Genomic DNA, 57,671 nt, shown 5'->3' with positions numbered 1-57,671 from the left:
GGCAAGTTGGAAACCACGTACTGATAAATATCGTGTACCACTGGCCCTTCAACTTTGACCGAATAATCCTGTTTGGCTTCAGGGCCATAATCACTCATCTGTTCGGCGGAGTAATTAATGCCGCCGACAAACGCCACCGCGCTGTCGACCACCACGATTTTGCGGTGCATACGGCGGAACAAATTAGTGCGTATACCGAACAGCGGCGGGCGCGGGTCATAATAGCGGAACATCACGCCAGCGCTTGTCAGTTCACTCACAAACTCATCGCTTAAATCCGGTGAACCGTAGCCATCCAGCAGAACTTCCACCCTAACGCCACGCTGAGCAGCGTTCAGTAGTACGGCATGTAACTGCTTACCGACATCATCTTCAAACCAGATAAATGTTTCGAGCAGCACTTTGCTACGCGCCTGGCTGATGGCGGTAAACACCGCCGGGAAAAACTGGTCGCCATTTTCGAGTAACGAAATACAGTTGCCGTCACGCCAGCTATTTTTCATAGATGAATCTCCACTGCTAATGGCGCATGGTCAGAAAGATGCCGCCACTGTTGCAACGGCAGTGCAGTAGGGGCGCTGGCAGAGGCATTTTTTACATAAATCCTGTCCAGGCGCAGAACGGGAAAGCGGGCAGGGAAAGTGCGTGCCGGGCGGCCCGATGCGCGGGTGAAGACTTCATCCAGGCCGGTTTGCCTGAGTTGCTGATTGGCGCGTTGTTGCCAGTCATTGAAATCACCGGCCACCACCACTGGCTCGCCTTCAGGGAGTTCATTCACCAGTTGGCAAAGCATGTTGAGCTGGGCCTGGCGGTGCGCGTCACGTAAACCGAGATGCACGCAAATGACATGGGCTCGAATATTCGCGCTGGGAAGGTTTATCTGGCAGTGCAGCATGCCGCGTTTTTCGTGGCCTTCGACCGAGATGTCGCGGTTATCAAAATGGCTGATGGGGAAACGTGATAACACGGCATTGCCGTGATGGCCTTCGGGATAAACCGCATTGCGCCCATAAGCAAATTCGCTCCACGTGCTATCGGCGAGGAATTCGTAATGGCTGGTTTCCGGCCAATTTTCGACCCGCAGGGAGTGGGCTTCGTGAGCGCCCATCACCTCCTGCAAGCAGACAATATCGGCAGAAACGGCGCGTACCGCGTCGCGCAACTCCGGCAAAATGAAGCGCCTGTTGAGTGCGGTAAAACCTTTATGTGTATTAATTGTGAGCACTTTAAAGGAAAAGTGCTGAGTCTTGTTACCCATGCTTCTCCCGGCATTGTTATCATCGCGTTGAAAATAAAGTGTAGTCTCTGTCACAAATAGGTGTCGGGTTACAGAATTTTCCGCATACTGCGGTACTCTGAATGACAGGAATTAGTGGCCAGGAGAGAAATTAATGAAATGGCAACAACGTGTACAAGTGACTACAGGCCTAAGCTGCTGGCAAATAATGCTGCATCTTTCAGTGCTTTGTGTGCTGCTCGTTGGCTGGAAAACTGCCTCCCTCATACCGGTCGGCATTGGGTTATGTTTGCTGTATGTCGCGACAGTTATCCTGATGTTCGCCCTGCAACGTGTTCGTACAGGGCGCTTACGTGATATTGGTGATTTTCTTGAAGAGCTGACTACCACCTGGTATTTCGGCAACGCGATGATTGTGCTGTGGCTGTTGTCACGCGTGGTCGAGAATAAATTCCTGCTGGCAGGAGCCGGGCTGGCGATGATTGCCGGGCCGATTATTTATTCGCTGTTCGCCAAAGATAAAACCTCAGGCGATTTTGCGCCGAAACATCCAGTACGCCGCTGACCCCGTAGTGGCTGCTATTACCAATAGCGGCCACACACTTCCCCAGACAATGTCAAAACTCGCGTTCTTCAAATAAATCTGCTTAGTGATGTCAGTGAAATGCCGAATCGGGTTTACCCACGTCAGGTTTTGCAGCCACACCGGCATGTTCTCGACCGGTGAAACATAACCCGACAGCAAAATCGCCGGCATCATAAAGACAAACACGCCAATAAATGCCTGCTGTTGCGTCGAACACAATGACGAAATCAGCAAACCAAAGCCCACCAGTGACAAACCGTAAATCAGCATCGTGAAGTAAAACAGCAACAGCGAGCCGGAAAACGGAATGTGATAACCCCAAATCCCGACGCCCAGCACAATGGTTGCCTGGCCAATCGCCACGATTTGCGCGGGTACGGCTTTACCAACAAAAATCTGCCAGGTGGCGAGTGGCGAAACCAACAGCTGATCGAGCGTGCCTTGCTCACGTTCGCGCGCCACGGAAAGTGAGGTGACAATCATCACGCCAATCGTGGTAATCATCGCAATCAACGATGGCACCACAAACCATTTATAATCCAGATTCGGGTTATACCAGTTGCGCACCACCAGCTCGCTGTTGTTCGGTTTTGGCTGCCCGGACACCAGTTCCTGTTGGTAATTCTTCACAATTTGCTGGAGGTAATTGGCGGCAATCTGCGCACTGTTCGAGTTACGCCCATCAAGAATGATTTGCAGTTTTGCCTGCTGTTGGCTGGCAATATCACGCGAGAACTCTGCCGGGAAGCGAATCAGCAGCAGCGCTTTTTGGTTATCGATAGTTGGCTGGATCTCTTGCGGGCTTTTCAGCAACAGCACATGGCTGAATGCTTTGGCGCGGGCAAAACGCTGTGTCAGCTCAACCGAATGGCTGCCGTTATCTTCGTTGTAAATCGCGATAGTGGCGTTAGTCACTTCAAGCGTGGCGGCGAACGGAAACAGCACCACTTGCAACACCACCGGCAGAATCAAAATTGCCCGCGTTTGTGGCTCGCGCAACAGGGATTGCAGCTCTTTGCGAATCAAAGTCCAGAGTCGATATAACATCGCTTTTCCCTAATCAAGACGGCGCTTGGTTTTGATGGCCGTCAGGCCGATAAACATCACCGCCGAGGCAATTAAAAACAGCACGTTGATAACCAACACGGTCGTAATATTCCCCGCCAGAAACAGGCTTTGCAGCGTGCTGACGAAATAACGCGCCGGAATGACATAGGTCACCGCGCGGATAATCGCTGGCATGCTGTCAATCTGGAAGATAAACCCAGACAACATAATCGATGGCAAGAAGGCAGCATTTAACGCCACCTGGGCGGCATTAAACTGGTTACGGGTAATCGTCGAAATCAGCAGCCCCATACCGAGTGTGCTGAGCAAAAACAGACTGGTGATGAAGAATAAAATAAGCAATGAACCGCGATAGGGCACGTCGAGAATAAACACCGACACCAGCATACACAGCAGCATTGCCAGCATCCCTAACACGTAATAGGGCAGCAGTTTGCACAGCAGTAGTTCGGTGCGCGTGACTTGCGTTGAGAGCAAGGCTTCCATGGTGCCGCGCTCCCATTCCCGTGCCACTACCAGCGAAGTCAGAATCGCGCCAATCACCGTCATGATGATGGTCACAGCACCTGGGATGATAAAATGTTGGCTGATGGCCGCTGGGTTGAACCAGTAACGCAACTGCACATCGATCAACGGTTCAAACTTTTCCCCGCGATCTTCCGCTCGCTGTTGCTGCCAGATTTGCCAAATCCCCTCCATATACCCCTGCACGAAATTGGCGGTGTTCGGCTCGCTGCCATCGGTAATCACCTGTATCGGCGCGCTGGCACCAGCTCGCGCCATGTTTTGCGCAAAATCGGTTGGGATCACCACCAGCCCGCGAATTTTTCCCGCCTGCATTAACTGAATCAGGTGCTGGCGATTATCGCTCACCGTCGGGTCGATATAGGGGGATGCGGTAATGGTGTGGGCGAAATCCAGCGCTTCTTCGCTTTGCTGCTCCAGTAACACCCCGACCCGCAGACGGCTGGAATCGAGGTTGATGCCATAGCCAAAAATAAACAGCAACAACAGTGGGATCACCACCGCAATCAACCAACTACTGGGGTCACGTACTATCTGGCGCGTTTCTTTCACGCACAGTGCTCGCACCCTTCGCCAGGAAACGGCCTGGTTATGCTCGCTCATTTTCGTGCTCCTTATCCCATTGATGGATAAGCGTAATAAACGCTTGTTCCATGGTCGGGTCAGTTTGCTCGTTGTTGGCGGCTTGTTCTTTCAGAGCATCTGGCGTGCCGCTGGCAATCAGCTTGCCGCGATACACCAGCCCAATACGGTCACAGTATTCGGCTTCATCCATAAAGTGGGTGGTCACCATCACCGTGACGCCTTTTTCCACCATGCTGTTGATGTGCAACCAAAATTCTCGGCGCGTAATCGGGTCAACGCCCGAGGTCGGTTCATCAAGAAACAAAATATCCGGTTCGTGCATCAGCGAGCAGGCCAGTGCCAGGCGCTGTTTAAAGCCGAGGGGCAGGGCATCCGTGGCGCTGTTCATAATCGGTTGCAGGTTGAACGCGTCACTCATGCGGTTAATTTTCTCCTCCTGGGCTTTGCCGCGCAGGCCATACACGCCGGAGAAAAAACGCAGGTTTTGCGCCACGGTGAGGTTGCCATATAGCGAAAATTTCTGTGCCATATAACCCAGGTGCTGGCGAGCTTTGCCGGAACTGGTTTTTAAATCCATATCCAGCACCAGCGCTTTGCCGGAAGTGGGCACCAGCAAGCCGCACATCATTTTAAAGGTGGTGGATTTCCCGGCTCCGTTTGGCCCCAGCAGGCCGAAAATTTCACCACGCTGGACGGTGAAATCCACGTTATCGGTGGCAGCGAAATCACCGAACTTTTTGGTCAGCGCTTCGGCTTTGATCACTGTTTCACCCCGGGTGCCTTCCACAGTATGGAGGATTTTCCCCAGCGGAGATTCTTGTGTCGCCGCACCACCGAGCAGGTCGATAAACGCATCTTCAAAACGCGGCTCGGTTTGCGAAACACTTTCAGGCGGCACATTCAGCGCCTGGGTGAGTTCGTCAACGGTCGACCCTTTTGCGAGGATCAGGCGCACCGAACGCCCCTGAATCACGCCGTCGCTGACCTGCGGCAATTTGAGCGCGCGTTGTAGCAACTTGCGGTTATTCTCCTCGCTGTGGCTAACCAGCAGCGAGCGCCCCGCCATTTGTTGGGTTAATTCCTTCGGCGCACCGTGATACAACAGCTCGCCTTCGTTCATCAGCAACACGTCGCGGCACTGTTCGGCTTCGTCGAGGTACGAGGTGCTCCACAGAATCAACATGCCGTCACCGGCCAGTTCGTGCACCATTTGCCACAACTCGCGGCGTGAAATCGGGTCAACGCCGACACCGGGTTCATCAAGCAACAGCACTTTAGGCTGGCCGACTAACGTACAGGCGAGGCCGAGTTTCTGCTTCATGCCGCCGGATAGCTTCCCGGCGAGACGGGTGGTAAACGGGCCAAGGGCGGTAAACTCCAGCAGCCGCTTAAACGTCTCTTCACGTTCTTGCCCGGTGACGCTGCGTAAATCGGCGTACAGCGTCAGGTTTTCCATCACCGTTAAATCTTCATACAAGCCAAATTTTTGCGGCATGTATCCCAGAACCGCATGCAGGGCGCGGTCGTCTTCGATAGGATCCAGGCCAATGACGCTTGCAGTTCCTTCGGTCGGTTTCAGCAAACCTGCCAGCATACGCATTAAAGTGGTTTTCCCCGCGCCATCCGGGCCGACCAGACCAGTGACCGAGCCGGTATGAATCTCGCATTCAAGGCTCGCCACCGCAGGCTTTTGCTGGCCGGGAAACTGTTTCATCAACCCTTGCAGGCGGATGATGCCCTCCTGGCTACTCATGCGCTTTCTCGTCGTTGAATTTCACGGTAACCGGCATGCCCTGGCGCAGCGAGTCGTCAGCATCGGTGACAATAATCCGCAGGCGATACACCAGGTCGGTACGCAAGTCCGGCGTTTCGACGGTTTTCGGCGTGAATTCAGCGGTGGGAGAGACAAAACCAATTTTGCCGTGATACGGCTTATCCGGGCGGCCATCGGTATACACCAATAACTCGGTGCCGGGTTTCGCCTGGTTCAGACTCACTTCGTTAACGTAAGCACGCACCCAAACCGGGCGGGTGAGGGAGAGGGTTAATACGGTACTTCCGGCATTGAGCATGCTGCCGGGTTCAACGGCGCGGGTCAGCAAAGTGCCATCTGATGGGGAAACCAGCGTGGTGTCTTGCAAATCCAGTTGTGCCTGGGCGAGCTGGGCTTTTGCTTGTTGCAAGCTGGCCTGCGCCTGGGCAATTTCCTGCGGGCGGTTACCGGTGCGGTACTGGCTTAATTTATCGCGTGCTGCTTTCAGCGTTGCTTTGGCCTGCTCGCTGGATGAACGGGCATTTTCCAGATCGTTGGCTGAAATTACCCGGCGCGCCCACAAACCTTGCTGGCGTTGATAAAAGTTCTGCGCGTAATCGAATGCCGCCTGCGCCTGATTCACCTGAGCGGCAACCTGGGCGATTTCTTCGTCACGATAACCGGCGATAATCAGGTCAAACTTGGCCTGCGCTGCAGCGACATTGGCTTGCGCCTGAAGCAGGGCGTTTTGATATGGCCCCTGGTCCAGTTCACCCAGCGTTTCACCTGCTTTAATCGCATCGCCTTCATCCACCTGTAACGCGGCCAAACGCCCGCCGACGCGGAAGCTCATATTGACGGTGCGGATATCCACGTTGCCGTACAACGTTAACCCTTGATCCTGTTGGCTTTTGTACCACATCCAGCCTGCAATCCCTGCGGCGATAAGCACCACAATTGACACGATAATGATCGGCTTTTTACTTTTCATTGCCGGTTTTCCCTCGTTGATTCGCTAACCCTTGCAAAATGAAATCGATATGGCTGCCGACCACATCGCTGATTTTCTTCACGTTTTCGCTATCAAATGTCGACCATCCGGCACGCAGCAGAATGGTTTCTCGCCCCAGCCGGAAAGCCAGAATCTGCCCAAGCAGCGCATGAGTATGGAGAATCGTTTCGGTGTCATTGGGGCTTCTATCGGTATAACGCCCGACGAGGCTGGTCAGATGGGTGTGCATCGGAGCAATCACCTGCTGGTGAATGAGCTGATAAGCCGGTGTGGGTGAGAGCTGCTCGCGGGAGATAAACTTGCTGAGATTCAGCGTTTCATCGGCAGTCAGCAGGATAATCATGTGATTGCAGGCAGTATGTATCAGCTGGCGAATCTGTGATTTATCCGTTTGCGGCAGGCGTAAAAGGGCCTCGGCGCGTTCGACGTGCGGCTTGAAATTAAGCGTGATGAAGTCAGCTATTGATTGCGCACAGGCCATATACAGCTCTTCCTTTGAGCCAAAATAGTAGGTGATGGCGGCAATGTTTTGCCCGGCTAGTGCGGCGATATCGCGCGTAGTAGCGTGTAAGCCGTATTCACCAAATTGCGCGAGAGCCGCAGCAATCAGGGTCTTTTTTGCCTGCTCACCGCGGGTTGTGACAGGCGTCGGTGTTGCGTTCATACCGACCTCTTAAAAAGTTAATCAATCGATTGATTAAGAGTAGGCTCGATGTGATTACCTGTCTAGTCCGATATATTTATCTTGTGAATGCGTAAGAAAATAGAATTTGTGCGCAAAATCACAAAACCTGTTACACTGCGCGGCTTACGGCACCGTGGTTTGTGCCCCTCTCTCGCGCCAGAATGACTGGCGTCATATGAACCCCTGGAAACTACACCGCACCTCGCGGTCAGGGCGATTCTGGAGTACCTATGTCTTTTGATTCTCTCGGCCTGAACGCCGATATTCTGCGTGCAGTGGAAGAGCAAGGCTATCGTGAGCCTACCCCTATTCAACGTCAGGCGATTCCGGTTGTTTTAGCTGGTCGCGACCTGATGGCCAGTGCCCAAACCGGTACCGGCAAAACCGCAGGCTTTACCCTGCCGCTGTTGCAGCGCCTGGTAGACAAACAGCCGCATGCGAAAGGCCGTCGCCCGGTGCGCGCGCTGATCCTGACGCCAACCCGTGAGCTTGCCGCTCAGATTGGCGAAAACGTGCGTGACTACAGCAAATATTTAGATATCCGTTCGCTGGTGGTTTTCGGCGGCGTGAGCATTAACCCGCAGATGATGAAACTGCGTAGCGGCGTTGATGTGCTGGTGGCAACACCTGGCCGTCTGTTAGATCTGGAACACCAGAACGCCGTGAAACTCGACCAGGTAGAAATCCTGGTGCTGGACGAAGCCGACCGCATGCTGGACATGGGCTTCATTCACGATATTCGTCGCGTGCTGGCTAAACTGCCTGCGCGTCGCCAGAACTTGCTGTTCTCTGCGACCTTCTCTGATGACATTAAAGGGCTGGCTGAAAAGCTGTTGCATAACCCGGAAGAAGTCTCTGTTGCGCGTCGTAACACCGCGTCAGAGCAAGTGACTCAGCACGTTCACTTCGTTGATAAGAAACGTAAAAGAGAACTGCTGTCACAGATGATTGGCGAAGGTAACTGGCAGCAAGTGCTGGTGTTTACCCGTACCAAACATGGTGCCAACCACCTGGCTGAACAGCTCGGCAAAGATGGCATTACCGCAGCGGCAATCCACGGTAACAAGAGCCAGGGCGCGCGTACTCGTGCATTGGCTGATTTCAAAAACGGCGGCATTCGTGTGTTGGTTGCGACCGACATCGCGGCACGTGGTCTTGATATCGAAGAGCTGCCACATGTTGTGAACTACGAGCTGCCGAACGTACCGGAAGATTACGTTCACCGTATTGGCCGTACTGGCCGTGCGGCGGCAACGGGTGAAGCGCTGTCTTTGGTGTGTGTCGATGAACACAAACTGTTGCGTGACATCGAACGTGTGCTGAAGCGTGAAGTTCCGCGTATGGCGATCCCTGGTTATGAAGTTGACCCATCTATTCCTGCTGAGCCGATTGTGAACGGTCGTCAACAGCAGCGTGGCGGTGGCGGTCGTGGAAACGGCGGCGCTCAAGGCCAGGGTCAACGTCGTGGCGGTAATAGTGGCGGTGCATCCTCCGATCGCAGCAGTGCTCCACGTCGTCCATCACGCCCACAGGGTGATGGTGCCGGGAAACCTGCTGGTGCGAATGGTCGTCGTCGTCCAGCGCGTAAGCCTGCTTCCGCGTAATTAATTTATAACGCCCTCTCCCTGAGGGGACTGGATTCCTCCCTCTCCCTCAGGGAGAGGGTCGGGGTGAGGGTGGTTTTAAGACCCATTCAAGAGGTGCTAACATAGCGCCTCTTTTTTTTACCGGAAAAACGCTATGCGTGTACTGCTTGCGCCAATGGAAGGGGTTCTCGACTCGCTGGTTCGGGAACTGCTTACCGAGGTGAATGACTACGACTTGTGTATCACCGAGTTCTTGCGCGTGGTCGACCAGCTTTTGCCGGTAAAATCGTTCCATAAACTTTGCCCTGAACTTCATCATGCCAGCCGCACCACTTCGGGTACGCTAGTACGAGTCCAGTTGCTGGGGCAGCATCCGCAATGGTTAGCTGAAAACGCCGCGCGCGCTGTGGAACTGGGTTCCTGGGGCGTCGATCTCAACTGCGGTTGCCCGTCTAAACTGGTCAACGGCAGCGGCGGTGGAGCCACACTGCTCAAAGACCCCGATCTGATTTACCGTGGTGCAAAAGCAATGCGTGAAGCGGTGCCTGCACACTTGCCGGTGACGGTCAAAATCCGCCTCGGTTGGGACAGCGATGCGCGTCAGTTTGAAATTGCTGATGCGGTGCAACAGGCTGGAGCCACGGAACTTACCGTTCACGGGCGCACTAAAGAAGACGGATACAAAGCCGAACGCATCAACTGGGCGGCGATTGGTGAAATACGCAAGCGCTTGTCGATTCCGGTGATTGCTAACGGTGAAATCTGGGACTGGCAAAGTGCGCAAGACTGCATGGCAGCAACCGGCTGCGATTCGGTAATGATTGGCCGTGGGGCGCTTAATGTACCCAATCTAAGCCGCGTGATTAAATATAACGAGCCGCGTATGCCGTGGCCGGACGTGGTAAAATTACTGCAAAAATATAGCCAACTAGAAAAGCAGGGCGATACCGGGATGTATCACGTTGCACGTATAAAACAGTGGTTGGGGTATTTACGTAAAGAATATATTGAAGCCACCGAATTATTTACTGAAATTCGCAGCTATAAAACTTCTGCGACAATTAGCCAGGCAATTAACAGTTTATAATTAGAGGTGCCGCTAATTGGTTAAAAAATTAGAGTGCGGTCACAGACTATTTAAATAAACATTGCCATACATTCGCTGGCGTTTATTATCGTCAGCGTAATAGATTATTGGATTGTTACTGCTCAAGCAGGCAAAACCTGATTCTCCTTATTTAAGGAGAGTCGGGTTTTTTTGTTTTTGTCAGAAGGCAATTCGCAATTAAGTTACTGATTGCATTACCTCTGGGACTCTTATATGGATATTAAATCGCACTATGTACTCACCACGGTGTTGCTGGCGCCGTTAGTATTTCCTTTTTATGCGCAAAGTAGCGCAAAGCTATCCGTTGAACAGCGTCTGGAAATGCTGGAAAAGGATTTACAGGAAACTAAAAAAGAACTGCAATATTATAAGTCACAAGAACAAATTAATCGTAAAAACATTTCTGATATGAATGTATTTGCTAAGCAAACGACGCGACCGGACCAGGTATTAGTAGCAACAACTTCACCATCAACCTCGCTGGAATCTGAGAAAACCACGCCACAAATTTCGGCAATGACCATGAGTGACCTGAGCAAATTTGTTAAGGAGGATATTGGCTTTAGCTATAACGGCTATTTCCGCTCTGGCTGGGGAACCACTACGGAAGGCGCACCAAAATCCTGGGCCATTGGTTCATTAGGCCGCTTAGGGAACGAATACAGCAGCTGGTTTGATTTAAAAGTGTCACAACGGGTCTACAACGAAGGGGGTAAAACGGTTCATGCGGTAGTGCAGCTGGATGGTAACGTCGGCCAGCAATATTCCGCCGGCTGGTTTGGCGATAACGCTAATAACGAAAACTACCTCCAGTTTTCAGATCTTTATGTTAACACTAAAGGCTTTTTACCCTTTGCGCCTGAAGCTGATTTCTGGGTCGGTAAGCACCAGTTACCGATGTATGAAATCCAGATGCTGGACTGGAAAACTCAGCGCACCGATGGCGGTGGCGGGCTGGGGATTCAGGACATGAAACTGGGTAGCGGCAAACTGGATATTGCCTTAATACGTGAAGATATTGACGGTTATAACCAGGATCTCAGCAAATCACAGAAACTGAATGTTAATACTATTGATGCTCGTTATAAGTCGATCCCGCTGTGGGATAAAGCTGAGCTTATGGTCAATGGCCGCTATGCGATGGCGAACCAGAGTGACATGCAGAATAATAACGAAGACAAAAATGGCTATTATCGCTGGAAAGATACCTGGATGGTCGGCACTGCGCTGAAACAAAATTTCGACAACGGTGGCTTTAACGAATTTAGCTTCCTTGTGGCAAATAACTCTTTAGCCAGCAGTTTTGCCCGTTACTCAGGTTCCAGCCCTTACACCTCATTTAATGGGCGTTATTATGGTGAGCATACCGGTGGCACCGCATTAAGACTTGTCTCACAGGGTGAAACTTATTTACGTGACGATATTATTCTGGCTAATGCACTGGTTTATTCTCGGGGTGAGGATGTTTATAGCTATGAAACTGGAGCACATACAGATTTTGAAAGTGTCCGTGCCGTGATTCGCCCAGCGTATATCTGGAGTAAATATAATCAGACGGGTATCGAATTAGGCTATTTCAACCAGAAGAATACTGACCAGATGGGCAATGAATTTACTGAGTCAGGTTATAAAACTACGCTCTATCACGCATTAAAAGTGAACACCAGCATGTTAACTTCTCGTCCAGAAATACGATTCTATGCTACTTATATTCATTCACTGAATAATGAACTGGATAATTTTAGTTTTGCAGATGAGAAAAATGATCAGCTGGCGATTGGCGCTCAGGCTGAAGTGTGGTGGTAATAAGGGAATATGATGAAAATTAAACTGCATTATTTATCGTTAGTTATCGTGAGTCTGCTGGGCATACCCGCAACTCAGGCGGCCACGTTACCTTCTTCGCCTGCGGCAACCGTGCCCGTTAGTCAATACATCACTGGCCTGAATAATGATAACTCGGTAACGTTTCGCCTGTTTGCACCTGGCGCAAAACGCGTTTCGGTCGTTACCGGGAGCACACCAGAAAGCCAGCAATCCCACGAGATGACGCGCGACGAAAGTGGTATTTGGTCGTGGAGTAGCGCGCAGCTTAAGCCAAACCTCTACGAATACTATTTTGATGTGGATGGCTTTCGTAGCATCGATACCGGCAGTCGCTTCACCAAGCCTCAACGCCAGGTAAACACTAGCTTGATTCTTGTTCCAGGCAGTATTTTAGATGAGCGCGCGGTTCCGCACGGGGAACTGAGAACGCTGGCTTACCACTCGAAGGTATTGCAGGCCGAACGCCAGGTCTATGTCTGGACGCCACCGGGCTACAAGCCAGGTGGTGAGCCGCTGCCAGTGCTCTATTTCTACCATGGTTTTGGCGATACCGGCCTGTCGGCTATTACGCAGGGGCGCATTCCACAAATCATGGATAACCTGCTGGCTGAAGGCAAAATCAAGCCCATGCTGGTCGTGGTGCCGGATACCGAAACCGACATCCAGCTGGCGGTGGCGGAAAACTTCCCGCCAGTTGAACGCCGCAAAAGTTTCTACCCGCTCAATGCCGCTGCTGCGGACAAAGAGTTGATGGAGGACATTATTCCGCTTATCGACAGCCGCTTTACTACGCGCAAAGACGCGGCGGGCAGGGCGTTAGCGGGTTTATCGCAAGGCGGTTACCAGGCACTGGTTTCAGGAATGAGCCATCTGGATAGCTTTGGCTGGCTGGCAACGTTTAGCGGTGTTAGCACCACAACCGTGCCAAACGAGGCTGTTTCACGTCAACTTGCCCAACCGCAGGCTATCAACAAGCAGTTACATAACTTCACCTTAGTGGTCGGTGAAAAAGACGGGGTAACGGGCAAAGATATCGCCGGTTTGAAAAGCCAGCTTGAACAGCAAGGGGTAAAGTTTACTTATAAACAATATCCTGGGCTGGGGCACGAGATGGACGTCTGGCGGCCTGCGTATGCGGAATTTGTGCAGCAGCTATTTGTTACCCCGCAGCGGTAAACTCGCGACAGCCGTCACGCTTTGCTGTTTGTGGCATTGAGAGGCGAAACGAAACTGGTACAGTGGCCGGACTGGATTGTTACTGCTTTTGCAGGCAAAACCTGATTTTCTGGCCTGTGCCGGAGGTCAGGTTTTTTTGTTTCTGGGGTTTCTATGAAGATCGCCAAAATACTCAATAACAACGTAGTGGTGATTCTGGACGAACACGGACGTGAACAAGTGGTGATGGGCCGCGGTCTTGGCTTCCAGAAACAGGTGGGTGAACCGCTTGAAAAGGAGAAAATCGAGAAGGTTTTTGCCCTGCAAAGCGATGAGCTGGTGGCGCGTTTAGGCGAACTGTTAAGCCAAATCCCGCTGGAAGTGATGACCACCTGCGACCGTATTATCGAGCTTTCGCGCCAGCGTTTAGGCAAGTTGCAAGACAGTTTGTATATCACGCTGACCGATCACTGCCACTTTGCTATTGAGCGGCAAAAGAAAGGGATGGCGATTCGCAATGTGCTGTTGTGGGAGATAAAACGTCTCTATCCCAAAGAGTTTTTGCTCGGTCAGGAAGCACTGGCAATCATCGATAAACGCCTTAATGTTCAACTGGCGGAAGATGAAGCCGGGTTTATTGCGCTGCATTTGGTTACGGCGCAACTGAACAGTGAAATGCCTGAGGTGATGCATGTCACCCGCGTGATGCAGGAAATATTGCAGATCGTGAAGTACCAGCTACGCTTTGAGTACGATGAAGATAGCTTGAGTTATCAGCGCTTTGTCACACACTTGAAATTTTTCGCCCAACGTATGCTGAGCCGCAACGTGGTGGCCGATGATGATGCAACTCTGCATGCTGCGGTGAAAGATAATTATCCTCGCGCCTGGAAATGTGCTGAAAAGATTAGCCACCATTTGGTGACGGAATATCAGCGTGAGCTGACGACCGAGGAAATTATGTTTCTCGCCATTCACATTGAGCGAGTCCGTAAAGAGAGTCTTAAAGTTTAAGTATCACGCGTCGCAAGGCGTGCAATTAAAAAATGGATTGTTACTGCCGCGATTGCGGCAGGCAAAACCTGAGCACTGGTTTCCTTAACGGGAAGCGAGTCTCAGGTTTTTTTTTGAAATTTACTCATGTCGCACGTCGCCTGAGGGCGAAAAGTGGAAGGAAGAATCATGGCGTATCAAGAAGTTGCGAAGGATATTCTGGCCCATGTCGGTGGGCGCGAGAATATTGCGAGCCTGGTGCATTGCGCCACGCGGCTGCGTTTTAAGCTCAAAAACCATAAAAATGCTGATGCCGAAGCGCTGAAAAAAAATCCTGGCGTGATCATGGTGGTGGAAAGCGGTGGTCAGTTCCAGGTGGTGATTGGCAACCATGTACACGATGTGTACAACGCGGTTCGCGCCGCCGCAGGGCTCACAGATGAGAGCGAACCCTCGCCGCAAGTCACGGGGGATAAAGCCAGTATCTTCGGGAAATTGATTGATATTGTCTCGGCGATATTTACCCCGTTCCTCGGTGTGATGGCAGCCTCCGGTATTTTGAAAGGTGTGCTGGCGCTGGCGGTAGTTTGCGGCTGGCTTTCGACGGATAGCGGCACTTATAAGCTTTGGTTTGCGGCGAGTGATGCGCTGTTCTACTTCTTCCCGCTGGTGCTGGGTTACACCGCCGGTAAGAAATTCGGCGGCAATCCGTTTCTTACCATGGCGATTGGTGGCGCTCTGACGCATCCGGTGGTGCTGCAAGCGTTTGAGGCAACCAGCCAGGTTGGTGCGGTTCACGAGAATTTCCTTGGCATACCGATAACCTTTATTAACTACAGTTCATCAGTTATCCCGATTATTTTTGCCGCGTGGGTGAGTTGCTGGCTGGAGAAGCAGTTCAACAAACGGCTGCCATCTGCAGTGCGTAATTTCTTTACGCCGTTGTTTTGCCTTGCCATCACCGTTCCACTTACATTTTTGCTGATTGGCCCGGCGGCGACCTGGCTGAGCCAGAGTCTGGCCCATGGTTATCAGGCAATTTATACCTTTGCACCGTGGCTGGCGGGCGGATTCATGGGGGCTGTCTGGCAGATTTGCGTCATCTTCGGCCTGCACTGGGGTTTAGTCCCACTGATGATCAACAATTTGAGCGTACTGGGATACGACACGATGGTGCCTTTGTTACTGCCTGCGGTGATGGGGCAGGTGGGCGCGACGCTGGGTGTGTTACTGCGTACTCGTGATAAGAAGCTGAAAGTGCTGGCGGGATCGGCGGTCACCGCGGGGATCTTCGGCATCACCGAACCTGCGGTCTACGGGGTGACGCTGCCAAACCGTCGTCCATTCATCTTTGGCTGCGTTGCGGGCGCGGTGGGTGGTGTGATTGTCGGTTACTGCCAGACCAGCGTATTTTCATTCGGCCTGGTTAGCGTGTTCACTTTTTCGCAGATTATTCCGACAACTGGGGTCGATATGTCGGTGTGGGGGGCGATTCTGGGGACCGGACTGGCATTTACCCTGGCGTGTGTTACGACCTTTATCGCAGGGCTGCCGCGCAGTGAAGTGGCGACAGAAACCGTTATTGTCCAGCCAACAGAAAACGACATTCTTGCACCGATGAGTGGCACGGTACTGGCGATGGATCAGGTGCCTGATTCCACTTTCGCCAGCGGTTTACTCGGTGAGGGGGCGGCGATAATTCCGCTGACTGGTAGGGTCATCGCCCCGTTCCACGGCGAAGTCGCCTCGCTGTTCCAGACGCGCCACGCCATTGGTTTACTCAGCGATAGCGGCATCGAAATGTTGATTCATATCGGCATTGATACCGTAAAACTCGATGGGCAGCACTTCACTGCTCATGTGAAAGTCGGTGACAAAATTAAGCCCGGCGACCTGCTAATTGAGTTCGACCGCCAGGCCATTCTGGATGCGGGCTACGATCTGTCCACGCCAGTGATTATCAGCAATAGCGACGAATACACTGCGGTTACGCGTTTCACCAATGAACTTTCCATTGAATCAGGTATGCCATTCCTGACGGTAAGCCGCTAACCCATTAATTTTTGTAAAAAAGGAGAACCAGATGAAAGCATTTCCTGAGACATTTTTGTGGGGTGGAGCGATTGCCGCAAACCAGGTTGAAGGTGCATGGCGTGAAGACGGGAAGGGGGTTTCCACTTCCGACGTTCAGCCGAATGGGGTGTTAAGCCCAACGGTTGATCGCCAGCCTGGAGATTTTGGCATTAAAGACGTCGCCATCGATTTCTACCACCGCTACCCGGAAGACATTGCGTTGTTTGCGGAGATGGGGTTTAGCTGCCTGCGCGTGTCCATTGCCTGGACAAGAATCTTCCCGAACGGGGACGAAACTCAGCCTAATGAAGCGGGTCTTGCATACTATGACCGTCTGTTTGATGAACTAGCGAAACACAACATCACGCCAATGGTGACGCTGTCTCACTACGAAATGCCGTGGGGTCTGGTGAAAAACTATGGTGGATGGGGCAACCGTGATGTGATCACCTTCTTTGACCGCTACGCCCGCAGTGTTTTCACTCGTTTTAAAAACAAAGTGAAATTGTGGCTGACGTTCAATGAAATTAACATGGCACTTCACGCGCCAATGACCGGTGTCGGGTTACCTGAAGAGAGCACTAAAGCAGAGATTTACCAGGCCATTCATCACCAGTTAGTCGCTAGTGCGCTGGCAGTAAAAGCCTGCCACGAAATCATTCCTGATGCGCGTATCGGCAACATGCTGCTGGGCGGCCTGGTGTATCCGTTGAGCTGCAAGCCAGAAGACGTGCTGGAAACCATGCAGGAAAACCGCAACTGGTTGTTCTTTGGCGACGTGCAATGTCGCGGTGAATATCCGAGTTATATGCTGCGCTATTTCCGTGACAACGGCATCAAGCTGGAAATCTCTGACAGCGACCGCGAAGCGCTGAAAGCGACCGTCGACTTCATCTCGTTCAGCTATTACATGACCGGTTGCGTCACTGCGGATGAAGAACTGAATGCCAGGGCACGCGGCAACATTCTGAATATGGTGCCAAACCCGCACCTGGCGAGTTCCGAATGGGGCTGGCAAATTGACCCAATCGGCCTGCGTATTCTGCTCAATAAGCTGTGGGATCGTTATCAAAAGCCGTTGTTTATTGTTGAAAACGGTTTAGGTGCTAAAGACAAACTTGAAGCAGACGGCACGGTACATGACGACTACCGCATCAGCTATCTCAACGACCACTTAGTGCAAGTGCGCGAAGCTATTGAAGATGGCGTTGAGGTGTTGGGCTACACCTGTTGGGGGCCGATTGATCTGGTGAGCGCCTCGAAAGCCGAACTTTCTAAGCGTTACGGCTTTATCTACGTGGATCGTGACGATCAAGGGAATGGCACGCTTGCCCGTTCACGCAAGAAAAGTTTTAGCTGGTATAAAGAAGTGATTGCGACAAATGGGGCCAGCCTGAATGCGTGATTTGACGGCACCCTCACCCTAACCCTCTCCCTCAGGAGAGGGAACAGATCGAGTATTTCCTCCCTCTCCCAGAGGGAGAGGGCCGGGGTGAGGGCCATTCTACCCGACCATCCGCTTAATAAACCCGCGTACCCACATCAGCGCCGCATCACTGTTATGGCGCTGATGCCACAACAATGCCACTTCAAACGGTGCCATTTCCAGCGGGACGGGGCTGCTGTGTAATCCCCAAACTTGCTGCCAGTTTTCACACAAACCCTGCGGCACCGTCGCAAGCATTGGCATCATGCTTAACAAACCCAGCAACGCGGAAAAATGCGGTGTGGTGTAACTAATTTCTCGCTTCAGTCCTTGCCTGGCTAACAGCATATCAATATGGCTGCTGATGGCTTCACGGTAACTCAGCTGGACGTGCGGTTGTGCGGCATAGGTTTGCACAGACATCGGAGCTTCGGGTTGTAACTGAGCAGGATGCCAGAGCGCGACAAACTCCATTTTGGTCAGCAGTTCACGCTCCATCCAACGGGCAGATTGATTCGCCACGCTGATAACCATATCCAGTTCGCCACCTTCAAGGCGTTGTGCATCGGTAAACGGGTCGCTGGCCACCACATTCAGACGCACACCAGGAGCCTGTTCACGCAATACTGGCACCAGTTGCGGCATCAGCCACATCTCCATCCAGTCAGACATACCGATGGTGACCGTCGCTTTGGCGTGAGCCGGGTTGAATTCTGCCTGCTGGAACAACGCACTTTGCAACTGTTCAAGCAGTGGCATCAGCTCGCTGTGCAGTTCAGTGGCACGGGCCGTGGGCTGCATACGGTGACCGCTGCGAATAAACAACGGGTCGTCAAACATTTCACGCAGACGAGCAAGTGAACCACTTACCGCAGGTTGGCCGAGATGGAGTTTATCCGCCGCCAGAGACACGCTTTGCTCACGGAATAAAACCGCAAAGGCAATCAACAAGTTTAGGTCTATTTTGCGGAAATCACTTTCTTTGATAGTCATTCTTTCTCCAATCAATTGGAGTGATAATAAAACTTCGACAGTGCTGCCCGCAAGCTGAAAAAAGAAAAGGGCACCAATAAATGGCACCCATTGTCATCAAAAAATCATTTTAAACACGCCCGTTACGACCAGTAAACCAATAATAAAAATAATCAAAATGGCCCATAGAATAATTTTCATCTCAACACCCCATCTTATGGCTAGTGTCTAAACAGTATAGGCAAGGATGCTGGCCACTGAGGGAAGTCGCCTCCCGGTAAACGGAAATTGAGACAAATCGAAGATCTTTAGATAAGCGGTTTCCGTGCCGCAAGCAGGAAAATCATCGGGCGTTCTTTTTCTTCATCAAGCGCCGGGTTCTGCGCGATTTGTTCAGCGTCTGGTCCCCATTCATCAAGCTTTTCGATAACAAAACCGCTGGCAATAAGCGCGTTAATCCAGCTCGAAAGTTTGCGATGCTGTTTCTTCACACCGTCGGCAAACCAGTTACTGATCCGCACACCTTCCTGCTGATAATGATTCACCGGCCAGGATTTTTGCCCGGTCTGATCGGTCATCCAGCCTTGTTGCAACGCGGCGGTATAAATCGGATGCTCTGCCGAAAACACCAGCATACCACCGGGAACCAGCGCCTGATAAAGCGTGGCGAAAAGTGCCGGAATGTTTTCCAGATAATGCAGCGCCAGCGAGCTGTAAAACAGGTCGATGTTTTGCGCTGCTAACTGCAACTTCTCGAGATCTTCACGGCGATAAACAATCCCTGTGTCTGACGTCATCTGTTGGGCTTTTTCCAGCATTTTCAGCGAGACATCCAGCCCGACAACTTGCGCGGCACCCTGGTCACGTGCGTAGCGGCAAAACCAACCGTATCCGCAGCCTAAGTCCACCACCGTTTTACCTTGTAACGGTGGTAAAAATGTTTTCATGGTTGCCCATTCCGGTGCGCCATCTAACCCTTTAATGGAACGGTCGAGAGTGGCGTATCCTTCAAAAAATGCCGGGTTATCATAGATATTTTGTGTCATTGCAACTCCTGTTCGCAAAGCCGTGATTGGCAGAAGAAGTCTAATGAAGTTATTAGCCTGGGGAAAGATTTTAGCGTGCAGCCGCCAGGAGATGGATTTTGATAACTTTAGTTATTTATAGTCGAAACATAGTCATCATGGAAACTAGTTTCAAATTGTATCCCTTTTTAACCATCAATGTATTGCCACTGATACCTAAACTTTTGCCTTTTGGAATGCGTAACCTGAGCGCTTTCTTTTACTCTGTGGCTAATTATGACTTCCTCACGTTTCCCTCTCGCGGCGACTGGCGTTGCGCTAATGCTCGTTTTGTCCGGCTGCGCGCCAATGCACAATGACGATGCACCCCTCGCTCAAAAAACACCTCCACAACAGTTGGATACCAAACTTCCTCCTGAGCTGGCGCACGGTTGGCCGGGCAGTGACTGGTGGCGTGATTATCATGACAGCCAGATTAATACGCTGGTTGAACGTTCGCTGAAAGACTCGCCGGATTTGGCCGTTGTGCAGCAGCGCATCAGGCTGGCGCAGGCCCAGACGCAAATGCAGGAAGCGAGTGACGGCCCGCAAATGGATTTCTCCGCCAATATCGAGCGTCAGAAAATGTCCCAGGAAGGGGTGATGGGGCCATTTGCTCTGACTGACCCGGCGGCCGGCACCACCGGGCCTTATTACACCAACGGTAACTTTGGGCTGACGGCTAGTTGGGATCTGGATTTGTGGGGCAAAAATCGCTCGGAAGTGGAAGCGAAAGTGGGCGTCATGAGAGCGAAACAGGCTGAACTTGCCCAGGCCAAACAGGTGATTTCTGCCAATGTTGTGCGCTTATATTGGGATATGCAAACCCTGCTGGCGTTAAAAGATGTCAAACAACAAACGCTGGCGGCGCAGAAGAATATCGTTAATGTCGAAACCAATCTGTACGCTCATGGGATTAACTCGTCAGTTGACGATGTTGAATCCAGTATCGATTTCGTGAAAACCCAGCAGCAGATTGATGACATCGACGGGCGCATTAATATCGCCAAATCACAACTCGCCGCGATAACCGGTGATGCGCATGCTGCTGCAAATATTAAACCTGTCCCGTTGCCTAACGTCAGTAGCCGTGTGCCGGACCATATGGGTTATGAGCTGCTGGCTCGCCGCCCTGACCTTCAGGAAGCGCACTGGTACATCGAATCTTCGCTCAGCAGTGTCGATGCTGCCAAAGCTGCGTTTTATCCTGACGTCAACCTCAGTGCCTTCCTGCAAAATGATGCGCTTCATTTGAGTGATTTGTTCCGTGGTTCAGCCCAGCAAATGGGCGTGATTGGCGGCTTTACTCTGCCTATTTTTGACAGTGGCCGCTTGAACGCCAACCTCGATATTGTGCGCGCAGAAAGTAACTTATCCATTGCCAGCTACAACAAAGCGGTGGTTGGTGCGGTAAATGATGTTGAAAAAGCCGCCAGCCAACTGAATGCGGTTGCGGCGGAAAACGAGCATCAGCGCACCATTTTGCAAGGCACGCAAAAACTCAAAGCTCTGGCGCAGGCTCGTTACAAAGCGGGGATCATTTCTGGTGCGCGGATGAGCGCAGCGACCTTGCCGGATTTGTCTGAACAGGCAAAAGCCATCCAACTGCACGGCCAGTGGCTTAACGCCGATGTTCAGTTGATCTCTGCTTTAGGCGGGGGGTATCAGGCAGGGAAAGCATAGCCACTGGGTTATGTCGTGGGCGCTGCGCTTGCCTGACCGGTTTCGGTTTTGTAGGGCGGATAAGCGTCAGCGTTATCCACCGTCTCCTATACTTACATCCTGGTTAAAAGATAGTCTGGAGGTGGTGATGAGCGCGGCTAACAAAGTGGCTATTGTCACAGCAGCGGATTCCGGTATTGGCAAAAAATGTGCGCTTATGCTGGCACAGCAGGGCTATGATATCGGCATCACCTGGCATTCAGACGAGCAGGGCGCACAAGACACGGCGCGTCAGGTCAACGGTTTTGGGCGGCGAGCGGAAACTGTTCAGCTTGATTTAGCCCATCTTCCCGATGGCGCAGCCGGAATTGATGAGCTGATTGAGCGTTTCGGGCGTGTGGACGCGCTGGTGAATAATGCCGGGGCGATGAGTAAAAACCCTTTCCTGGATGTCACCCTGGAGGAATGGCGCGGGCTGTTCACTGTGGATGTAGACGGCGCATTTATCTGCTCGCAGAAAGTGGTGCGCGCCATGATAGCCCAGGGCAATGGCGGGCGGATTGTGAATATTACCTCAGTTCACGAGCACACACCGCTTCCTGAAGCCTGCGCTTACACGGCAGCAAAACATGCGCTGGGCGGGTTAACCAAATCCATGGCGATGGAACTGGTGCATTATAAAATTCTGGTCAACGCTGTTGCACCCGGCGCTATTGCCACGCCGATGAACAACATGGGAGAAGGTGACGGAGTCAAAAGCAAAATTCCTGAGATCCCATTAGGGCGAGCTGGCGAAACCGAAGAAATTGCCAGTCTTGTCGCATGGTTGTGCTCTGACAGCGCCAGCTACACTACCGGACAATCGTTTATCGTCGACGGCGGATTTATGTTCGCTAACCCTCATTTCAAACCGAAAAGTTAACCTGACTTATTGTTCTCGCGGCGTTTGAACCAGTAACGCACCAGCCACACCACCGCAACTACGCCGACCAACCAAATCCAGTGCTTTATATGTTGGTCCAGGTTTTGCAGCCACGGGCCAACAACTTCGCCGCCCATATACCCCAGAGTGGTAAAAAGCGTTGCCCAAATTAATGCGCCCACGATATTGAGCGGCAAAAAGATCCGCGGAGGTAGGTGACTGGCACCTATCAAAATCGGCCCGATCACCCGGAAGCCATACATAAAGCGCGATCCGATGACAAACCAATAAGGGTGACGGTTGATAAGATCCTGCGCTTTAATGATTTTCTTTTTGTGTTTTTGAAATCGTGCAGGAATGGAACCGCGAAAACGCCTGCCAACCAGATACAGCAGTTGGTCGCCAATCATGCCGCCGAGCGCCACGGACAGAACCACTAGCGGAAATTTCAGCAACCCCTGGTGTGCTGCAATCCCCCCCAGCAGAGTTACCGTTTCCCCTTCAGCCATGCTGCCCAAAATCAAAGCGGCGTAGCCGTAATGCGCAATCAGTTGAGTAATATCCACAGTGTTAAATGTCATTCCTTGTTTTTGTACAGCCTCAGTATAGCGGTTGTGACCGTTGGAGATGTTGTTCCGTTTCCCCAGTTATTTTTATCTGATTAAAAAACAATCAAGCCGCTGTGCATTATACTTTGACTGTGCTTAATCGATTTTTTTTGGCATGTCAGGAGGTGTTATGAGTCATGTCTGGGGGCTTTTTTCCCATCCTAATCGTGAAATGCAGAATATAAAACGCGAGAACGAAACGGTATCGCATCACTACACTCACCATGTGTTAATCATGGCGGCCATTCCGGTTATCTGTGCGTTTATCGGCACAACCCAAATTGGCTGGAATTTTGGTGACGGCACCTTCGTTCAATTGTCGATGTTTACCGGATTCTATTTAGGCGTACTGTTTTATGCACTGATGTTGGCTGGTGTCGCCGTGATGGGGCGTGTCATGTGGTGGATGGCTCGTAACTATCCACATCGCCCGTCACTGGCTCGTTGCATGGTGTTTGCTGGATATGTGGCGACCCCACTGTTTTTAAGTGGCCTTGTGGCGCTGTATCCGCTGGTGTGGTTGTGTGTTCTGGTGGGTGCTGCCGCGCTGGTTTACACCGGTTACCTGCTGTATGTCGGTGTGCCCGAGTTCCTTGGCATCAATAAAGAAGAGGGGATGAGCTTCTCTAGCTCAACGCTCGCCATTGGTGTACTGGTGCTTGAAGTCCTGTTAGCGCTGAGTGTTATCTTGTGGGGTTACGGATACCGTTTGTTCTAAACGGTGGGTAACTATTTTATTACGAATCAATTGTGGCAGTTTTCCGGGGCGTCAGAGTATTATGCTGACGCCTCATCTATTCATACGTTCTGTGAACAGATTCGATGGACACATCACATTCTTGAATAATTACAGAAGTGCCACCATGCCGACAAAAATTCGACTATCGTTGCTCAGCCTTGCGCTGATGATTGCCGTACCACTCGCTTCTCAGGCTGCGACTAAAGCCACCGTACAACAGGTGAGTTCCACACAGGAAATAGCCTCTGGCAGTGCTATGATCGTCGATCTGCAAACCAATAAAATTTTGTATTCCAGCCATCCCGATCTGGTGCGCCCGATTGCCTCGATCACCAAACTGATGACGGCGATGGTGGTTCTGGATGCGAAGCTGCCGATGGATGAAATGCTCAGCGTCGACATCAGCCAAACGACTGAAATGAAAGGGATTTATTCTCGCGTACGTCTGAAAAGTGAAATTAACCGTAAAGACATGATGTTGTTGGCTTTAATGTCTTCAGAAAACCGCGCGGCGGCGAGTCTGGCACATCATTATCCTGGCGGTTATAACGCGTTTATTCGCGCGATGAATGCGAAAGCCAAATCCCTGGGTATGACGCACACCCGTTACGTTGAACCGACTGGATTGTCGATTCAAAACGTTTCCACGGCGCGTGACTTGTCCAAACTGCTGATTGCATCAAAGCAATATCCACTGCTTGGCCAGTTGAGCACCACCAAAGAAGATATGGCGACGTTTGCCAATCCGGCTTATACGCTGCCGTTCCGTAATACCAACCATTTGGTTTACAACAACAAATGGAACATTCAGCTCACTAAAACTGGCTTTACCAACAATGCCGGACATTGCCTGGTGATGCGCACTATGATTAATAACCGCCCGGTGGCGCTGGTGGTGTTGGATGCCTTCGGCAAATATACCCACTTTGCCGATGCAAACCGTTTACGCAACTGGATGGAAACGGGCAAAGTGACGCCTGTGCCTTCATCAGCGCTGGCATATAAAAAGCAGAAGTCTGCTCAAATGGCGAGCAATACGGCTGCGGGCAATGCTCAGGACGATTAAAGCAATACCCTAATTTAATGGCAGCGTCCGGTCCCCATCATTAAGCGGGCGCTGCATAATCAACGTATCACGCCAGCCGCCAAGCTTGAATCCCACATTACGTAGTTGCCCAACCACTTCGAAACCGAGTTTTTTGTGCAAACGGCATGAACCTGAATTGTTTTCACCATCGCCAATAATCGCCACCATTTGCCGCCATGGACCCTGCTCGCAACGGGTAATCAGCTGGCTTAACAGCTCACGACCCACACCTTTGCCCGTCATACTGGCGTCAATATAAACCGAGTCTTCAATGGTAAAACGATACCCCGGGCGTGGGCGATAAGCTGTCGCGTAGCTATAACCCACCACAATTCCGCAATATACCGCGACCAACCACGGGAGTTGTAGGGCATGAACTGCGTTAAGACGTTCAGCCATTTGGCTACGTGTTGGCGGCTCTTCTTCGAAAGAGCCGCGCCCATGCAGAACATGCCATTCATAAATGGCGGTGATGGCCGGAATATCATCGGCGCTGGCGTCGCGAACATGTAATCCTACACTCGGTACTGTTTCGAGCACTGACATCTCCGGCTCCTGTACGCAAAAAAATTTAAGTGGCGTAAGGTCACACCACTTTTTGGAATTTTAATTTAGTACGAAAAACCAACGAAAAATAGCCCCTGGTCTGGTGGTTGACGGCAACAGTTAACGAGGGTTGTGGTGGTGCGTATGGCTACAGGATGCTTCCTCCCACCATTTATGCTTCGTAGTTTTACCAATGCCTGGGTTCATGCTGTTAGTCGGGTCATTTGCCTGATAAAACTGCTTTAAGCTATCAGGCGCTTCATAGAGATGCCCGACGTTATGCTCAGCCGGATACTGTGCACCACGCGTGCGTAGCAGCTCGAGCATTTGCTCTTTCAGCGCATGGACATCAACCCCTTTTTTGACAATGTAATCCTGGTGGAAGACATGGCACATGAAGTGGCCGTAATACAGGCTGTGGCTGATTTGGCTGCTGATCTCTGGTGGTAGTTGCTCAAACCACTGCTGGTCGTTACGGCGCAGAGCGATATCCAGCGCCAGAATATCTTCCACTTCACTGGCGTGAACCGCGTGATAACGCACCGCAGCACCGGCAGCGGCAAAGCGATGTAAAAACGCTTTCGCCCCTTCGGATGGCGTACAGACGAAAAAGCCCCCCTCAGCCTGCTGGAAATAACTCTCCAGCCAGGTGCGCGCCTCGGCAATCCCTTCGCCCGACATCTTCAACAACAAATGATGTTCGTATTTTCCACGCCACTCTTTCATGCGCGGCGGTAAATGGTTCGGGCTCCAGTTGCTCAGACGCTGTAACACACGGTCGGTGAAGTGCGGCTTAAGGAACGGGACTTTTTCAATCCATGCGTCGGTGCGGCCTTTCAGGGTAAAGAACAGCGGCATTTTGTCGGTGCCGAGCTTGTCGATCATCATGAACGTGTCTTTGCCATATACCTCGGCGATATCGTAAATATCGCGGTGCATGTATTCGCCCGCCACCGGCAGGTTTTCAAAATTAGCCAGAATATGGCGGCGGATTTCCGTCAGCACTTCTGGTTTGTTGGTGCCGATGTAGAACACTTCGTTTTGCTTTTCGGCAACAAAGGTATCGAGGCGTACCGCAAAAACGGCAAGTTTCCCGGCGCAGCCTGAAGCTTCAAAAAGACGGCTTGGGTCAGCGTTAAAGCGAGATGGCGTGTCGGCATCCACATCTCGCACGCGCTCGGCGTAATCTTTATCAGAGGCCTGGCGCTGGTCGTGAAGCACATTCTCTGGCTTCACACGCTCGTCATCGAGCTTGCCGAGGATTTGTTCGGGCGTCACGCCGAGGTCGATACCCAGATGGTTGACCAGCGTTAATTTGCCTTGCTCGTCGATACGCGCATACAGCGCCATTTCGGTATAGGCCGGCCCGCGTTTCACCAGCGAACCACCGGAGTTATTACAAATTCCGCCAATCACCGATGCGCCAATACACGACGAACCGATCACCGAATGCGGTTCACGCCCCAACGGTTTAAGCGCTTTTTCTAGTTGATATAGCGTGCTGCCAGGGAATGCCAGCACCTGTTTTCCGCCGTCCAACAACTGCAATTTATCCAGACGTAGCGTACTGATAATGACAATTTCACGATCGTAATCGTTGCCATTTGGGGTTGAGCCTTCGGTCAAACCGGTATTGGCGGCCTGCATCAGGATGATTTTGTCCGTGCTGACACAAGCACTCAGCACACGCCATAACTCCAGCAACGTGCCGGGGAAAACCACCGCCAGCGCCTCGCCCTGGCCGGAACGGAAACCTGTACGGTAACGTGCCGTTTTGGCTGCATCGGTTAATACATGTTGGTTGCCAACCAGGCGATTGAGTTCATTAATAAACGGGTTAGACATTTATCCACTCCTTGTGAAAATAGTGACGCCTTCAAGCATAGCTTGCAATTCACTAATGATTCTTCCGAAACGCTCGGAAAATCAGCACATAACATCGGAACCGCTCTTCTTACCACTGTGTCGTTGTGGCACACTGCACCTCTTAACACTTCGTGCTGCCCCGCGTGGCGGCTTGAGCAAGAGAGTAATGTCGATGAAATGGCTCTGTTCTGTAAGTTTGGCAGTTAGCCTTGCGCTGCAACCTGCGCTGGCTAATGAAATGTTTGGCCCGCACCCATTAACGCCTGAAGCCCGTGACGCTTTCGTCACCGATTTGCTGAAAAAAATGACCACTGACGAAAAAATCGGCCAGTTGCGGTTAATCAGCGTCGGGCCGGATAACCCGAAAGAAGCCATTCGTGAGATGATCAAAGACGGGCAGGTTGGGGCGATTTTCAACACCGTAACCCGTCACGATATCCGCACCATGCAGGATCAGGTGATGGATCTCAGCCGTCTGAAAATTCCCTTATTCTTTGCCTATGATGTGGTGCATGGCCAACGTACCGTGTTCCCAATCAGCCTCGGTTTAGCCTCTTCCTTTAATCTGGAAGCGGTGAAAACAGTGGGCCGAGTTTCTGCCTATGAAGCGGCTGATGATGGCCTGAACATGACATGGGCACCGATGGTCGATGTGTCACGCGACCCACGTTGGGGCCGTGTTTCTGAAGGCTTTGGTGAAGATACTTACCTGACCTCGATCATGGGCCGCACCATGGTTGAAGCGATGCAGGGCAAAAGCCCGGCAGACCGTTATTCGGTAATGACCAGCGTCAAACACTTCGCCGCTTATGGCGCAGTAGAAGGTGGCAAGGAATACAACACGGTTGATATGAGCACCCAGCGCTTGTTCAACGACTATATGCCACCGTACAAAGCCGCGCTGGATGCGGGCAGCGGTGGCGTAATGGTTGCGCTGAATTCATTAAACGGTACGCCTGCATCGTCTGACAGCTGGCTGCTCAAAGACTTGCTGCGCGATGAGTGGAAATTCAAAGGCATCACTATTTCTGACCATGGTGCGATTAAAGAACTGATCAAGCACGGTGTGGCGAGTGACCCGAAAGATGCGGTGCGTGTCGCACTGAACTCCGGCATCAACATGAGTATGAGCGATGAGTACTACAGCAAATACTTGCCAGAGCTGGTGAAAAGCGGTGAGGTACCGATGGCAGAACTGGATGATGCCGCGCGCCACGTGCTGAACGTGAAGTATGACATGGGGCTGTTTAACGACCCATACAGCCACTTAGGGCCGAAAGAATCTGACCCGGCAGATACCAACGCCGAAAGCCGCCTGCATCGTAAAGAAGCACGCGAAGTCGCCCGCGAAAGCATGGTGCTGCTGAAAAACCGCCTGCAAACCTTGCCGCTGAAAAAATCAGGCACCATTGCCGTGGTTGGCCCACTGGCTGACAGCAAGCGCGACGTGATGGGTAGCTGGTCTGCGGCGGGTGTGGCCGATCAGACCATCACTGTGTTGCAGGGTATTAAAAATGCGGTGGGCGATAACGCCAAAATCGTGGTCGCTAAAGGTGCTAACGTCACTGATGAAAAAGACATCGTTGCCTTCCTGAACCAGTACGAACCTGCGGTGAGCGTTGATCCTCGTTCAGCTAAAGAGATGATCGACGAAGCGGTTAACACCGCGAAATCTGCCGATGTGGTGGTGGCGGTTGTTGGCGAAGCGCAAGGTATGGCACACGAAGCCTCTAGCCGTACCGACCTTGTTCTGCCGCAAAGCCAGCGCGATTTAATTGCCGCGCTGAAAGCGACTGGCAAACCGTTGGTGCTGGTGTTGATGAACGGTCGCCCGCTGGCGTTGGTCAAAGAAAACCAACAAGCCGATGCGCTGTTGGAAGCGTGGTATAGCGGCACCGAAGGCGGGAACGCGGTTGCCGATATTTTGTTTGGCGATTACAACCCGTCAGGCAAATTGCCGATGTCCTTCCCGCGCTCTGTCGGGCAGATCCCGGTTTACTACAGCCACCTGAATACTGGCCGTCCGTACAATCCGGAAAAACCAAACAAATACACTTCTCGTTACTTTGATGAAGCAAATGGCCCGCTGTTCCCATTCGGTTATGGCCTGAGCTACACCACGTTCACGGTTTCTGATGTGAAAATGTCAGCGCCATCAATGAAAGCCGATGGCAAAGTCGAAGCCTCTGTTGAAGTGAAAAACACCGGCGACCGTGAAGGCGAAACCGTTGTTCAGCTGTATTTGCAGGATGTCACCGCATCAATGAGCCGCCCGGTTAAAGAGCTGAAAGGCTTTAAGAAAGTGACGCTCAAACCAGGCGAAACCCAGACCGTGAGCTTCCCGATTGACGTTGAGGCGCTGAAGTTCTGGAACGCACAGATGAAGCACGTTGCTGAACCTGGCAAATTCAATGTGTTCATCGGGCTGGATTCTGCCCGTGTGAAACAGAGCGAGTTTGAACTGAAATAAATATTGAGCGATTATTACTTTTAAGGCCACCGTGAAGAGTTAATGCCGTTCACTTAAGCCTCATGTGGCTTAAAACTGAACGGATATTTAGGTGGAACAGTAAAGCACTGTACGATCGTATCGTCGGTGCTTTTCTGGTTATTGTGTCATGTAACATTTTTATATTTTGCGGCGTAGCAGGTAAGCATTTTTTTCGCTTCTGTTAAAAGTGTTACTCCACCATCGGGTTAATGCTTTTGCAGCATTATCATTCAGTTCCTTTTGCGCAGAGTTACCTACTCCCGGACCTGGCAAGGGCAACGGAAGTGCAAATAACCCTGGCGGATCCATTCCCTGCACCGGATTTAGCGGATACCCGTACCCATTCCATCCTCCCGCCAACCCAATCGGATTCTGGGTAATATACCGCCCCTGTTGCGGATCATAATAACGGTGGCGGTTGTAGTGTAACCCCGTCTCTTCATCAGCCTGCTGGCCGGCAGACGAATGAGTTGTTGCAGATGATACGGGTTCTCCTCCGACAACTGATTGCCCCATTCATCGTATTCGGCCCGCCAGGCTATCGCTCCGGTTTCGTCAATCAGAGCCAGCGGTAGTCCCCGGTGGTCGCAGTGGTAAAGATGGATTTTTCTCTTCGATGTGTGTTCCGACTCCAGTTGCTCCACGCTCAGCCCGCACCGCGTCAGCCACTGGCGGATCTTTTCACTGAATTGGTCTTTAGGGTGATAACGTGATGCATTTCATAAATTTCATGATCTTGCTCTTGCTCTACCTTAGTTCCACAGCCCTCATTGTTGTCGGAGTATTTCACTACTAATTTGCTTTTTATTTCGTTAATAGCATCGATTTTTTAACAATTCTATCTATTAAAATAACCCATTGGATATACCCACCCATGAAGAAAAAAAACCATATCAAGAATATTGTAATATACTTATTTTCAATATCAAAATGCATGGTGCTTAAAATAAAACCAAAGAAAAATAATACAATGGAAAACATTACACCAGTTGGGAATGATATTAATATCATCACATATGACATTATACTTATTATCTCGCTTATATCACGCATGGAATCCAATTGAGAAAGACGATATGATGAAAAATATAATATCAACATAGACAAACCAAACCATACAACTCTGGTAGCAAGAATAATGTATCTCATCATATTACCCCTATTAGCACAAACCTAATAAGACGTCCAAAATCATTACCAGCGCATTTCATTTTACATGAATCCAATGCATCATCACTCCAATCTTGACAATTTTTAAACAGCCCAAGTTTTATTGGATAGAAACCATCTGGTAATACAGTATAACGCGGCCTCATTCCTTTGAATTTCCCTTTTAAGCAATCCTCAATGCAACTATTGTCCGTTTCAACGGAATCACATCGCCCAGCCCCATCTTTTGTATCATTACTTGCTTTTCCTGGCCCCCACAAACCGTCCGTTTTAAATTCCCCTCTTTGGTCTTGACCTCCACAAATATAGCCACCTTTACCATCTGAAACACAAAGGTATTGATGATAGAATGGATTACCCCATATATCTGGACCACTTTTTTCACCAATTCCGCCTAGTGAATGGAGTGGTTTTATACACTTGAAAGTTTCTAGTCCCAATGGATCAGAATGTTGCACAGGATCTAGCGGATAAACATAAACATTCCACCCACCCGCCAACCCAATCGGATCCTGGGTAATATACCGCCCCTGCTGCGGGTCGTAATAACGGTGGCGGTTGTAATACAATCCCGTCTCTTCATCCACCTGCTGACCCGGCAGACGAATGAGCTGTTGCAGATGATGCGGGTTCTCCTCTGCCAGCTGGTTGCCCCATTCATCGTATTCGGCCTGCCAGGCTATCGCTCCTGCTTCATCAATCAGTGTCAGCGGCAGTCCCCGGTGGTCGCAGTGGTAAAGATGGATTTTTCTCTCCGGGGTGTGTTCCGGCTCCAGCTGGTTTTCCATCTGCTCCACGCTCAGCCCGCACTGCGTCAGCCACTGGCGGCTCTGGTCACTGAGCTGGCCGCTGCGCAGCTCCCGCTCCAGGTTATCCAGCAGCGTCACCAGTTCCGGCATCAGCACCAGCCCCGCGTCCTGCTGCAGTTTCTCCGCCAGCGTGCGGCGTACGGTTTTTTCCAGCGCAGCTGTTACCGTCTCCACCCGCAGCAGGGGCGTGAAACTTCCCGGCAGGTACACCGTCTGGATACGTGACTTATCCGTCTGCGTGGTGGTCAGCCGGTCGCCCTCCTGGCCGTACCACACGCTTTCCGCCGGCTCTGTCGGCACGTACCAGCCGCCATCATACGCCTCACCCTGCCACACCTGTTTGCGGATGCGGCGGCCCAGCGGATCATAAGCATAACGGCTCTCCGTCAGCATGTTGCCGCTCTGCATCCGCCGGTAATGCGTCAGCCGGTGCTGGTGGTCATAGCTATAGTGGTGCGTGATGCTGCCGTGCGGGTGAATGCGCCGTTCGTCTTTTTCAGTCAGCCTGCCGTGCCCGTCGTAATGGTAAAAACAGTGCGCATCTTCGCTGATGCGGTTAGCCGGCCAGCTCTGCGGCAGTGCCGGGAAGGCCTTCCTGTCCGCCACCCGGTTGCCCGCCGGGTCACTCAGGCTCAGTTGCGACAGCGTATGCTGCGCGGAGGTTATCTGGGTGCTGAGTAACCGTCCGGCTCCGTCATACCGGTAATCGCGCTGCTCATGCGGCCCGCGGATACCGGTCAGCTGCCCGTCTGCATTCCAGCCGTAATCGCGGTTAAGCTGAGGGAGGCTCAGGTGATGGTGCTGTAACTGCCCGGCGGGCGTCCAGGCCGTCGTCAGCGCATAATCCCCGAAGGTGCGCTGTGTCTCGCGGTGCAGGCGGTCACGGGTGAAGTCCATCAGCGGTGTGTCACCGAACTTCATGCCCGCCAGATACCCGCTGCCGTAGGTCAGCCACGCCACCGGCGGCAGGTTATCCGGCTTAAACCGGTTCATCAGCCCCTGCTCACTGTAGGCCTGTTTTGTCTCGTGCTGCCAGAGCAGCGCCTGCGTTGCCGGATCATGCACCGTCTGGCGCTCACTGATAAGCCGCCCCCGGCTGTCGTAACCGTAGTGAACCGCCACCTGCTGTCCGGCGCTGAGATGGCTGATATCCGCCAGCCAGCCCCGTTCGTTGTAGCCCCACTGTTCTGCCGGTTCGTCATTCACCGTGCGGTGTGTCAGGCGGTCTGCCTCATCGTAATGCCAGTGCGTGACAAGCTGTGTATCTTCGCTGCGGATGAGCTGCCCGGTGGGGCCGTAGTGGTAACGCTGCGTTCTGCCGTCAAAGCCGCTTTCCTGCGTCAGCCGGTCCCGCACATCGTACCCAAAGGTGGTGGTGGCACCGTTCTCGTTTATCAGTGCCGTGACACGCCCGGCCAGGTCGTGCTCCATCCGGCGTGTCTGCCTGCCCTGTGCATCCTGCTGACTGACCAGCCGGCCGCGCGCATCGTAAGCCCGGTAGCGGCTGAGGTCTTCTTCCTGATGCACGGCACTCAGTTGCCCGAACCGGTCATATTCATAGCGGGTTTCATAGCCCGAGCAGTCGGTGTACGTCAGAAGCTGGCCGTAGCGGCTCCAGCTCATCTGGCGGCTGCCGGTGGCATCGTCGCGGGTGGTCGGATATTCGCTGTGCGGATCATCATAACCATAACGCGTCTGAGTGCCGTCCCGCTGCACTTCGCCGGTCAGCCTGCCGTGCTCATCATAGTCACGCCGGCTTTTCAGGCCGTCCGGGTGAACCGTGCTGGTCAGCTGCTGCTGGCGGTTGTAGTAAAACGCCGTGCGGCGGCCATCCGGGGCGACGGTCTCCGTCAGCTGGCCGCTGCCGGGGCTCAGCCGGTACTGCGTTGTGCGTCCCGCCGCATCCGTCTGCGCCACCAGTCTGCCGGCCGGATCGAACTCGCTGCGGGTGAGGCTGCCGTCGGCAAACTCCTGTTTGACCACCCGTTTCATGCCGCCTTCACCGTCGGTGTGCAGCACCTCGCGGCGGTTCAGGCTGTCGGTGGTGGTGACGCGATTCTGCTCATAGCGGTAGGTGTAGCTTAGCCCTGCGGGGTTGCGCTGTTCCGTCACCCGCCCGTCAGCGTCATAAACATAACGCATCTCCGGGCGACCAGCGTAACGGTGCGCCACCATCCTTCCGGAATGCCGCGCATCATACGTGAAGCCGCGCACGGCGGTGCCGCTGCGGTCGTCCACCCCGGCCAGCTCGCCCCGCGGGGAATAGTGATAGCGCACCAGCGGCTCAGCCGGCAGGTTATCCGGGTAAAGCGGGTCTCGGGTGAGCCACACTTCCGCCAGGCGCACGCCGGTGTCGGTGCCGTAACCGGTGGCGGGCAACGCCTCCGGGAAAGGTGGCTGTTTTTGTTTCCGGGCCTGTTCTGCACGCTGTGCCTGCGTGGTCAGCACCAGCCGGAAGCGGCGGCCTGCGCCATCGGTGACACCGGTGATGTCACCGCTGAATTCACCGGCAACCTCGCGGTGAAAGGTCATCCTGCGCCCGACATTATCCACCAGTCCGGTCAGTATCCGGTACGGCGGCAGCGGCGCGGGCAGCACCTCGTCGACGCCGGGGATGCGCTCACACCCGCCGAGCACCCACCACGGCCCCTGCGGGCTGCTGGTGGCGAGGTAGCGATGGGGGCTCAGGCGAAGGTCTTCCGGGAGTGCCCGCCAGAGGGCATACAGCGGGTGGTTATCCTGCAGGGCGGCCACGCCCCCCCGCGCCAGCCAGAGGGATTCACTGCGGCTGAGTGCCACCTCCCCCGGAAACAACGGAGTAAAGTGCAGGCTTCTGCCGCCGTTGTCATTGAGTATCAGGGCGTTATCGCGTATCTGCAGATGCACATCAAAAGGCGCTTTCCAGCCGGGGCCAAACACGCCCACCGGCGCCGGCGTCCGGGTCTGATAACTGCTGTAGGTACGGGAAAGCACCAGCGGCAGCGGCCCCGGCAGGGCAAGGTCGGTTTCGCCGGGCAGCACCTTGGCCCCCAGCAGCGGGTTCACCGGGTTGCCGGAGGTTCTGCCGCCCGGGCACACCGAGCAGGCCACCCCGGTTGGCGCGCCAATCATCACCCCTGCGGAGCCCTGAACTATCGGGCCGCCCATCGCCGTCATGTCACCCATCCGTGCCGCGGGTTTACCGGTCATATACAAATCCTTCTGTTTACATGAACTGAAAATTGATGGTTACGCGGGGCTGCCGTTCAGAACTGCCGCATGTCCGGCTCAACGACACAGCACTCTCCCTGAGGCAAAAAAACGTCGCCGGGGAACACGGTGTGATGTCTGCAAGAGCATAATCGTGTGCGGGCCTGGAACTGTGACGGCGAGCTGAATTACGGAAGGGAAATCGATGGCATTAAAAATATATGACTTGTATATCAGTTGTTTAATTTGTTTTGTGTATATCCGGCAAGGGAAGATAAGTGACGTGAATTAAACGCACACTCTCATAGAGCCAGATAGATTTCTCACTTCCAGCACCAGTTTTCCCATTCCTCAATTCTCGACTAAACTTTTGCGACTCCATGATTTTTAAGCAAAGAACAACAACGAGGAAGTACGATGAACTTATCAGCGCGTTGGGGTATGACAGGATTAGTGTTACTGGCGGTAGGCGCTCAAGCCGCAGAACCGGTGAAAGTGGGTTCTAAAATTGATACCGAAGGGTCACTGCTCGGTAATATTATTTTGCAGGTGCTGGACAGCCACGGTGTCAAAACCGTCAATAAAGTCCAGTTGGGAACCACACCAGTCGTGCGCGGGGCCATTACCGCAGGCGAGCTGGATATTTACCCGGAATACACCGGCAACGGGGCATTTTTCTTCAAAGATGAAAAAGATCCGGCATGGAAAAATGCGCAACAGGGTTATGAGAAAGTTAAAAAACTTGATGCCGAGAAAAATCATCTGGTATGGCTGACTCCCGCTCCCGCCAATAACACCTGGACCATCGCGGTTCGCAAAGATCTGGCTGAGAAAAACAAACTGACTTCGCTTGACGATCTCAGCGCTTACCTGAAAAAGGGTGGTGAATTCAAACTTGCGGCTTCTGCTGAATTTATTGAACGCTCTGATGCGCTCCCGGCGTTTGAAAAAGCCTATGGTTTTAAACTCGAGCAGCCGCAATTGTTGTCTCTGGCGGGTGGTGACACGGCGGTCACCATTAAAGCTGCTGCACAGCAAACGTCGGGCGTAAATGCCGCAATGGCCTACGGAACGGATGGCCCGGTGGCGGCACTTGGCCTGCAAACGTTGAGCGACCCAAAAGGCGTGCAGCCTATTTATGCCCCTACGCCAGTGGTGCGCGAAGCGGTGCTGAAAGCGTATCCGGAATTGGACGACTGGTTAAAACCGGTATTTGCTTCGCTGGATGAGAAAACGCTGCAACAGCTGAACGCCAGCATTGCGGTGGAAGGACTGGACGCTAAAAAAGTGGCTGCTGACTATCTGAAGCAGAAAGGTTTCGTGAAATAACAGGATGTCTGTTTGTTCAAAATTCATAATCGTGTCCTGTTGCTACTGGTGACTTTGCTGGTGGTGGCAGGCGCGGCTTTACCGTTTATCAATTTCGCACCCAATCGCCTGGTTTCCGGGGAGCCTATCGCGCTTAGCCAACTCCCGGCGCACGTCTGGCTGGTTCTCTGTGTTGCGGTTTTCATCCTGGCCTGTCTGGCGCTGTTACCTTGTCGGCCACCTGCATTGCTATTGACACTCCTGGTGGGCGAGCTGACGTTTATCGCTATTTTGTGGGCGATGGGAAACACGGCAACGCAGTTTTCGCAGCAGGGAAGCACGCTTGCGCGCTCCTCACCGGGCAGCGGATTATGGTTGTCGCTAACTTTGTGCCTGCTGCTGTGCACTGACGCCATCAACCGTCTGACGCCCAAAGCACTCTGGCGTTTGCTGCTGAATATACAGATCTGGGTTGTGCCTCTCGCACTGCTGCTGAGTGGATTTTTTTCCGACCTTTCCCTGCTAAAAGAGTATGCCAACCGTCAGGATGTTTTTGATGATGCACTGTCGCGCCATCTGGCTCTGTTATTGGGGACGTTGCTGCCAGCGCTGTTGATTGGCGTGCCGTTGGGCGTGCTGTGTTACAACCGTCCAGGCTGGCAATCCTCGGTCTTTTCGGTGCTCAATGTTATTCAAACGGTGCCTTCGGTGGCGTTGTTCGGTTTGTTAATTGCGCCGCTGGCGGGGCTGGTCAAGATTTTTCCCTGGCTGGGTTCGCTGGGCGTGAGCGGGATTGGCGTCGCACCAGCATTAATCGCGCTGGTGCTGTACGCGCTGCTACCGTTAGTACGCGGCGTGGTAGCAGGGTTACAGCAAGTTCCACGCAATATCATTGAAAGTGCTGAAGGCATGGGCATGTCGCGCTGGCAGATTTTTTGGCAGGCTGAAGTACCACTGGCGCTACCCGTATTATTACGCAGCCTGCGTGTTGTCTGCGTTCAGACCATCGGTATGACGGTGATTGCCGCGCTGATTGGTGCCGGTGGTTTTGGGGCGATTATCTTCCAGGGGTTACTCAGTAGCGCGCTGGATTTGGTGTTGCTCGGTGTAATTCCGGTTATCGCGCTGGCGGTTGTCCTCGACGCATTTTTTAAACTGTTTATCTCATTGCTTGAGGAAAAACAGCCATGATCGAATTCGAAAATGTCAGCAAATCCTTCCAGGGCGAGATAGCCGTCAGCGACTTGTCGCTGCATATCAAGGAAGGGGAGTTCACGGTGCTGATTGGCACCTCAGGTTCTGGAAAATCCACCACTCTGAAAATGATCAACCGCCTGGTCGAACACGATAGCGGGCGTATCCGCTTTGCAGGTGAAGAAATCCGTAATTTTGACGCCAAAGTTCTGCGCCGCCGCATGGGGTATGCGATTCAGTCGATTGGCCTGTTTCCCCACTGGAATGTGGCCCAGAATATAGCCACCGTGCCGCAATTGCTGAAATGGCCGAAAGCGCGAATCAGTGCGCGGATTGACGAATTACTGGATTTACTGGGCCTGGAAGCAGCGCAATTTCGTGACCGTTATCCGCATCAGCTTTCGGGTGGGCAGCAACAGCGTGTTGGCGTGGCGCGCGCGCTGGCGGCTGACCCGGAAGTGTTGTTGATGGATGAGCCTTTTGGCGCGCTTGATCCGGTGACACGCGGTGCGCTGCAACAAGAAATTATCCGCATCCATCAACTGCTTGGGCGCACCATTGTGCTGGTGACGCACGACATTGATGAAGCGCTAACACTGGCCGACAGAATTGTGCTGATGGATGGCGGGCAGGTGGTTCAGCAAGGTACACCGCTGGAATTATTAACGCGGCCGGCAACAGATTTTGTGCGTGATTTCTTTGGTCGCAGTGAGCTTGGTGTACGCCTGTTGTCACTTTGTCATGTGGCTGAGCGGGTGCGAACGGAAGAGCGCATCGCAGGCGATCCAATCAGCGAAACGTTAAGTTTGCGCGAGGCATTATCGCTGTTTGTTGACCGCCAATGCCAGCAATTACCGGTGGTGAACCAGCGTGGTGAACCTTGCGGCGTGCTGCATTTTAGCGACCTGGTTCAGGGGGAAAAGATGCGGGGTGAAAATGCGCCTGCTTCGTGACCCGCTGCTGTGGTTTATTGCGCTGTTTATCGCATTGTTAGCGGTATTACCTTACAGCGGCCCCGTGTTCAGCTGGCTTTTCCCTGAACTCGAAAGGCCTTTGTACCAACAAGATAGTTTTATCGCCCTGGCGCTCAAACATTTTATGCTGGTCGGGATTTCCAGTTTGGTGGCGATTGTGATTGGCATGGGGCTGGGTATCGCGGTGACACGCCCGGCAGGACTTGAGTTTCGCTCTCTGGTTGAAACTATCACCGCGGCTGGGCAAACTTTCCCGCCCGTCGCGGTACTGGCGATTGCCGTTCCGGTAATGGGGTTTGGTCAGCAACCGGCAATTATCGCGCTGGTGTTATACGGTTTGCTGCCGATTTTACAGGGAACGTTAGCAGGGATTGGCGCGGTACCAGAAGCCACAAAAGAGATTGCCCTGGGGGCCGGAATGAGCCGCTGGCAAATGCTGAGAAAAGTCGAATTACCCCTTGCAGCACCTGTGATTCTGGCGGGGATCCGCACTTCGGTGATCATTAATATCGGCACCGCAGCGATTGCCTCAACGGTTGGTGCCAGCACCCTGGGTTCGCCGATAATTATCGGGCTGAGCGGCTTTAACACCGCCTATGTGATTCAAGGCGCTTTGTTGGTCGCGTTGGCCGCCGTGGTTATCGACCGCCTGTTTGAACGCTTATTACGTTACATCACGCGCCATGAAGGATGACGATATAGCCAACCAGCATTACGCCGCCAATCCCACCGATAGCCATCACCAGCATACCGCCCACCAGGGCAATTTTACTCAGTTTCATCTTTATATTCGCTCCATACATAACGTCTGCGATTATAAGATGAAGCAGGGTTGTTAATGAACCTTTAAATTTTTCTTATGCGTGTTCGGTCGATTGCCCGTTGCTCATCAGCGGGTAAATTTGTAACCCCGAGCAGCGCCAAAGTTCCAGCTGGTCAAGTTGACTGTGGGTCGGCGTATCGCCACACCACACCAGCAATGTTTGTTGGGCGAACAGCTCAGGGCGCAACTGGTGCAACGGATGCGCTAACACATCCACACGCCAGCCTTGTTGGATTGCCATCCACGCCGCCATCCATAAACGGGTGGTATCCGGTGTATCCCATCCAATTAATAGCGCATCTTTACCGCTGCGTTTGCGCGCGGAGGCGAGACACAGTGCAATGTAATTGATCAAGGCGCCATCCAGCAGACTGAGTAACGTGTTGAGTGTGACTTGTTGGCATTGCAGACGGCGACGAAGAGGGATGTAGAGCTGGTTGACGAGGGTTTCTGCCGGATAGTCGCGGCCAATGTCAGCCATCCAGTTTCGTAACCGGTTCGGACTGCCAGCTTGTAAATGGTGAAGCAATAGCTCCTGGCGTTCACGCCAGCCGCTTTCTCGATCCTGAAGTTCCCCACTCAGTAAGGCTTTCACCTTGCTGACTTGAACACCGTTTTCAATCCAGCGTTTGATTTCACGGATACGTTCGAGGTCGGCATCGTCAAATAATCGATGGCCGCCATCGGTACGCTGCGGTTTCAAAAGCCCGTAACGCCGTTGCCAGGCACGCAACGTTACGGGGTTGATATCACAAAGCAGAGCCACTTCACCGATTGTATAAAGCGCCATGTTATCCCCAAAGTCTACCCGGGAAACCCCCCGTATAACTGTAGTCAGTTACAAAGACTCTGGGTAATTTTTAGTTACATGGTGCAACTAAATCTGTTAATCGTCGAAATACCAATATCCTTGATTAACTAACTCAGTTAAGACGCTTACAAATTCTGGGTTCTGCAAAGCATCGCCCAGTTCGGCCTGGCTCAACAGGGTGTAACGGCACAAAGCATCAGCGGCATGCGGAACCGGCTCTTCCATCGGTTCGCTGTTGACGAAGAACTCGCCCTCGACATTCAGCACGCGCAAACCGCTCAACCGCGTCAGGCATTCGCCGCCGAGCAACGCATCAAGGATTTCCCCAGGCTGATATGGCGGCTCCGCTGGCGCAATGTCCAGCTCATGGCGCGGAGTGGTAATAAAGCGGCCAAACCACTGCTTGAAATCTTCAGGCTGGCTAATCACTTCCATCATCATGTCGCGCAGACGAGCCAGCTCATAGCCTTCAACTTTGCCCGGATGCTCGCGGCAGGTTAAATCAGGATCGCTGTAATGCTCGCCACCGAGATCGTTTTCCAGCGCGTAATCAGCAAAGCTGCTGATCAAATCGCGGCCATTTGGCCCACGGAAACCGACGGAGTAGTTGAGTGCGGTTTCATGAGTGAAACCATCGTGTGGGAAACCTGGTGGAATATACAGAATGTCACCAGGTTCCAGATCTTCATCAATGATCGGTTCAAACGGGTCAACGTGCAGCAACGCTGGATGCGGGCAGAACTGGCGCATCGGCAGTTTGTCACCGACACGCCAACGACGGCTGCCCATGCCCTGAATAATAAACACGTCATATTGGTCGATATGTGGGCCAACGCCGCCGCCAGGAACCGAGTAGGAGATCATCAGGTCATCCAGACGCCAGTCCGGTAACACACGGAATGGACGTACCAGTTCAGCCGCGGGTGCATGCCAGTGGTTAACGGCCTGTGCCAACAGCGACCAACCGGTTTCCCCCAGATTATCAAAATCTTCGAAAGGCCCGTTGGCAGCCTGCCACTGACCGTTGGTGTGGCTTACCAGGCGGCTATCCACTTCTGCTTCCATAGCAAGACCAGCTAACTCATCCGGCGTAATCGGATCGACAAAATTCGGAAACGCATTTTTCAAAATAACCGGCTTTTTCTGCCAGTATTTCGCCATAAACTCAGGCCAGTCTAAATTGAGTTGATAATCCATTTTTTGATACCAGTGGGAAGATAAACAGGCTCGATTATAGAGAGGAACCGCCCCTGGCCACTTTGTCATGCGTCAAGCCTTGCTGTAAGACTGCAAAAAGTGGGACAATAGTGGTTGTTTATACAGTAAAAGTGGTTTCCATGGCTTTGTCCTCAGCTCAAAAAGAGCAAATCGCCGCCTGGTATAAGGCGCTGCAGCAGCAGATCCCGGACTTTATTCCGCGCCCACCGCAACGGCAAATGATTGCCGAAGTGGCGAAAACGCTAGCGGGCGAAGCGGGTCGTCATCTGGCGATTGAGGCACCCACAGGTGTGGGGAAAACTCTTTCTTACCTGATCCCCGGGATCGCCATCGCCCGTGGTGAGCAAAAAACGTTAGTAGTCAGCACCGCCAACGTCGCCCTTCAGGATCAAATCTTCAGCAAAGACTTGCCGCTGCTGCGCAAAATTATCCCCGATCTCAAATTTACCGCCGCCTTTGGTCGTGGGCGTTACGTTTGCCCGCGCAACCTGTCAGCCCTGGCGACGGACAACGCTTCACAAGGTGATTTGCTGGCTTTTCTGGAAGATGAAATGGCACCGACCAGCAAAGATGAACAACAACGTTGCGCCAAACTGAAAACCGATCTTGATGCCTATAAATGGGACGGACTGCGCGACCATACTTCGCAAAATATTGAAGACGATCTCTGGCGGCGTTTAAGCACCGACAAAGCCAGCTGTCTGGGGCGCAATTGCCACTGGTATCGCGAATGCCCGTTCTTTGTGGCACGGCGTGAGATTGACGATGCGGAAGTGGTAGTAGCAAACCATTCGCTGGTGATGGCGGCTATGGAAAGCGACGCGGTGTTGCCTGAGGCAAAAAACCTGCTGCTGATTTTAGACGAAGGACATCATTTGCCGGATGTGGCCCGAGACGCGCTGGAAATGAGCGCCGAAGTCACGCCCGGTTACAGCCGTTTGCAGTTCGATCTCTTCACTAAACTGGTCGAAACCTGCATGGCGCAGTTCCGCCCGAAAAGCCCGCCACCGCTGACATCACCCGAACGTCTGACCAATCATTGTGATGAAATTTATGAACTGCTGAGTTCGTTTAACAGCATCGTTTCATTGTGGTTACCGGGCGAACAGGAAGCGGTGCACCGTTTTGAAATGGGCGTTTTGCCCGAAGAAATCATGGTGATTTGCAAACGCCTGGCGAAGCTAATGGAAGGGTTGCGCAGCCTGGCTGAAGCGCTGCTTAACGATTTGGGCGAAAAAACCGGAACGCACGATATTGTGCGTCTGCACCGCGCGTTACTGCATATGAACCGCGCATTGGGGTATTTCGAAACGCAGAGCAAACTGTGGCGGCTTTCGGCGATGGAGCAGGCATCGGGTGCGCCGGTGTCGAAATGGGTAACTCGCGACGTTCGTGAAGGTCAGCCGCATCTGTTCTTCCATTGCGTAGGGATCCGCGTGTGCGATCAGCTAGAAAAACTGGTCTGGCGTAATGTGCCGCACGTTATCGTGACTTCAGCAACGTTGCGTTCACTGAATAAATTCGATCGCTTACAAGAAATGAGTGGGCTGGACGAAGACGCAGGTGACCGGTTTATCGCGCTGGATTCACCGTTTAACCACGTCGAGCAGGGCAAGCTGGTGATCCCGCAGTTAACCGTTGAGCCGACGATGGAAAACGAAGCCCAGCATCTGGCTGAAATGGCAGCGTTCTTCCGTGCTGAACTGGCAAAAGGCGAGCACAAAGGGATGCTGGTGCTGTTCGCCAGCAACCGTGCGATGCAGGTGTTCCTGACGCATGTGACCGATTTACGACTAACACTGCTGGTGCAAGGCGACATGCCACGTTATCGGCTGGTGGAGCTGCACCGTAAACGTGTTGAACAAGGTGAAACCAGTGTGCTGATCGGCCTGCAATCTTTTGCCGAAGGTCTGGATTTAAAAGGGGATTTACTCAGCCAGGTGCACATCCACAAAATTGCCTTCCCGCCAATTGACAGCCCGGTGGTGGTCACCGAAGGCGAATGGTTAAAAACCCTGAAACGCTATCCTTTTGAAGTACAGAGTTTACCGAGCGCGTCATTTAATCTTATTCAACAAGTCGGGCGTTTAATTCGTAGCCACGGCTGTTATGGTGAAGTGGTGATTTACGACCGCCGCTTGTTGACCAAAAATTATGGGCAGCGTTTACTGGGTGCACTGCCAGTGTTTCCAATAAGCCAGCCTGAAGCGCCAGCGGCTAAACTGATTGATACCCCACCGAAAAAGACGGTGCGACGCAAACGTGTGAGCAAGAAATAAAAAGGAGAGTCGGAGTGGATTACCGTAAGATCATTAAAGAAGTCGGGCGTGGTAAGAACCACGCACGCGATCTGGATTTTGACACCGCTCGCGGCTTATACGCCCATATGCTCAGAGGCGAAGTGCCGGAGCTGGAGTTAGGCGGCGTGCTGATTGCGCTGCGTATCAAAGGCGAAGGTGAGGCGGAAATGCTTGGCTTCTATGATGCGATGAAGCACCACCTCATCTCGCTGACGCCACCAGTGAACAAGCCGATGCCCATTGTCATCCCTTCTTATAATGGCGCGCGCAAACTAGCAAACTTAACTCCCTTGCTCGCGATGTTACTTAACCGTCTCGGTTTTCCGGTGGTGGTGCATGGCGTAAGCCATGATCCAACGCGTGTCATAACCGAAACCATTTTTAAGCTGATGGGGATTGAGCCGACGCTGCATGCCGGCCAGGCTCAGGCCAAACTGGATTCTCATCATCCGGTATATATCCCCATCAGTGCGCTTTGCACGCCAATGGAAGATCAGCTGGCAATGCGCTGGCGGATGGGGGTGCGTAATAGTGCCCACACGCTCGCCAAACTGGCAACTCCGTTTGCAGAAGATGCTGCGCTGCGCCTGGCCAGCGTTTCGCATCCTGAATATGTCCCGAAAGTGGCGAAATTCTTTGCTGACATTGGCGGGCGTGGCTTGCTGATGCACGGTACGGAAGGGGAAGTGTATGCCAATCCACAGCGTTGCCCGCAAATAACACTTATCGACAGCCAGGGTTCACGCATTGTGAGTGAACGCCAGACTGAAATCAGCGACGAGGAAGTGGTGCTACCTGCCGGAAAAGATCCGGAAGTTACCGCCCGTTGGATTGAACGTTGTGTTGCAGGGTTGGAACCTGTACCGCAGTCATTAAAAATACAAATGGCTTGCTGTCTGGTGGCTACAGGAGAAGTGGCCACGCTTGAAGACGGTTTAATGCGCGTTAATCAGACATTCTGATGAGCAGAAAAAGAGCAAAAAAAAGCCCGCGAAAAAATCGCGGGCAACAAGGGTAATAACAGTGTCATGCAGTGTGGAGCAAAGCTCCAAAAATATGAGGGTAAATCAGGGCAATACTGAAGATTATTTGTAGATAACCGCAGTACCGCTCATTTTGCCGTTGGTGTTAGCCGAAGTGATGGAATACGCTTTTGCGCCGGCGGCTTGTGCTTTATCTGCCAGTTTTGCTTCCAGGCCGTCCAGAGTGGTTGCGCCGTCTGCTGAAACCACGCCGACTTTGTTTAAGTTCTGAGCTTCAGCCGGATTGATTGATTGTACAGCGAACGCGCCGAAAGAAAGAGTAGAAAGGGCGATGGCGGCTACAGCATATTTGATGGTTTTCATAGTTAATATCTCGCAGGTTATTCTGTTTAAGGTGACGATGTTCCGTCGATGTGATTATGGTCACACTTTTTAGCAGAATAATAAATCGAATAGAATTGACCTCCTTATTCAAAAAAATTGAACGATCGCTAAATCATTGAAATTAAAAATGATTAGCGTGCGAATTATCATTGTGATTTATATATCTTTACAACTACTTGGTTTAGCGCACCTTTTGCTAATTTTTCTGTCAGCAGCAGGGCTGCTGTGGCCTGCAATCGCTTGCGCGCTTATTTTTCGATAATCTGTCGATTTGCTCTTTTCGCTCGTAAAGTTGCTTTTATAATGAGGGCTTTACTTAACCGTATGCCTGATGAGGTCTGATGGAGATTAAGCTCCACACCAATGCCACCACGACGCCGCGTACCCGCAAATATATTCAAAGCTCTGACAAATCCGACAGTGAACTGGCGGAAGAGCTGAATATTTCTGTGGATACCGTCAGACGCTGGCGTAAGCGAGATGACTGTTACGACAAATCTCATCGGCCAAATACCATTCATCGTGCACTTAGCCCTGAACAAGAGGCGCTGCTGATTTTCCTGCGTGTGCGTCTGGCTTTGTCGCTTGATGAACTGTTAGAAGCCGCGCAATTACTGGTTCAGCAAGGCATTTCCCGCGCAAGTGTCAGTAGAACGCTGCAAAACTGGCAGCAATCCCGTTTGACGAAACCCGATTTAAAACAACCTGTGGGTCATCTGCGCCTGGATGTTTTCCCACTACCGGAAACCATTAGCCACAAACACGGCGCGCTACTGGCATTTAGCTGCCCGGTTTCAGGTTTCCTGGCGGTGGCACTGCGTGAGCGGGGAAGTGAGCAAACGCTGGAGGCGCTGGTGGGTTTTTTGCAGCAAGGTTTACCGTTGCAGGTGCAGTCGATAATGGCCTGCCCGAGCGAACTTGCTCGTCAACTGACGTACAAGTTACAGGTTCCACTGCATGAAGCGCAGCAGGAAGAGTGGCAAATTCGCGCAGCAAACGGTGAGTGGGCGCAGACTCTGGAACAACTACTTAACGGTGAACGTTATGACAAACGCCTGGGATTTGGTGCGGTATTGCTGGAGTTCGAGGATTTGCTGAATAAACGAATTATCCGCAACCGGCTGAAAAACCTCTCACCGGTTGCGTGGTTAAAATCCCGCTTATAACCTGTCTACAGATCCTTCGTTTTCCCTTCGCAAAGACCGAGTAAGAACTGCGTCAATAGTAAAGCAGGGCGGCCGCTGGCCTGGGTAAATTTACCACGACTCAGCGCGGTACCGCTGACATCTAAATGCGCCCAGGGTTTTTGGTGGCAAAACTGACTTAAAAAATGGGCGGCAGAGACTGCAATTGCTGCATTGTTCGGCGGTGTATTGGTGAGATCGGCAATATGGCTTTTGACTTGCGGATCAAAGCTTTCGTCCAGCGGTAACGGCCAGACTCGGTCTTGCGTTAAGTCGGCAGCTTGCTGTAGTTGCTGGCTGAGTTGTACATGGTTACTCATCAGGCCAGAAATGTCATAACCCAGTGCTTTCACTACCGCTCCGGTCAGGGTGGCGACATCAATTAATGCTGCCGGATTAAAGCGCGTGGCGGCATAACTCAACGCATCTGCCAGCACCAGACGGCCTTCGGCGTCGGTATTAATAATTTCCACGCTTAGCCCCGCGTGAGATTTCACTACATCGCCTGGCAGCATGGCGTTTTCGCCCGGCATATTTTCGGCCAGCGCCATTACTGCCACGACATTCAGTGGCAATTGCAGTGTTCTAACAATCTCCATCAGCCCGAAGACCACGGCGGCACCACACATATCGTATTTCATGGTGCGCATCCCTTCGCCTTCTTTCAGCCACAGGCCGCCAGTATCAAAGGTTATCCCTTTACCGACAAACGCATAAGTTGGGGCATTTTCCGCCGCACCCTGCCAGCGCATTGTCACCAACCGGGGCGGATTTTTGCTGCCTTTTCCTGTGGCATCAAGACAACCCATGCCGAGTTCACGAATCGCGTGTTCATCAAGAATTTCACAGTGTGTTTGCGGATGGGTAGCGGCCCAGGCTGCGGCTTGTTGAGCAACGTCTTGGGGGCGGCAATCATTAGCTGGCGTGTCGGCAAGGCGGCGGGAAAGCAGCATGCCTTGCGCGATGGCCTGAGTTTGCCAGGCGAGTTCATGCGCCTGTATGTTTGCTTCGCGGATTAACAACCAAAGTTGCCCGTTACTCTCTTTCTGCTGCTGGCGATAACCCAACTGTGGTAACTGATAAAAGCGGTTCATCAGCGCGACCAGCAACGTGCGCAGGCGAGCAAAAACGCCAGGGTTTGCCAGGTCAAAACCAGAAATATCGATGGCAATCGGATGCGAAACGGGGCTGGGCAGCAGGTTGGTCAAACTTTCCGTTAGCTGGCGTAACACCACGGGGCTATCCAGTTGGCTGGATGGCAAAAGAGACAACTGCTGGCAAACACCATGCAAGCCGAAAGTGGTGGACTGCGCTTCATCATGTTGCGCCATTTCATCAAGCAAAGAGTGCAATGGCTGCGGCCACGCATCGGTGTGATTTTTCCACAACACCAAATGCGCGTCTGGTGGGCATGGTGTAAAAGCGGCTAACTGGCATTTCATATAATCACCTCTGCGGTTACGCGTTGCAGATAAGCATCAAGCCAGGCCTGGTCTGCCGGGCGAATCAGCGTGTGCTTACCTTCGCGGGTCGTCAAAAAGACCGTGGGTTTTTGTGCGGGAGTGGCGACGGAAAACGAGAAGTTATCGATGGTTGTTGCCGCACCATATTCACCACGGTTATTCATACACACCACTGATAAATCACCGGCGCGACCAAAACGGGCAATCAGCTGGCTTTCGAGATCGTAAACCGCCGATTCAGCAGCCTGTTGGGGTGAAATGCCACGCCCCATCCGGCAGACAATTTCATAGCTAATACAGCCTTTCATCAGATCTTCGCCAAGGCCTGTAGCGGTGGCAGCACCAATTTGGCTATCGGCATAAAAACCTGAACCGGAAACCGGGGAGTCGCCCACGCGTCCTGGGCGCTTCATAAACAAGCCGCTGGTGGAGGTGGCGACACACATTTGCTGGTTATGGTCGAGGGTAATTACACCCACGGTATCGTGCCCGGTATACGGGCTGAGGCCGCGATCCAGGGTTTCACGTTTGCGCTTCAGGTAATGTTGATGCGCACGATCCGTCAGCATGTTTTTGCGCTCAAAGCCCTGTGCTAAAGCCCAGGCTTGCGCTCCTTCACCAACCATAAAACTGTTGAAGCGCTCACGGCTTAACGCCTGTGCCACAAGGACAGGATTGGCGATATCGCGAAGACTGGCGACCGCGCCAATGGCAAGCGTTGATCCATCCATAAAGGCCGCGTCGAGCTCAACCACGCCTTGCTCGTTGGGCAAACCGCCGTAGCCGACAGATTTATAGAATGGATAATCTTCCACGCAAGTGACGGCGCGAACTGCTGCGCCACTGGCGTCGCTGTTCCCTTGCAACATTTGCGCGGCTTCGCCAACGCCTTCCCAGGCCATACGCCAGGTCGCAATCACGCCCCAGTTTGTCGATAACGTCATGTTTTAGTTACTCCGTGGCGGGTTTGGTGGATGCAGAAAGCTCCGGCGCTTCATTGGCCCGATATTGCTTATCCACAACTTTGAGGAATGGCAGATAAATAATGGCGCCAATCAACAGGTTGGTTAACTGAATCACCGCACCGCTAAGATGCCCGGTCACGATAAACCCGCTCAACACCGGCGGCAGCGTCCAGGGGATATACACGCCCGTGGTGGTCGCGACCCAACCCAGCGACATGGTGATGTATTGCACGGTGACCAGTACCAGCGGCACCAGGTTGAATGGGATTAGCATTATCGGGTTCATGATAACCGGCAGGCCAAACAGCACCGGTTCGTTAATGTTGAAGATGGAAGAACCGATGGCCAGACGCGAAACGTTCTTAATGTGCTGGCTGCGGGCAAATAGCAGCATAGCAATCACCAGAGACAAAGTTGCGCCCGCGCCACCCATCCAAATCATGTCGTAGAACTGCTCAGTGACAACGTGCGGTGGGAGTAAACCGGCCTGCGTAGCCGCCAGGTTCTCCATTTGGTTTTCCATCCAGAAAGGACGCAGGATGCCGTTCACCATCGAGCCGGAGTTGATCCCGACAGACCACAAGCCGGTGATGCTAAAGCAGGTAAACAACGCGCCGACATACGAGGTGCCAAAGTGGCGGATTGGCGTGGCCAGCACTTCGTACACAAACTGGTGAATGGTGTGGTACTCGGTTTTGGCAAACAACACGCGAACCGCCAGCGCAAGCACCAGAACCAGCAATGACGGGATCAGCGCGGCAAAGGATTTTTGCACTGCGGGTGGCACGCCATCCGGCATGCGAATCACCCAGTTCTGGCGCAGCATCCAGGCAAACAATTCGGTACTGGCAATTGCCCCGAGCATCGCCACAAACAAGCCTTTGGAGCCGAGCCATTCCATGGGGATCAGGTTGCCGATTTCCTGAGTTTTCGCGAAAGGGGTGAGAATCAAGAAGCAGGAAAGAGACAAAATCCCGGATGACATTTTGTCGATGTCATAACGTTCGGCAAGACGGTAGGCGACCAGAAAACTAATAAATACCGCCATGGTGGAGAAGATGGCAGTAAACGGGATTTCGACAGTTGCAGACCAGCCCTCACCAAAAATCGACGCCATAAACTGCTGATAGGCGGTACTTGGGAAAGAGGAGATAACCAGCAGGATTGAACCGACAATGATAAACGGCATAAATGAGATATAGGCATCGCGAATGGCTCCGAGGTGGCGTTGTTGCGCCATTTTCGCGGCCAGCGGCATCAGCTTTGCTTCTATTGCGGCCATCAGGTTTTTCATTCTTACCGCTCCGTAAGTAATCACAAGAGACAATTCTTGTGTTGTATACAGTAGGGATTGTTAGCGGCGAATAAAGTGAGTGGATTCACAAAAGTATCACATGATTGCTTATGATAAGGTCAGCTGTCGGATGACGCTGGCGCTTATCCAACCTACTCCGTTCCAGAAGGTTTTGTAGGGTGGATGACGCTAGCGCTTATCCACCATGTGTGTGATTTGTCATCAGTCTCAAGCAGGCAGGAATTACATCAGTCCCAGCAATCGAGGAATGAACAGCGAAATCTCAGGAATGTAGGTAATCATCATCAGTGAAACAAATAATGCGGCATAGAACGGTAGCAGCGGTTTGATCAGGTGCTGGATTTTCACGCCGGTAATCGAGCAGCCCACGAACAGCGCACTTCCCACCGGAGGTGTCAGCAACCCGACGCACAGGTTCGCTACCATCATGATGCCGAAATGCACCGGGTCCATACCCAACTCTTGCGCAATCGGCAGGAAGATTGGCGTGAAGATCAGCACCGCAGGCGTCATATCCATAAAGATGCCGACAATCAGCAACACGATGTTAATCAGCAGCAGAATAATCAGTGGGTTGTCTGAAATCCCCATCAGCGTGTCGCTAATAATGTATGGAATATCAGCATTGGTCATCGCCCACGACATGCCAACTGAGAAGCCAATCAGTAGCAGAACAATGGAGGTGGTTACCACGGAATCGAGGATTAGTTTCGGTAAATCGCGCCATTTCACTTCGCGGTAGATAAGCACCGAGAGCACGAAGGTATAAACTACCGCGATAGCCGAGGCTTCCGTTGCGGTAAATACGCCGCCCAGAATTCCACCCATCACGATGATCACCAGCAACAAACTTGGCAAGGCATCGAGAAACGCTTTGGCCGCCTGTGCACACGTTGGACGAGCGGATACTGGATAGCCGCGGCGTTTGGAGATAATCCCGCACACCAGCATGATGGACAGACCCATCAGGATGCCAGGTAAGTACCCGGCCATAAACAGCGAAGCGACCGAAACCCCGCCAGCAGTCAGCGAGAAGACGATCAACACGTTAGAAGGTGGGATCAGTAAACCGGTAATACAAGACGAAACGTTGACCGCTGTCGAGAACGCCGGATCGTAACCCTCTTTGTTTTGAATCGGCGAAAGTGTGCCACCCACGGCAGCAGCCGCCGCGACTGCTGAACCGGAAATCGAACCAAACATCATGTTCGCCAGTACGTTAACGTGGCCCAGTGAACCCGGTACCCGTCCTACCATAATTTGCGCCAGGTTAATTAGCCTGATGGCTATCCCGCCGCTGTTCATCAGCGTTCCGGCAAAAATGAAGAACGGAATCGCCAGCAGAGCAAAGTTATCCAACCCGTTCGCCAGGCGTTGTGAAACCGTGATAATGGCAACGTCCCATGGGAACATGATAAGCATCGATGAAACGGTGGCGATCCCAATGGCGAATGAGATAGGAACCCCGAGAAACACCAGCACGAAGAACGCACCGAATAAGGTAAGGGCGATGTAAGTTTCCATTATTTACCCTCGTGACGGACTAAAGTTTGAGCATCGGTCAAGATAAAGTAGAGCGAATAAAACATCATGATCGCCCCGCTTAACGGCAGCACTATGTAGACGTAGCCCATAGGGATTTGCAGCGCCGCCGAGAGTTGCGAAGTGGCAAGTGTCTTTTCAATGAGTTTTAGGCCGCCATTGACGATAACCCCGCCAGAAAATAGCAGCACCAGTGTGTTGATTAGCATGCCGAGCAGGGGTTTTTTATTGTCTGGCATCATCATGGCAAGAAAATCGATGGACAGATGGCGCTGTGCACCCACTGTGTATGACGCGCCCAATAGACCCACCCAGATCATCAGAAAACGCGCCAGTTCATCGGTCAATGTACTGGGCTGGTTGAGTACATAGCGGCTAAACACTTGCCACACCACGCAGATGACCAGCGCGACCATTACCAGTACGGAAAAAGTGGCAATAGTCCGGTCTACCGCAAGCTTTATGGGCTTTAGTATCATGTTTGTATACCTGAAAATTAACTTTGGACGAGCGGGTGAGGAGCTCACCCGCTGAAACCTGCAACCCTAAATCACTCGGTAGCGGCTTCGAATTTAGCCAGCAGAGCCGCTTGTTTTGGATCTTTGGCGAAGTCGTCATACAGTGGTTTTACGGCTGCGCGGAACGGGGCTTTATCAACGCTGAGGATAGTGGCCCCCATCGCTTTAGCTTGAGCACGTGAATCAGAATCGACTTTGTCCCAAAGCTTTTGTTGATACGTTTCGGAGTTTTTCGCCGCTGTCATCAGGATTTGCTGCTGTTCAGGGGATAGTTTGTCCCAGGTTTTGGTTGAGATGACGAGGAAGTCGGGAATAGAGGTATGTTCATCTTCCGAGAACACTTTGGCGATTTCGATATGGCGAGTCTGCACCCATGATGGAACGTTATTTTCCGCGCCATCAACAACGCCTTGCTGCATTGCGGTATACACTTCGCCGAAAGAAATAGGGGTTGGTGAACCGCCCATTAATTCAACCATTTTCAAGGTGGTTGGGCTGGCCTGAACGCGAATTTTAAGTCCTTTTAAATCTTCTGGTTTGGTGATCGGTTTTTTCGCATAAAAACTGCGGGTGCCTGCAACATATGCTGAAATAGCAAAGAAACCTTTATCTTTGGTTGATTCCATAATTTCTTTGCCGATTTCACCAAATACCACGCGATTAAAATGTTGTTGGTCTTTGAATAAATACGGCAAATTATAAATAGCGTAAGTATTGTCGAAAGATTCCAAATCACTGGCAGAACCTTTGGTCATATCCAGTGCGCCATTTTGTAATAGTTCTAATGTTTCACGGGCGCTACCCATTTGGCTACTTGGATAAATACGAATACGCATACTGCCATCAGAAAGTTGTTGTACCTCTTTGGCTAATTGTTCATAGGCTTGATGCACAACATGGCTGCGTTCCAGGTTATGCGCGAGTTTTAAAGTTATTTTGTCAGCGGCATTTGCACCTGTGGCACACAACGTAATCAGCGAGGCACAAAGTAGTTTGCGTGGTAGTGTCAAAAATTTCATATAAAATGCTTCCTGCATAAAAGAAAAGGTGAAGTTTCGAATGGAGGCCGTTATTGCTGTATGACAGCTTATTGCATTTGTCCGATAACCAACTTGTATAGACTTCACATTTTTTATTAATCAGGAGTGGTTTTGCTATTTTTTGTGTTGTTGCTCACTCAATTTAATATGATTGGAAATGTCTTTTGTTTCTCTCGTGAATTTATTCTAAGTTGAGAAAATGAATGTAAGGAGTTACCGAGGTATTAGGCAGTATTTACGAAGGGTATTTATTGTTTTTGATTTAATTTGGAACGGATGAACCAACAAACTTAACAATAAATAACGGTATCCTGTTATGGAAACCGTTATTGAAAGTCACCCCGGGGATAACTATTAAGACTATTTATAAATAGTTGCGGTGCCGAACATCTTGTTTTCACCGCTGGCTGAGTTAACAACAAAACCTTTTGCACCTTCTTCTTTCGCTTTTTCTCCAAGTTTGGCTTCCAGATCGTCAAGATTCGCCGCGCCTGAGACCGAAACCGTCCCCGCAGGGCGGAGTTGGCTGTTATTGATGTCATTCGTTTCTTGAGCTGCCATGGTGGCAAACGGTAATGCCGCAAGGGTGACAACCGCAGAAAAATACAGCAATTTTTTCATAATCACATCCTCATCGCTTTTGGGAACCGATTAAAAAATCATCAGCACCTACAGTGTAGGTGCAATGCGCCAAACCATAGACGCAAAAAACTGATGGACTTATGCTCATTTTTTGAACGACATAACTTGACGAAATTCTTACAAATCATATAGATACAGGTGTATGATTTTGCTGATTTTATCGGGCGTCGGGGCGAGTTAAGTCAAAACGATGGCTTTCATCGATAGTGTAATAAGCCGATGGGCCACCCGCACGCAGCACCGGTTTTGCCAGCGCGGTCTGGTAAATACCGTCTTTTAGTAGTGACTCGTCAATATGAACGGCGACCACTTCGCCCAACACCAGCCAGCTATCAATCGCCGCACCGTCGGCAGTCGTGAGTTGAATGCACTGCGACAGGCGGCATTCAAAATTAACCGGGCTTTCGGCAACGAGGCTGGCTTTGACTTTTTGCCCGACAACGGCAGTTAACCCCGCGCGAACGAACTCATCTTCACCGCGTGGTATGGAGGCTGAGGTTTCATTCATTTGCTCAGCCAGTTCACGCGTGGCGAGGTTCCAGACGAACTCTTTTGTTTCAACGATATTTTGTACGCTGTCTTTCCAGCCACTGCTGGCGAAACCAATAATAGGTGGCCGATAATTAAAACAGTTAAAGAAACTGTACGGCGCCAGATTACGGTTACCTTGTTGATCGTATGAGGAAATCCAGCCTATTGGGCGCGGGCCGATAATGGCATTGAGCGGGTCGTGCGGTAAACCATGGCCGTCGGCAGGTTCGTAGTAATAACGTTTCGCGGACATAAAACCTCTGCTTCAGTGATGAAATTGGCGCGGCGTTGTTTACCCCGCTGGCTTCACAGAGTATCTTACGCGACCACACAAGGAGAAGCCGCAATGAAAACCCCTGCCACTACCAAACCGGGTCTGCACCCACGTAATCGTCATCGTAACCGTTATGATTTCCAGGCGCTGACACAAAGCAGCCCAGCACTCGGCGCATTTTTACGCCCTGGCCCGCATGGCGAAACGACGGTTGATTTTGCTGACCCGCTGGCAGTGAAAGCGCTGAATCAGGCGCTATTGGCGCATTTCTACGGTGTGAAACAGTGGGATATTCCTGAAGACTTTCTTTGCCCTCCGGTGCCTGGGCGTGCCGATTATATTCACCATCTGGCAGATTTACTGGCAGAAGGTAACGGCGGCGTGGTGCCTTCGCAGGCTTCAGTACTGGATGTGGGTGTGGGTGCCAACTGTATTTATCCGCTTATTGGCCAACATGAATACGGCTGGCGTTTTACCGGCACCGATGTGGATGGCGAGGCTTTGCGTAACGCAACGGCGATTATTGATGCTAATCCAGGCCTGTCACGCCTGATTCGTTTGCGTCGCCAGAAAACGGCAACCGCAATTTTGCCGGGTGTGATTCATAAAAACGAAATGTTCGATGCCACGTTGTGCAATCCACCGTTCCACGATTCTGCACAGGCGGCCCGCAGCGGTAGCGAGCGTAAACGTGTAAACCTTGGCCAGGCGAAAGACGGCGCACTGAACTTTGGCGGACGTGAGCAAGAGTTGTGGTGTGAAGGTGGCGAAGTGGCGTTTATTAACCAGATGGTCAACGAAAGCAAGGCGTTTGCCCGCCAGGTGCAGTGGTTCACCTCGCTGGTTTCTCGTGGTGAGAACCTGCCGTTGATTTATCGCGCGTTGCAAGAAGCTGGCGTCGAAAAAGTGGTGAAGAAAGAGATGGCCCAGGGGCAGAAGCAGAGCCGCTTCATTGCCTGGACCTTTATGAACGATGCGCAGCGCGTTCGTTGGGCTGCCACACGTTATAAATAGCATTCCCTTCACCCCGACCCTCTCCAAAAGGAGAGGGTGAGGTCGAGAACTCAGGAAACGTGCTGCAAGAATTCCTGCAAACGCGGGCTTGGTGGGTTCTCAATCAGTTCTTGCGGGTTACCATCTTCAGCAATGCGCCCTTTATCAATGAAGATGAGGCGCGAGGCGACTTTGGCGGCGAATCCGACTTCGTGCGTCACAATAACCATCGTCATGCCTTCTTCAGCCAGATCCTGCATAACCTTCAACACTTCGTGACGCAGTTCCGGGTCAAGTGCCGAGGTTGGCTCATCAAACAGCATCATTTTCGGTTTAACCGCTAACGCCCGGGCGATTGCCACACGCTGTTGCTGGCCGCCAGAAAGCTCTGATGGGTAGTGATGCGCACGTTCCGCAAGGCCCACTTTCGCTAACAGCTCTTTAGCCAGTTTATCGGCGGCGTCTTTTTTCAGACCACGTACACGAATCGGGCCAAAGGCGACGTTTTCCAGCGCGGTCAGGTGCGGGAACAGATAAAACTGTTGGAACACCATGCCGGCTTCCTGACGAATCAGGCGCTCATCGACTTTCGGGTCGTTAACTTTCAGACTGTCGACAAACAGGTCACCACTAGTGATGTCTTCCAGTTTGTTGATGCAGCGCAGCAGCGTCGATTTACCGGAGCCTGACGGCCCGATAATCACCACCACTTCACCTTGTTTAATGTTGAGGTCGATGTTGTGCAGCACCTGGGTTTTGCCAAAGTGCTTAGAAACGTTTTTAAATTCAATCACAGGATTTTCATCCTTCTTTCAAGAATGCGGAGCACTATGTTCAAGACCTGGGTGATGATGAGATAGATAACACCAACGGCAGTCCAGATTTCCAGGGCGCGGAAGTTGCCTGCAATAATTTCCTGGCCGCTACGAGTCAGTTCGGCTGCGCCGATAACAATAAACAGCGAGGTGTCCTTGATACTGATAATTAACTGGTTACCGAGTGACGGCAACATACGGCGCAGTGCCAGTGGCATAATCACATGACAAACGGCTTCACGTCTGGATAGACCGAGAGCGAGACCCGCTTCGCTGAAGCCTTTATGTATCGACAGTACCGCCCCGCGGGTAATTTCCGCAATATAGGCGCCAGAGTTAATCATTATGGTGATCACCGCGGCTGTGAAAGTGTCGATGCGAATATCAGGGAATGCCATTGGCAATGCGAAGTAGATATACATGACCTGTACAACGATAGGCGTGCCGCGGACCACTTCGATGAAAACGAGGGCTATGTGGTTGGCTATCCAGCCGCCGTAAGTGCGGGCCAAACCTGCCACCAGACCGATAATGATACCACCTGCCAATCCAAGGACCGAAATCCACAGAGTCATTTTGGCGCCTTCCAGCAATATTGGAATGGCAGGCCAAATGACGCTCCAGTCAAACTCCATAATGTGTTCCTATTTTACTTATACCGTGGTTCAAAAATATCAGGGGCGAAAGCCGCCCCTTAGGTCTTGCTTACATCATTTTAGATTTATTATTTTGGCTCAGTGCCGAACCATTTTTTGTAGATTTCGTTGTACTTGCCGTTCTCTTTCAGGGTTTTCAGCGCGCCGTTCACTTTCACACGCAGGTCATCGCTACCTTTAGGGAAGGCGATACCGTATTGCTGTGCTTCGAGAGAGTCGCCAACTGCTTTGAACTTGCCCTGGCCAGCCGTTTTGATGAAGTAAAGAATGTTCGGCGTATCGTGCAGTACCGCGTCAGCACGGTTGGTGCCCAGTTCCATGTAGGCGTTATCGATGTTCGGGAACTGACGCAGGTCTTTAGTTTTGATGTTGGCTTTCGCGTAATCAACAGAACCGGTGCCGCTCTTCACTGCAACTACTTTACCGTCGAGATCTTTCACGCTTTTAACGGAATCGTTGTCGGCTTTAACCATCACCAACAGGCCGCTTTTGTAGTAGCCGTCAGAGAATTCGATAGCTTTTTTACGTTCTTCGGTGATGGTGATACCCGCCAGCGCCAGGTCGATATTTTTGGTTTGCAGCGCAGGAATGATGCCGCTGAAATCCATTGGCTTGAGGGTGTAATCCAGTTTTAATTCTTTTGCTACGGCATCCCATAAATCGATATCAAAACCGACGTATTTGTCGCCTTGTTTAAATTCAAAAGGAACGAATGCGGTGTCGGTCGCAACGACCAGTTTCTTATCAGCGGCGTGGGAAGAAACCGCAAAAGCCAGAGTGAGTGCAGCCAGTGAAACTTTTAAAATCGACTTCATAGCATTTCCTTGTTTATCCATGGGGCAATCCCCTGCATCAGTAAGCGGCAACATGGAAAAATCATGCCAGGTTTTCAACTTACTGTTTTTGCAAGGATGTGAATATGTAACATTGCACAATAATGGTTGCAAGTGAGTTACAGCGCACTCTAATGGTGCCCAGTTTTGGTGCGTTAAGT

The 57,671-nt window shown here is 52.0% G+C and carries 50 protein-coding genes and 1 pseudogene (1 of these 51 only partly in view); 21 read left to right on the top strand and 30 right to left on the bottom strand.

Annotation, left to right across the window (positions count from 1 at the left end):
• Together clsB and MNO13_RS17305 are read right to left on the bottom strand one after the other, a co-directional pair.
• Positions 1 to 503: the beginning of a cardiolipin synthase ClsB gene (gene clsB, locus MNO13_RS17310; RefSeq protein WP_241939053.1), read on the bottom strand. 754 nt of this gene lie to the left of the window's left edge; the window shows 503 of its 1,257 coding nt (coding positions 1-503); its start codon is at positions 501 to 503; the stop codon falls past the left edge of the window.
• Positions 500 to 1,258 (bottom strand): endonuclease/exonuclease/phosphatase family protein, encoded by a 759-nt coding sequence (locus MNO13_RS17305; protein ID WP_241939052.1) that lies wholly within the window; start codon positions 1,256 to 1,258, stop codon positions 500 to 502. Before MNO13_RS17305 ends, clsB begins: the two co-directional genes overlap by 4 nt.
• Positions 1,259 to 1,391: 133 nt before the next feature.
• Here MNO13_RS17305 and MNO13_RS17300 point away from each other — a divergent pair, with 133 nt between their 5' ends.
• Entirely contained in the window at positions 1,392 to 1,802 is a 411-nt protein-coding gene (locus MNO13_RS17300; RefSeq protein WP_064548476.1) for a YbhQ family protein, read from the top strand.
• Here the strand turns inward: MNO13_RS17300 and MNO13_RS17295 are convergent.
• Genes MNO13_RS17295 through cecR form a run of 5 tightly spaced genes read right to left on the bottom strand, consistent with a single transcriptional unit; the run spans position 1,764 to position 7,430 of the window.
• Positions 1,764 to 2,870: an ABC transporter permease gene (locus tag MNO13_RS17295; RefSeq protein WP_064548474.1), complete on the bottom strand. Its 1,107-nt coding sequence runs from the start codon at positions 2,868 to 2,870 to the stop codon at positions 1,764 to 1,766. The two genes, MNO13_RS17300 and MNO13_RS17295, sit on opposite strands and share 39 nt — an antisense overlap.
• 9 nt (positions 2,871 to 2,879) lie before the next feature.
• Complete coding sequence (locus tag MNO13_RS17290) at positions 2,880 to 4,019, bottom strand: ABC transporter permease (protein WP_064548471.1); 1,140 nt, start codon at positions 4,017 to 4,019, stop codon at positions 2,880 to 2,882.
• Entirely contained in the window at positions 4,006 to 5,754 is a 1,749-nt protein-coding gene (locus tag MNO13_RS17285) for an ATP-binding cassette domain-containing protein (RefSeq protein WP_241939051.1), read from the bottom strand. Before MNO13_RS17285 ends, MNO13_RS17290 begins: the two co-directional genes overlap by 14 nt.
• Entirely contained in the window at positions 5,747 to 6,745 is a 999-nt protein-coding gene (hlyD, locus tag MNO13_RS17280) for a secretion protein HlyD (protein ID WP_064548467.1), read from the bottom strand. Before hlyD ends, MNO13_RS17285 begins: the two co-directional genes overlap by 8 nt.
• Entirely contained in the window at positions 6,735 to 7,430 is a 696-nt protein-coding gene (gene cecR, locus MNO13_RS17275; protein ID WP_064548465.1) for a transcriptional regulator CecR, read from the bottom strand. Before cecR ends, hlyD begins: the two co-directional genes overlap by 11 nt.
• Positions 7,431 to 7,681: 251 nt before the next feature.
• Here cecR and rhlE point away from each other — a divergent pair, with 251 nt between their 5' ends.
• The 7 genes from rhlE to MNO13_RS17240 all read left to right on the top strand — a co-directional run bounded on the left by rhlE (position 7,682) and on the right by MNO13_RS17240 (position 17,598).
• Positions 7,682 to 9,055: an ATP-dependent RNA helicase RhlE gene (gene rhlE / locus MNO13_RS17270; RefSeq protein WP_064548463.1), complete on the top strand. Its 1,374-nt coding sequence runs from the start codon at positions 7,682 to 7,684 to the stop codon at positions 9,053 to 9,055.
• A gap of 136 nt (positions 9,056 to 9,191) precedes the next feature.
• Positions 9,192 to 10,124: a tRNA dihydrouridine(16) synthase DusC gene (gene dusC, locus MNO13_RS17265; protein ID WP_064548461.1), complete on the top strand. Its 933-nt coding sequence runs from the start codon at positions 9,192 to 9,194 to the stop codon at positions 10,122 to 10,124.
• Positions 10,125 to 10,358: 234 nt separating this feature from the next.
• Positions 10,359 to 11,951 (top strand): carbohydrate porin, encoded by a 1,593-nt coding sequence (locus MNO13_RS17260; RefSeq protein WP_064548459.1) that lies wholly within the window; start codon positions 10,359 to 10,361, stop codon positions 11,949 to 11,951.
• A 12-nt stretch (positions 11,952 to 11,963) separates the two neighbouring features.
• On the top strand, positions 11,964 to 13,148 hold the full coding sequence (locus MNO13_RS17255; protein ID WP_241940078.1) for an esterase: 1,185 nt from the start codon (positions 11,964 to 11,966) through the stop codon (positions 13,146 to 13,148).
• 153 nt (positions 13,149 to 13,301) lie between these two features.
• Positions 13,302 to 14,141 carry a BglG family transcription antiterminator LicT gene (licT, locus tag MNO13_RS17250; RefSeq protein ID WP_064548455.1) on the top strand — a complete coding sequence of 280 codons (840 nt, stop codon included), beginning with the start codon at positions 13,302 to 13,304 and terminating at the stop codon, positions 14,139 to 14,141.
• Between the two features lie 168 nt (positions 14,142 to 14,309).
• Positions 14,310 to 16,172, top strand: a complete 1,863-nt coding sequence (gene bglF, locus MNO13_RS17245) for a PTS beta-glucoside transporter subunit IIABC (protein WP_241939050.1) — start codon at positions 14,310 to 14,312, stop codon at positions 16,170 to 16,172.
• Positions 16,173 to 16,203: 31 nt separating this feature from the next.
• Entirely contained in the window at positions 16,204 to 17,598 is a 1,395-nt protein-coding gene (locus tag MNO13_RS17240; protein WP_241939049.1) for a glycoside hydrolase family 1 protein, read from the top strand.
• A 99-nt stretch (positions 17,599 to 17,697) separates the two neighbouring features.
• On the opposite strand, the gene MNO13_RS17235 is transcribed toward MNO13_RS17240, so the two are convergent.
• From MNO13_RS17235 to MNO13_RS17225, 3 genes are all read right to left on the bottom strand, one after another.
• Positions 17,698 to 18,612, bottom strand: coding sequence for a LysR family transcriptional regulator (locus tag MNO13_RS17235; protein ID WP_064548449.1), 915 nt, complete (start codon positions 18,610 to 18,612; stop codon positions 17,698 to 17,700).
• Between the two features lie 96 nt (positions 18,613 to 18,708).
• The gene (gene yohP, locus MNO13_RS17230; protein ID WP_072011146.1) at positions 18,709 to 18,792 is read right to left on the bottom strand and encodes a small membrane protein YohP; all 84 of its coding nucleotides are present in this window, start codon (positions 18,790 to 18,792) and stop codon (positions 18,709 to 18,711) included.
• A gap of 107 nt (positions 18,793 to 18,899) precedes the next feature.
• Entirely contained in the window at positions 18,900 to 19,637 is a 738-nt protein-coding gene (locus tag MNO13_RS17225) for a class I SAM-dependent methyltransferase (protein WP_064548447.1), read from the bottom strand.
• A 255-nt stretch (positions 19,638 to 19,892) separates the two neighbouring features.
• Between MNO13_RS17225 and mdtQ the strand changes: the two genes are divergently transcribed.
• Positions 19,893 to 21,338 carry a multidrug resistance outer membrane protein MdtQ gene (mdtQ, locus tag MNO13_RS17220; protein ID WP_064548444.1) on the top strand — a complete coding sequence of 482 codons (1,446 nt, stop codon included), beginning with the start codon at positions 19,893 to 19,895 and terminating at the stop codon, positions 21,336 to 21,338.
• Between the two features lie 127 nt (positions 21,339 to 21,465).
• A complete protein-coding gene (locus tag MNO13_RS17215; RefSeq protein WP_064548442.1) occupies positions 21,466 to 22,239 on the top strand; it encodes an SDR family oxidoreductase in 774 nt (257 codons plus the stop codon).
• On the opposite strand, the gene MNO13_RS17210 is transcribed toward MNO13_RS17215, so the two are convergent.
• Positions 22,236 to 22,805: a DedA family protein gene (locus MNO13_RS17210; RefSeq protein ID WP_064548440.1), complete on the bottom strand. Its 570-nt coding sequence runs from the start codon at positions 22,803 to 22,805 to the stop codon at positions 22,236 to 22,238. The two genes, MNO13_RS17215 and MNO13_RS17210, sit on opposite strands and share 4 nt — an antisense overlap.
• Before the next feature lie 172 nt (positions 22,806 to 22,977).
• On the opposite strand from MNO13_RS17210, the gene MNO13_RS17205 reads away from it, so the two are divergent.
• Positions 22,978 to 23,565 carry a Yip1 family protein gene (locus MNO13_RS17205; RefSeq protein WP_064548438.1) on the top strand — a complete coding sequence of 196 codons (588 nt, stop codon included), beginning with the start codon at positions 22,978 to 22,980 and terminating at the stop codon, positions 23,563 to 23,565.
• Positions 23,566 to 23,710: 145 nt separating this feature from the next.
• Positions 23,711 to 24,652 carry a D-alanyl-D-alanine endopeptidase gene (gene pbpG / locus MNO13_RS17200; protein ID WP_241939048.1) on the top strand — a complete coding sequence of 314 codons (942 nt, stop codon included), beginning with the start codon at positions 23,711 to 23,713 and terminating at the stop codon, positions 24,650 to 24,652.
• Between the two features lie 9 nt (positions 24,653 to 24,661).
• On the opposite strand, the gene MNO13_RS17195 is transcribed toward pbpG, so the two are convergent.
• Complete coding sequence (locus MNO13_RS17195) at positions 24,662 to 25,219, bottom strand: GNAT family N-acetyltransferase (protein ID WP_064548434.1); 558 nt, start codon at positions 25,217 to 25,219, stop codon at positions 24,662 to 24,664.
• Between the two features lie 120 nt (positions 25,220 to 25,339).
• Complete coding sequence (gene dld, locus MNO13_RS17190; RefSeq protein ID WP_064548432.1) at positions 25,340 to 27,064, bottom strand: D-lactate dehydrogenase; 1,725 nt, start codon at positions 27,062 to 27,064, stop codon at positions 25,340 to 25,342.
• A gap of 193 nt (positions 27,065 to 27,257) precedes the next feature.
• On the opposite strand from dld, the gene bglX reads away from it, so the two are divergent.
• Complete coding sequence (bglX, locus tag MNO13_RS17185) at positions 27,258 to 29,555, top strand: beta-glucosidase BglX (protein WP_064548499.1); 2,298 nt, start codon at positions 27,258 to 27,260, stop codon at positions 29,553 to 29,555.
• A 159-nt stretch (positions 29,556 to 29,714) separates the two neighbouring features.
• Here bglX and MNO13_RS17180 read toward each other — a convergent pair.
• Both MNO13_RS17180 and MNO13_RS17175 read right to left on the bottom strand, forming a co-directional pair.
• A pseudogene (locus tag MNO13_RS17180) lies at positions 29,715 to 30,271 on the bottom strand (RHS repeat-associated core domain-containing protein); the annotation flags it as partial.
• Positions 30,272 to 30,724: 453 nt separating this feature from the next.
• Positions 30,725 to 34,744, bottom strand: a complete 4,020-nt coding sequence (locus MNO13_RS17175) for an RHS repeat-associated core domain-containing protein (protein WP_241939047.1) — start codon at positions 34,742 to 34,744, stop codon at positions 30,725 to 30,727.
• Between the two features lie 417 nt (positions 34,745 to 35,161).
• On the opposite strand from MNO13_RS17175, the gene osmF reads away from it, so the two are divergent.
• From osmF to MNO13_RS17155, 4 genes are read left to right on the top strand one after another with little or no spacing between them, the layout of a single operon-like run.
• Positions 35,162 to 36,073: a glycine betaine ABC transporter substrate-binding protein OsmF gene (gene osmF, locus MNO13_RS17170; protein ID WP_064548412.1), complete on the top strand. Its 912-nt coding sequence runs from the start codon at positions 35,162 to 35,164 to the stop codon at positions 36,071 to 36,073.
• A gap of 12 nt (positions 36,074 to 36,085) precedes the next feature.
• On the top strand, positions 36,086 to 37,243 hold the full coding sequence (locus MNO13_RS17165; RefSeq protein WP_064548410.1) for an ABC transporter permease: 1,158 nt from the start codon (positions 36,086 to 36,088) through the stop codon (positions 37,241 to 37,243).
• Positions 37,240 to 38,199, top strand: coding sequence for an ABC transporter ATP-binding protein (locus tag MNO13_RS17160; RefSeq protein ID WP_064548408.1), 960 nt, complete (start codon positions 37,240 to 37,242; stop codon positions 38,197 to 38,199). Before MNO13_RS17165 ends, MNO13_RS17160 begins: the two co-directional genes overlap by 4 nt.
• Entirely contained in the window at positions 38,183 to 38,914 is a 732-nt protein-coding gene (locus MNO13_RS17155) for an ABC transporter permease (protein WP_121813988.1), read from the top strand. Before MNO13_RS17160 ends, MNO13_RS17155 begins: the two co-directional genes overlap by 17 nt.
• Here MNO13_RS17155 and MNO13_RS17150 read toward each other — a convergent pair.
• From MNO13_RS17150 to MNO13_RS17140, 3 genes are all read right to left on the bottom strand, one after another.
• A complete protein-coding gene (locus MNO13_RS17150) occupies positions 38,895 to 39,002 on the bottom strand; it encodes a membrane protein (RefSeq protein WP_034494204.1) in 108 nt (35 codons plus the stop codon). The two genes, MNO13_RS17155 and MNO13_RS17150, sit on opposite strands and share 20 nt — an antisense overlap.
• 75 nt (positions 39,003 to 39,077) lie before the next feature.
• Entirely contained in the window at positions 39,078 to 39,833 is a 756-nt protein-coding gene (locus tag MNO13_RS17145) for a MerR family transcriptional regulator (RefSeq protein ID WP_064548404.1), read from the bottom strand.
• A 96-nt stretch (positions 39,834 to 39,929) separates the two neighbouring features.
• The gene (locus MNO13_RS17140) at positions 39,930 to 41,051 is read right to left on the bottom strand and encodes a ribosomal protein uL16 3-hydroxylase (RefSeq protein ID WP_241940077.1); all 1,122 of its coding nucleotides are present in this window, start codon (positions 41,049 to 41,051) and stop codon (positions 39,930 to 39,932) included.
• A 140-nt stretch (positions 41,052 to 41,191) separates the two neighbouring features.
• Here MNO13_RS17140 and dinG point away from each other — a divergent pair, with 140 nt between their 5' ends.
• Both dinG and ybiB read left to right on the top strand, forming a co-directional pair.
• Positions 41,192 to 43,351, top strand: coding sequence for an ATP-dependent DNA helicase DinG (gene dinG, locus MNO13_RS17135; RefSeq protein WP_232887305.1), 2,160 nt, complete (start codon positions 41,192 to 41,194; stop codon positions 43,349 to 43,351).
• A gap of 14 nt (positions 43,352 to 43,365) precedes the next feature.
• Positions 43,366 to 44,334: a DNA-binding protein YbiB gene (gene ybiB / locus MNO13_RS17130; RefSeq protein ID WP_064548400.1), complete on the top strand. Its 969-nt coding sequence runs from the start codon at positions 43,366 to 43,368 to the stop codon at positions 44,332 to 44,334.
• 123 nt (positions 44,335 to 44,457) lie between these two features.
• On the opposite strand, the gene ybiJ is transcribed toward ybiB, so the two are convergent.
• Positions 44,458 to 44,718: a DUF1471 family protein YbiJ gene (gene ybiJ / locus MNO13_RS17125; protein ID WP_064548398.1), complete on the bottom strand. Its 261-nt coding sequence runs from the start codon at positions 44,716 to 44,718 to the stop codon at positions 44,458 to 44,460.
• Positions 44,719 to 45,080: 362 nt separating this feature from the next.
• Here ybiJ and MNO13_RS17120 point away from each other — a divergent pair, with 362 nt between their 5' ends.
• The gene (locus tag MNO13_RS17120; protein WP_241939046.1) at positions 45,081 to 45,905 is read left to right on the top strand and encodes a helix-turn-helix domain-containing protein; all 825 of its coding nucleotides are present in this window, start codon (positions 45,081 to 45,083) and stop codon (positions 45,903 to 45,905) included.
• Between the two features lie 5 nt (positions 45,906 to 45,910).
• On the opposite strand, the gene MNO13_RS17115 is transcribed toward MNO13_RS17120, so the two are convergent.
• The 8 genes from MNO13_RS17115 to MNO13_RS17080 all read right to left on the bottom strand — a co-directional run bounded on the left by MNO13_RS17115 (position 45,911) and on the right by MNO13_RS17080 (position 54,192).
• The gene (locus tag MNO13_RS17115) at positions 45,911 to 47,365 is read right to left on the bottom strand and encodes a leucyl aminopeptidase (protein ID WP_241939045.1); all 1,455 of its coding nucleotides are present in this window, start codon (positions 47,363 to 47,365) and stop codon (positions 45,911 to 45,913) included.
• Positions 47,362 to 48,330, bottom strand: coding sequence for a glycosylasparaginase (locus MNO13_RS17110; RefSeq protein WP_241939044.1), 969 nt, complete (start codon positions 48,328 to 48,330; stop codon positions 47,362 to 47,364). The genes MNO13_RS17115 and MNO13_RS17110 overlap by 4 nt, the downstream gene beginning before the upstream one ends.
• A gap of 7 nt (positions 48,331 to 48,337) precedes the next feature.
• A complete protein-coding gene (gene celB / locus MNO13_RS17105; protein WP_121813982.1) occupies positions 48,338 to 49,645 on the bottom strand; it encodes a PTS cellobiose transporter subunit IIC in 1,308 nt (435 codons plus the stop codon).
• Positions 49,646 to 49,888: 243 nt separating this feature from the next.
• Positions 49,889 to 51,190, bottom strand: a complete 1,302-nt coding sequence (locus MNO13_RS17100) for a TRAP transporter large permease (RefSeq protein WP_064548388.1) — start codon at positions 51,188 to 51,190, stop codon at positions 49,889 to 49,891.
• Positions 51,190 to 51,687: a TRAP transporter small permease gene (locus MNO13_RS17095; RefSeq protein WP_241939043.1), complete on the bottom strand. Its 498-nt coding sequence runs from the start codon at positions 51,685 to 51,687 to the stop codon at positions 51,190 to 51,192. Before MNO13_RS17095 ends, MNO13_RS17100 begins: the two co-directional genes overlap by 1 nt.
• Positions 51,688 to 51,758: 71 nt before the next feature.
• Positions 51,759 to 52,745 carry a TRAP transporter substrate-binding protein gene (locus MNO13_RS17090; protein ID WP_121813980.1) on the bottom strand — a complete coding sequence of 329 codons (987 nt, stop codon included), beginning with the start codon at positions 52,743 to 52,745 and terminating at the stop codon, positions 51,759 to 51,761.
• Positions 52,746 to 53,126: 381 nt separating this feature from the next.
• Positions 53,127 to 53,387 carry a DUF1471 family periplasmic protein McbA gene (gene mcbA, locus MNO13_RS17085; RefSeq protein WP_064548385.1) on the bottom strand — a complete coding sequence of 87 codons (261 nt, stop codon included), beginning with the start codon at positions 53,385 to 53,387 and terminating at the stop codon, positions 53,127 to 53,129.
• Between the two features lie 178 nt (positions 53,388 to 53,565).
• Positions 53,566 to 54,192: a flavin reductase family protein gene (locus tag MNO13_RS17080; RefSeq protein ID WP_064548383.1), complete on the bottom strand. Its 627-nt coding sequence runs from the start codon at positions 54,190 to 54,192 to the stop codon at positions 53,566 to 53,568.
• Positions 54,193 to 54,285: 93 nt separating this feature from the next.
• Between MNO13_RS17080 and rlmF the strand changes: the two genes are divergently transcribed.
• Complete coding sequence (rlmF, locus tag MNO13_RS17075) at positions 54,286 to 55,227, top strand: 23S rRNA (adenine(1618)-N(6))-methyltransferase RlmF (protein WP_064548382.1); 942 nt, start codon at positions 54,286 to 54,288, stop codon at positions 55,225 to 55,227.
• A gap of 50 nt (positions 55,228 to 55,277) precedes the next feature.
• Here rlmF and glnQ read toward each other — a convergent pair whose 3' ends face one another.
• The 3 genes from glnQ to glnH all read right to left on the bottom strand — a co-directional run bounded on the left by glnQ (position 55,278) and on the right by glnH (position 57,492).
• Positions 55,278 to 56,000, bottom strand: coding sequence for a glutamine ABC transporter ATP-binding protein GlnQ (gene glnQ / locus MNO13_RS17070; protein ID WP_064548380.1), 723 nt, complete (start codon positions 55,998 to 56,000; stop codon positions 55,278 to 55,280).
• Positions 55,997 to 56,656, bottom strand: a complete 660-nt coding sequence (gene glnP, locus MNO13_RS17065) for a glutamine ABC transporter permease GlnP (protein ID WP_064548378.1) — start codon at positions 56,654 to 56,656, stop codon at positions 55,997 to 55,999. The genes glnQ and glnP overlap by 4 nt, the downstream gene beginning before the upstream one ends.
• An 89-nt stretch (positions 56,657 to 56,745) precedes the next feature.
• Positions 56,746 to 57,492: a glutamine ABC transporter substrate-binding protein GlnH gene (gene glnH, locus MNO13_RS17060; protein WP_034457213.1), complete on the bottom strand. Its 747-nt coding sequence runs from the start codon at positions 57,490 to 57,492 to the stop codon at positions 56,746 to 56,748.
• Between the last annotated feature and the right edge of the window lie 179 nt (positions 57,493 to 57,671).

The organism is Buttiauxella ferragutiae, assembly GCF_022637515.1.
Taxonomy (GTDB): Bacteria; Pseudomonadota; Gammaproteobacteria; order Enterobacterales; family Enterobacteriaceae; genus Buttiauxella; species Buttiauxella ferragutiae.
Note: the sequence above shows the minus strand (reverse complement) of the source record. Positions and strands in the feature narration are given on the sequence as shown.

What these genes read in the sequence shown, in the direction of transcription:
- MNO13_RS17305 (WP_241939052.1), bottom strand. Translation starts at nt 1,258, where the DNA reads ATGGGTAACAAGACTCAGCACTTTTCCTTTAAAGTGCTCACAATTAAT.
- MNO13_RS17300 (WP_064548476.1), top strand. Translation starts at nt 1,392, where the DNA reads ATGAAATGGCAACAACGTGTACAAGTGACTACAGGCCTAAGCTGCTGG.
- MNO13_RS17295 (WP_064548474.1), bottom strand. Translation starts at nt 2,870, where the DNA reads ATGTTATATCGACTCTGGACTTTGATTCGCAAAGAGCTGCAATCCCTG.
- MNO13_RS17290 (WP_064548471.1), bottom strand. Translation starts at nt 4,019, where the DNA reads ATGAGCGAGCATAACCAGGCCGTTTCCTGGCGAAGGGTGCGAGCACTG.
- MNO13_RS17285 (WP_241939051.1), bottom strand. Translation starts at nt 5,754, where the DNA reads ATGAGTAGCCAGGAGGGCATCATCCGCCTGCAAGGGTTGATGAAACAG.
- hlyD (WP_064548467.1), bottom strand. Translation starts at nt 6,745, where the DNA reads ATGAAAAGTAAAAAGCCGATCATTATCGTGTCAATTGTGGTGCTTATC.
- cecR (WP_064548465.1), bottom strand. Translation starts at nt 7,430, where the DNA reads ATGAACGCAACACCGACGCCTGTCACAACCCGCGGTGAGCAGGCAAAA.
- rhlE (WP_064548463.1), top strand. Translation starts at nt 7,682, where the DNA reads ATGTCTTTTGATTCTCTCGGCCTGAACGCCGATATTCTGCGTGCAGTG.
- dusC (WP_064548461.1), top strand. Translation starts at nt 9,192, where the DNA reads ATGCGTGTACTGCTTGCGCCAATGGAAGGGGTTCTCGACTCGCTGGTT.
- MNO13_RS17260 (WP_064548459.1), top strand. Translation starts at nt 10,359, where the DNA reads ATGGATATTAAATCGCACTATGTACTCACCACGGTGTTGCTGGCGCCG.
- MNO13_RS17255 (WP_241940078.1), top strand. Translation starts at nt 11,964, where the DNA reads ATGAAAATTAAACTGCATTATTTATCGTTAGTTATCGTGAGTCTGCTG.
- licT (WP_064548455.1), top strand. Translation starts at nt 13,302, where the DNA reads ATGAAGATCGCCAAAATACTCAATAACAACGTAGTGGTGATTCTGGAC.
- bglF (WP_241939050.1), top strand. Translation starts at nt 14,310, where the DNA reads ATGGCGTATCAAGAAGTTGCGAAGGATATTCTGGCCCATGTCGGTGGG.
- MNO13_RS17240 (WP_241939049.1), top strand. Translation starts at nt 16,204, where the DNA reads ATGAAAGCATTTCCTGAGACATTTTTGTGGGGTGGAGCGATTGCCGCA.
- MNO13_RS17235 (WP_064548449.1), bottom strand. Translation starts at nt 18,612, where the DNA reads ATGACTATCAAAGAAAGTGATTTCCGCAAAATAGACCTAAACTTGTTG.
- yohP (WP_072011146.1), bottom strand. Translation starts at nt 18,792, where the DNA reads ATGAAAATTATTCTATGGGCCATTTTGATTATTTTTATTATTGGTTTA.
- MNO13_RS17225 (WP_064548447.1), bottom strand. Translation starts at nt 19,637, where the DNA reads ATGACACAAAATATCTATGATAACCCGGCATTTTTTGAAGGATACGCC.
- mdtQ (WP_064548444.1), top strand. Translation starts at nt 19,893, where the DNA reads ATGACTTCCTCACGTTTCCCTCTCGCGGCGACTGGCGTTGCGCTAATG.
- MNO13_RS17215 (WP_064548442.1), top strand. Translation starts at nt 21,466, where the DNA reads ATGAGCGCGGCTAACAAAGTGGCTATTGTCACAGCAGCGGATTCCGGT.
- MNO13_RS17205 (WP_064548438.1), top strand. Translation starts at nt 22,978, where the DNA reads ATGAGTCATGTCTGGGGGCTTTTTTCCCATCCTAATCGTGAAATGCAG.
- pbpG (WP_241939048.1), top strand. Translation starts at nt 23,711, where the DNA reads ATGCCGACAAAAATTCGACTATCGTTGCTCAGCCTTGCGCTGATGATT.
- MNO13_RS17195 (WP_064548434.1), bottom strand. Translation starts at nt 25,219, where the DNA reads ATGTCAGTGCTCGAAACAGTACCGAGTGTAGGATTACATGTTCGCGAC.
- dld (WP_064548432.1), bottom strand. Translation starts at nt 27,064, where the DNA reads ATGTCTAACCCGTTTATTAATGAACTCAATCGCCTGGTTGGCAACCAA.
- bglX (WP_064548499.1), top strand. Translation starts at nt 27,258, where the DNA reads ATGAAATGGCTCTGTTCTGTAAGTTTGGCAGTTAGCCTTGCGCTGCAA.
- MNO13_RS17175 (WP_241939047.1), bottom strand. Translation starts at nt 34,744, where the DNA reads ATGACCGGTAAACCCGCGGCACGGATGGGTGACATGACGGCGATGGGC.
- osmF (WP_064548412.1), top strand. Translation starts at nt 35,162, where the DNA reads ATGAACTTATCAGCGCGTTGGGGTATGACAGGATTAGTGTTACTGGCG.
- MNO13_RS17160 (WP_064548408.1), top strand. Translation starts at nt 37,240, where the DNA reads ATGATCGAATTCGAAAATGTCAGCAAATCCTTCCAGGGCGAGATAGCC.
- MNO13_RS17155 (WP_121813988.1), top strand. Translation starts at nt 38,183, where the DNA reads ATGCGCCTGCTTCGTGACCCGCTGCTGTGGTTTATTGCGCTGTTTATC.
- MNO13_RS17150 (WP_034494204.1), bottom strand. Translation starts at nt 39,002, where the DNA reads ATGAAACTGAGTAAAATTGCCCTGGTGGGCGGTATGCTGGTGATGGCT.
- MNO13_RS17145 (WP_064548404.1), bottom strand. Translation starts at nt 39,833, where the DNA reads ATGGCGCTTTATACAATCGGTGAAGTGGCTCTGCTTTGTGATATCAAC.
- MNO13_RS17140 (WP_241940077.1), bottom strand. Translation starts at nt 41,051, where the DNA reads ATGGATTATCAACTCAATTTAGACTGGCCTGAGTTTATGGCGAAATAC.
- dinG (WP_232887305.1), top strand. Translation starts at nt 41,192, where the DNA reads ATGGCTTTGTCCTCAGCTCAAAAAGAGCAAATCGCCGCCTGGTATAAG.
- ybiJ (WP_064548398.1), bottom strand. Translation starts at nt 44,718, where the DNA reads ATGAAAACCATCAAATATGCTGTAGCCGCCATCGCCCTTTCTACTCTT.
- MNO13_RS17120 (WP_241939046.1), top strand. Translation starts at nt 45,081, where the DNA reads ATGGAGATTAAGCTCCACACCAATGCCACCACGACGCCGCGTACCCGC.
- MNO13_RS17115 (WP_241939045.1), bottom strand. Translation starts at nt 47,365, where the DNA reads ATGAAATGCCAGTTAGCCGCTTTTACACCATGCCCACCAGACGCGCAT.
- MNO13_RS17110 (WP_241939044.1), bottom strand. Translation starts at nt 48,330, where the DNA reads ATGACGTTATCGACAAACTGGGGCGTGATTGCGACCTGGCGTATGGCC.
- celB (WP_121813982.1), bottom strand. Translation starts at nt 49,645, where the DNA reads ATGAAAAACCTGATGGCCGCAATAGAAGCAAAGCTGATGCCGCTGGCC.
- MNO13_RS17100 (WP_064548388.1), bottom strand. Translation starts at nt 51,190, where the DNA reads ATGGAAACTTACATCGCCCTTACCTTATTCGGTGCGTTCTTCGTGCTG.
- MNO13_RS17095 (WP_241939043.1), bottom strand. Translation starts at nt 51,687, where the DNA reads ATGATACTAAAGCCCATAAAGCTTGCGGTAGACCGGACTATTGCCACT.
- MNO13_RS17090 (WP_121813980.1), bottom strand. Translation starts at nt 52,745, where the DNA reads ATGAAATTTTTGACACTACCACGCAAACTACTTTGTGCCTCGCTGATT.
- mcbA (WP_064548385.1), bottom strand. Translation starts at nt 53,387, where the DNA reads ATGAAAAAATTGCTGTATTTTTCTGCGGTTGTCACCCTTGCGGCATTA.
- MNO13_RS17080 (WP_064548383.1), bottom strand. Translation starts at nt 54,192, where the DNA reads ATGTCCGCGAAACGTTATTACTACGAACCTGCCGACGGCCATGGTTTA.
- rlmF (WP_064548382.1), top strand. Translation starts at nt 54,286, where the DNA reads ATGAAAACCCCTGCCACTACCAAACCGGGTCTGCACCCACGTAATCGT.
- glnP (WP_064548378.1), bottom strand. Translation starts at nt 56,656, where the DNA reads ATGGAGTTTGACTGGAGCGTCATTTGGCCTGCCATTCCAATATTGCTG.
- glnH (WP_034457213.1), bottom strand. Translation starts at nt 57,492, where the DNA reads ATGAAGTCGATTTTAAAAGTTTCACTGGCTGCACTCACTCTGGCTTTT.